Origin of the sequence: Chelativorans sp., from assembly GCF_031180965.1 — a bacterium.
GTDB lineage: Bacteria > Pseudomonadota > Alphaproteobacteria > Rhizobiales > Rhizobiaceae > Chelativorans.
This window is the reverse complement of the sequence record NZ_JAPSLH010000003.1, coordinates 164,791-218,208: the sequence shown is the minus strand read 5'-3', so window position 1 is coordinate 218,208 and position 53,418 is coordinate 164,791. Positions and strand designations below refer to the sequence as shown.

Genomic DNA, 53,418 nt, shown 5'->3' with positions numbered 1-53,418 from the left:
GGTCTCGCGCGCAAGCAGCAGCGTGTAATAGAACTGCACGCTATGGGCATCGATGGGCTCCTCGAGCTGCCTTCCCGCATGAAGCTCGAGGAATTTGGCAGGCACCCGGATCATCGGCCCCTGCGCGACCAGCGTGAACACCGGCGCGGTCTCCAGGTTTTCAAGCCTTACGCGCAACTTGCCGCCCCTCGGGATCGCGGCGTTGGCGATCAGGAGAAGGTTCAAAAGCAGCTTCACCTTGTTCTTGGGCAGGAGCGCGCGGCCGCCGCTCCATTCAAGCTCGGGCTTCTCGTTCCGGATGAAAGCGTTCGCCACCGCTTCCGCGTCACCCGTGTCGATCTGCATGCCGGCAGATCCGGCCGCGCCGAAGGCGATGCGAGCGAATTGCAGCCGTGCCGAGGCGTTGATGGCGCTGGTGCGGATCAGCTGCATGGCGTCTTCATCCGCGCCGCCTTCGTCGAGCAACTCCAGTCCGTTGTTGATCGCGCCGACCGGCGAGATGATATCGTGGCAGACGCGGCTGCACAAAAGGGCGGCGAGGTCCGGCGCGCTGATCGAGAAAACTTCGGTCATTTTCAACGTCCCCTAGGCGAAATCAACACGGCAGGGCCATGCTATCCCTGCGAATCGCGCTGTCCAGAATGGTGACCTTGGTTACACAGGATCGGGCTGGGAGCAATAAACTGCGGCACCACGTATCTTCCGCCGCCCCGGATTCCTGAGGGCGCCGACGCGCTTTAATGGTTGAAAAAGAATTACGTCTTAACCTCCAATTGTTCGCAATCGGGACGACGTTGGCGATTCGCGGAAAGTGGCGCGACCTCGCTCACAAGGAGATGAAACCGATGCTATCCAGCCTGTTCAAGAAAGGAATTCCCGGATCGGGCCGCGCCGCCCGCCTCGCTTTCGTGGCGCTGGCCGTACTGGCGGCTCTGGTTGTTCTGCCTCAACCCTCGGCGCGCGCGCAGAGCGGCGCGTATACGATGGAGGAGATCGTCGAGGCCGGGAGCAACTTCTTCGGAGCGACGACGGGCGGCCTCGCAACGCTCGTCGAGAAAATCTTCTCAACCTACGGACTCCCCAATGGCTATGTGCTCGGCCAGGAGGGCTCGGGTGCCATCGTGGGCGGCCTCACCTATGGCGAGGGCACGCTCTACACCAAGAATGCAGGCGACCACGGCGCTTATTGGCAGGGGCCCTCGCTCGGTTGGGATTTCGGCGCACAAGGCTCACGTGTGATGATCCTGGTCTACAATCTCGACCAGGTGAATGCTCTCTATAAGCGATATATGGGAGTCGCGGGCTCAGCCTATATCGTCGCCGGGCTCGGCTTCAACGTGCTCAAGAACGGGCCGGTGCTCATCGTGCCGATCCGCACCGGGGTCGGGGCGCGGCTCGGCGTCAATGTGGGTTATCTGAAAATGACGGCGCAACCAACCTGGAACCCGTTCTGACGCGGCGTTTAGGGCACTGGATTTCTTGCTGCCCGCCGGGCAGAGTATGAGGGCACCTCTCGTCGGATCCGTCGCCTCGTGTTTCAAAGCGTTCTGTCCTTCATCCTCGGCTTCCTTGCCGCCGCCACGCTTGCCCTTGCGCTGGCGCCAATCCTTTGGCGGCGCGCTGGCAAACTGATGCGTAGGCGCCTCGAAGCCTCCCTGCCCATGTCGCGGGAGGAACTGCAGGCCGAGATCGACGCCGTGAAGGCCGAATACGCCATGGCGATGCGCCGGCTGGAGATGAAGTCTGAGGCGGTCAAGAAGAAGGCGGCTGCGGACCTCATCGAGATCAATCGCCTTCGCGAAGAGGTCAAGAACCTGGAGGAGCTCAACGGCGAGAGGGACGATGCCGTGGCTCAGCTCGAAACCGAGCGCAACGACCTGGTGGCCCGGCTCGCCGAGCGCCAGGCGGAACTCAAGACGCTCACGGCAAGGCTGGCGGAGACGGAACGCCAGCTTCGCGACCGCCAAGGCGAGGTGGAAGAGCTCTCGCGCCTTTATGAAGAGGCGAGCCTCACCCTCAGCACCAGGCAGATCGAGCTTGTCTCCCGGGAGGGGGATATCGAGCGGCTGAACGACTCGATCAGTCTTCTGCGCAATCAGCGGAAGGACGCCGACAGGGCAGCGCGCGATGCCCTGGCGGAGAAGGCCAAGGCCGAAGAGGCGCTGCGCGTGGAGAAAAAGCGTGCCGCCGATCTGGAGCGTAGGCTGGAAGGCATGGTGGCCACGCTCTCTACTCGCGAGGAGAAGCTGGAGCGGCGGGAAAAGGAAGTTGCGCGCCTGAAGCTCAAGCTGAAGGAAACCGCGGTCCCAGGGGGGAACGGTCCCGCTGTCGCCGCGGAAGCCAATCAGGAGACGGCGCCGCTGACGACGCAAGTTGCCGACCTTTCATTCCAGATTTCTTCCCTCGTCGCCGCTGCAAACGGCGAGAAGCCCGTTACGGGACTGCCTGGTGCGCGCAAGTCCGAAGTCGCCCGGCTGCAGTCGCGCATCGCCACGCTTATGCGCGAGAACAAGAAGCTGCGCGCCGAGCTTGCGGCCTCGGCTTCCGAGGAAGGGTCTGGAGACCAGGCTTTGCGCGAGCGTATCTCGTCGCTTGCGGCCGAAGTCGTGAACCTCGCCGCCACATTGGACGGGCCCGAATCCCCCATCGAGAAGGCCCTGTCGCAGCCCGCGCCGCCGGCGGACGACGAAAGGCCGCTCAGTCTCGCTGACCGGGTGAAGGCGCTGCGGGAGACCACACCCGCGGAATAGCTACCGCCAAAGCCGGTGCAGCGCGATCGCAGACGCGGCGGCCACGTTGAGACTGTCGAAATCCGCGCGCATCGGGATCCTCACGGATGGCAGGCGCTCAAGGAGCGTCGGTGGCAGGCCGGGACCTTCGGCTCCCAGCAGAACGGCCGTGCGCGGTGCCCGCTCGATCGTGGCAATGTCGTGTTTCCCGCTCGGGCTCAAGGCAAGGGTCTCAAAACCCTGCGCCGCAAGCGCCTCCACGATGGCGGCCGCGCTTCCTCCTCGCGCAAAAGGCACTTTCAGAGCCGCCCCCACGGAAACACGTATCGCCTTGCGGTAGAGCGGATCGCAGCAATCGCTGTCCAGGATCACGGCGTCCGCCCCGAAAGCCGCGGCGTTGCGGAAGATGGCGCCCATATTGTCGTGATTGGCGATGCCTGAGAGCGCTACCACCACTGCCGTCTCCGGAAGTTGGGCCAGCAATGCTTCTGGAGCCTCTTCATTGCCGCGCAGGCCGATCGCGAGCACGCCCCGATGCATATGGAAGCCGGCAATGGCGTCCATGACTGCACCGCCCGCCACATAGACGGGCACGTCCTCGGGCACGTGTGAAATCAGTTCCTCCAGCCCGGGCACACGGTTCTCGCGCAGGAACACGGATTCGGGGGCAAAGCGCGATGCCCGGAAGAGGACATTCAGCACCACCTTGCCCTCTGCGATGAAGCGGCCTTGCCGGCCAACAAGGTCGCGTTCGCGGACGTCGCGATAGGTGGCGATCCGCGGGTCCTCGGGATCCTGGATGCGAATGAAGTCGCGCATCTCAGATGCCGCGCGCTTTTTTCGCCATGGCGACAAGGGTCGGCCGAATGTCGGCCGTATCCCCCACCCGCTCCTCGAAGAAGACGCGGCGGACTTCGTCTCCCTTGGCGAGGTCGATGCCCTCAGGATCGATGCCGGTCAGTAGCCATTTGCCTCCTTCAGCACCGGTGAAATGAGCGGCGTAGTTGGCGACCGCGTCGGCATGATCCTCGTTCATATGCCTGATGACGCCTTCCTCCACCTCCTCGAACCCTTCGAGCGGTCCCGCCGCCAAAAGGTCGTCGCGCTTGAGCCGATAGGCGCGCGCGAAGCCGCCGATCAAAAGCGCTCCTTCGGGCACGAGGCGGAAGAAGGCGAAATCGGCAAAGCCGGCATAGAGCTTCGCCTTCGGATGACGGTTGAGATAGCGCCGCTCGGCATGAGCCCAGATGGTCGTGCCGCGCTCCAGTTTCTCCGCGCGAGCCTTGATAGTCAGGCGAGGATGGGCGAGGGGATCCCCCTTTCCCGGCTCGCCGAGGAGCAACGAGCAGCGCGGGTCGGCCTCGAGCGCCTGCGTGTGCGCCGAAAGCGCTGAGACAAGAACGAGGGGGGCGCCGTCCATGGCGGTCGCCACCGCCACGCGCGTGGCAAGCGGCGCGCCGTCCGCTGGATCGAGCGTGGCGAGCGCGCCGAAGCGGGCGGCCCGTAGCAAGGTCTTGGCGAGCCGGATCGCCTCCGCGTCGGTTTCGAGGATCGGGATTTTCGCTTCCTTTTCCATGGTGCCTCCTGCGTCCAGTCCGCAATCGCCGATCTTCCCTGCGCTCCGCAAGGTTCATTTTTCCGCGGTTGTCTCTTGACGTAGCCGGAATCATGTATCATGTATTGTTACATGAGGCGGGACAGCAGACTTTCCGGGATCCTCCATGCCTTGCTCCACATGGCAGAGCAGGGGCGGCCGATGACCTCTGCCGAGCTCGCCTCCTGCATGCAAACCAACGCCGTGGTCGTCCGGCGCACCATGGCAGGGCTGCGCGAGAGGGGCATTGTCCGGTCGGCGAAGGGCCATGGCGGCGGATGGGAATTGGCCTGCGATCTCTCTCAAGTCACTCTGAAGGATATTTACGACGCCCTCGGCGCGCCGGGCGTGCTCGCGATCGGCTTTCACCTGGAGAACCCGTCCTGCCTCGTCGAGCAGGCGGTAAACAGGTCGCTTGCCGGTGCATTCCGCGAGGCGGAGGCATTTCTCATTGGCCGGTTAGGGGACATTACCCTAGCTAAGCTGGCAGAAGACTATCGCTCGAGCCTCGCCTACCGGCACAGCCACAAGCAAAGGCACAATCATGACCTATGACGCAATAGTGGTAGGCGGCAGCTATGCCGGCCTCGCAGCGACGCTGCAGCTCGGCCGTGCCCGGCGAAGGGTGCTGGTGATCGACGAAGGCAAGCGCCGTAACCGCTTTGCGGAGACGTCGCACGGCTTCCTCACTCAGGACGGGACTCCCGCCAGCGAGATCGCTGCCCGTGCCCGCGCCGAAGTCGCGGCCTATCCCACGGTCGAATGGAAGGAAGCACGGGCGGATTGGGTGGAAAAGACAAGTTCGGGCTTCGCGGTCCGCACCTCCGGCGGAGAAAGCTACGAGGCACGCCGGCTCGTGCTCGCGATCGGCGTGGTGGACGACCTGCCGCAGGTCCCCGGCCTCGCGGAGCGTTGGGGCAAGAGCGTCTTCCACTGCCCCTATTGCCATGGATACGAGCTGGGCGGCGGCCCGATCGGCGTCATCGCCACTTCCCCTTCCTCCATGCACCACGCGCTCCTCCTGCCGGAATGGGGCAAGACCATCTTCTTTCTGAACGGCGCCTTCGCCCCGACCGAGGAGGAGAGGGCGCAGCTTCAGCGGCGCGAGGTGGCGATCGAAACCGAACTCGTCGAGAACATCGCCGGCAAGGCCGATGTGGTGCTGCGCGACGGACGGGTCTTCTCGCTCGCCGGCGTCTTCACGGCCACGGTCACGCGCCTATCGACCACGCTGGCCGAGCAGCTCGGCTGCGACCTCGATCAGGGCGCGGTCGGCACATACATCAAGACAGATTCCATCAAGCAGACCTCGGTGCCGGGTGTATTTGCCTGCGGTGATGCCGGACGCCCAGCGGGTGCGGTCGCCCTCGCCGTGGGCGACGGCACCTTGGCAGGGCTTGGCGTGCACCGGTCCCTCGTCTTCCCCGATCATTGAGGCTATCGCCGCAGCACAGCTTTCAGAACGTCGCGCACGCCGATCGCTCCCACGAAACGCGAGGCCTCGTCGAACAGGGCGACGGGCGCGGTCTGCGACTGGTGCATCGCCTGCATCACGGTCTTCAGCGGCGTGCCGGCGCGAGCCCAATAGACCTTCGGCTGGTCCTCCGGCAGCGGCTCCATATTGTCGCAGGAGACCCACACCGCCGGCCTTCCGTCCCGCTCGGCGGCGACGACCAGCATGTTCTCGTCCAGCCTGAAGCGCGTGGTGTGCCGCAGATCGAGCCAGAGCCAGCCTTCGCCCGCGCTTTCTAGATCGCGGGCATCGCGCATGACATTCCAGGCCGTCAGCACCGACAGCGGGTTCACATTGGCGATGAAGTCGCGCACATAGTCGTTCTGCGGCCGCAGCACGATGTCCTCCGGCGCGCCGGTCTGCACGATCCGTCCGCCCTCCATGATGGAGATGCGGTTGCCGATCTTCAGTGCCTCCTCCAGATCGTGACTGACGAACAGAATGGTCTTCTTGAGCCGCGCCTGAAGCTCCAGAAGCTCGTCCTGCAGCTTGGTCCGGATGAGCGGGTCGAGCGCGGAAAACGGCTCGTCCATGAGCAGGATCGGCGCTTCCGTCGCAAAGGCGCGCGCCAGGCCCACGCGCTGCTGCATGCCGCCGGACAATTCGTGCGCGTATTTTTGCGCCCAGTCCTCCAGATGTACCAGCGCCAGCTGCGCCCTGACGCGCTCCTGCCGTTCCCGCAAGGGCACGCCCGCAAGCTCCAGCCCGAAGCCGACATTTTCCGCCACGGTGCGCCAGGGCAGAAGCGCGAATTGCTGGAACACCATGGCCACGCATTCGCGCCGGACTTTCCGGAGCTCTTCCTGGGAGCAGTTCACCACATCCGTCGACCACTCGCCGTCATGCACGATCACCTCGCCGCGGGCTACGCGGTTCAGCCGGTTGACGGCGCGCAGCAGCGTCGACTTGCCGGATCCCGACAGCCCCATCAGGACGGAAATTTCGCCGCGCTCGACGGCTAGGTTCGCTCCCGCGCAGCCCAGCACCGCGCCGGTACGCTCCAGGATCTCGGCGCGGCTTGCGCCCCCGTCCACCAGCCGCAGCGCCTCCGCAGTCTCCCTCTCGCCGCCGAAGATGATGTCGACGTCGCGGAACTCCACCGCCGGCTTCATCGGCCATGCTCCCTGCCGATCCGCGCCATGCGGTCGAGGATGATGGCGAGCACGACGATGGCGAGCCCCGCTTCCAGCCCGAGGGGGATGTTGACCGAATTGAGCGCCCGCACCACCGGCTTGCCCAGCCCGTCCGCGCCGATGAGGGCGGCGATCACCACCATCGACAGCGACAGCATGATGCATTGGGTGAGGCCGGCCATGATCGAGGGCAGGGCGGCCGGCAGCTCCACCTTCCACAGAAGCTGGTTCTTGGTGGCGCCGAATGCCTGGCCCGCCTCCAGCATCGGCTTTGGCACCGAGGTGATGCCGAGATAGGTGAGCCGGATCGGCGCCGGGGCGGCAAAGATCACGGTGACGATCAGGCCGGGCGCAGCCCCGAGGCCGAAAAGGATAAGCACCGGAATCAGATAGACGAAGGTCGGCAAGGTCTGCATGAGGTCGAGAATGGGCCGCAATATCTGGTAGACGCGGTCGCTATGCGCCGCCCAGATGCCGATCGGCACGCCGATGGCCATGGAGACCGCGGCGGCGGCGACCACCAGCACCAGCGTCTCGACGGTCTCCGTCCAGAGCCCCTGGTTGACGATGAAGAGAAGGCCGATCGCCACACCGAGCGCCAGCTTCCACGAACGCTGCAGAAGATAGGCAAGGGCGGCGAGGAGCGCGACGAGCAGGATCGGCGGCAGCCACAGGAGCACCGTCACCATGCCGTCGAGCGCCGCCGTCAGCCCCTCGGCTATCGTGTCGAAGAAGGCGGCGAAATTGGTGGTCAGAAAATCAAAGAATGTGCGGCCCCATCTGCCGATGGGTATCTTCCAGGCTTCGATAAGCGCGGTGACGGGGTCCATCAGCTGGGGGTGTCCTCGGGCTTGCGGGAGAGGACGACGCCGTCCGCCACTCCTGCTGCGGCGTTGATGACTGGCAAAAGCAGGGATGGCGGCCGATCTCGCCCCTTTTCGGGGAGATGGGCGGCAGCCCGGAGGGGGGCGTGAAGGAGCGCTGCCCTTTCCATCGGGTGATCCTTACAATCCCAGATGCGCCTTCGCCGCCGCCAGCCCATCCTCGCCGTCGAAAGTCGTGACCCCCTTCAGCCAGGCATCGAGCGCCTGCGGGTTTTCCTTCAGCCAGGCGGTCGCCGCTGCCTCGGGCTCCTCGCCGTCATTCAGGATCGCTCCCATGATCTCGTTTTCCATCTCCAGCGAGAAGACGAGGTTCTTGAGGAGCTGCCCGAGATTGGGGCATTCCTCCGTGAAGCCGGCCCACACATTGGTGTGCACCGTCGCGCCGCCGTAATTGGGACCGAACACCTCATCGCCTCCGTCGAGATAGGCCATGTCGAACTCGGAATTCATGGGGTGCGGCTCCCAGCCGAGGAAGACGATCGGCTCCTCCGCCTGCACCGCCCGGCGCACCTGCGACAGCATTCCGGCCTCCGAGCTCTCCACCAGCTCGAAGTCGCCGACCCCGAACAGGTCCTTCTCGATCATGTCGAGGATCAGCCGGTTTCCGTCATTGCCCGGCTCGATGCCGTAGATCTTGCCGTCGAGCTGGTCCTTGAACTTGTCGATATCCGCAAACGTCTTCAGCCCGGCGTCATAGGCGTATTGCGGAACCGCGAGCGTGTACTTGGCGCCTTCCAGATTGGTGACCACCGTCTCGACCGAACCATCCTCGCGGTAGGGCTTGATGTCGGCTTCCATCGTCGGCATCCAGTTGCCGAGGAACACGTCGATGTCCTTGTTCTTGAGCGAGGCATAGGTCACCGGCACGGAGAGCACCTGCACTTCCGGCTCGTAGCCAAGCCCCTCGAGCAGCACCGAAGCAGTGGCGGTGGTGGCGGTGATGTCCGTCCAGCCCACGTCGGAGAAGGTGACGCTCCGGCAGGATTCCGGATCGGCGGCAAAGGCGGTACCGCCCGCAAGTCCGGCGGCGATGGCGAGCCCGGCGCTCAGGCGTTTCATACAGGACATGGTTTCTCCCCTCGAATTCGTTGGCTCCGAAGCCCAGGGCTTTGACCTGCTTCGGTTTTCCCTCAAAGGCAAGCATCAATTCCGGACGGGTTCAAGGGCTAAACAACCAGCCGCCGTCCGCGCTAAAATGTCCGGCAGCGACTTTTCCCGTCGCGTATGGGATTTATGCCGTCCGCTGCTGCTTCAAGCCTCCTCGACGAAGACCTCCTCGCGCTTCCTGCGGACGGCCGGCAGGAAGACCACCACGAGAACCGCGAGCGCGATCAGGAGCAGGATGGCGCTGATCGGACGGGTGAAGAAGGTGGTGGGATCGCCGCGCGAGAGGATCATCGCCCGGCGCAGGTTCTCCTCGAGCAGCGGCCCCAGGACGAAACCCAGAAGAAGCGGTGCCGGTTCGCAGCGCAGCTTGGCGAACACATAGCCCGCAAGCCCGGCGAAGGCGACGAAGAAGAGGTCGTAGACGTTGGAATTGACGCTATAAACCCCGATGGAACAGAAGGCCATGATGATCGGGAACAGGATATAGTAGGGGATCGTCAGCAGCTTCACCCACAGCCCTATCAAGGGCAGGTTGAGGATCACCAGCATCAGGTTGCCGATCCACATGGAGGCGATAATTCCCCAGAAGAGCGCCGGCTGCTCGGCGGCGACATTGGGGCCCGGCACGATGCCCTGGATGATCATGGCGCCGATCATCAGCGCCATTACCGGATTTGCCGGGATGCCCAGCGTCAGCATGGGGATGAAGGAGGTCTGAGCGCCCGCATTGTTGGCCGATTCCGGTCCGGCCACTCCCTGGATCGCGCCCTGGCCGAACTCCGATGGATTGTCCGCGACGCGCTTTTCGAGCGTGTAGGAGGCGAAGGAAGCAAGGATCGCGCCGCCGCCGGGCAGCACGCCTAGGGCGGAGCCCAGCGCCGTGCCGCGCAGGACCGGCGCCACCATGCGCCTCAGCTCGTCGCGCGTCGGCATCAGGCCCGAGACTTTCGCGACGATCACTTCGCGTGTCCTGTCCGTCTCCAGGTTGCGCAGGATTTCGGCTATGCCGAAGACGCCGACGGCAAGCGCCACAAAGTTCAGCCCGTCGGCGTATTCCCTAATGCCGAAGGTGAAGCGCGGCGTGCCGGAATAGATGTCCGTGCCGACAAGCCCCAGAAGCAGGCCGATGATCACCATGGCGATGGCCTTGACGACGGAGCCATGCGCCAGGGCGACCGACGAGACGAGGCCCACGATCATCAGCGAGAAATATTCCGCCGCGCCGAATTTAAGCGCAATCGCGGTAAGCGGTGGGGCAAAGAGCGCCACCAGTCCCGTCGCGACCGTGCCGGCCACGAAGGAGCCGATGGCGGCGGTGGCGAGCGCCGCCCCGGCGCGTCCCTTGCGCGCCATCTGGTAGCCGTCGAGGGCCGTCACGGCCGACGAGGACTCGCCCGGCATATTGATGAGGATCGCCGTGGTCGAGCCGCCATATTGCGCGCCGTAATAGATCCCCGCCAGCATGATCAGCGCTCCCACCGGATCGCCGATCTGGAAGGTTATCGGGAGCAGCATGGCGATGGTCGCCGTCGCGCCGATGCCCGGCAGCACGCCAATCAGGGTGCCGAGCAGCACGCCGATGAAGCAGAACAGGAGGTTCCACAGCGTGGACGCCGTCTGGAAGCCAAGGGCAAGGTTCTGGAGGAGGTCCATGATGCCTCAGAAGGCCAGCCAGGGCCCGACCAGCCGGAAGGGGAGGCCGAGCGCATAGATGAAGGCAAGATAGGAGAAAACCGTCACCCCGGCGGAAATCAGCACTGCCATGAGCGGGTTCATGCGGGTGCTCGCGAAGGAGGCGATCAAGGCGGTGCAGAAGATGGCTGGGAGGAAGCCGAGGCCGCGGACGGTCAGGCCGAAGAAGATCGGCGCGGGCAGGATCAGGAATATGCCGCGCCAGGCTATCGCCCCCAGGGCCTCGCCTTCAGCCCGGATGGATTGCAGGATCACCACCACCCCCAGAAGCATGAGCACGCCGGAAAGTACGAGCGGGAAGTACCCAGGTCCCATGCGCAGCGCGGTGCCGAGCTCCATGCCGACGGACTGGTAGCCGAACACCGCGCCGACGGCGATGAAAAGAAGCCCGCAGGCAAGATTCACACGGTCGATCGTGTAGCCGCTCACGCTCGCCAAACTCCGGTTCTATTGGGAAAGAATGGGGCGCCGAGGCGCCCCATCGTCCTAGTCGGCATAGACGCCGGCGGCCTCGATAATCGGACGCCAGCGGTTGATCTCCGTCTCCAGCTTGGCCTTGAGCGCCTGGGGTGTTGCGTCTTCCTGCGGGGAAGGGGTCGTGCCGAGTTCGCCAAAGCGGGCCACCACGTTCTCGTCCTGGAGCGCCGTCTGCAGCGATTTGCTCAGCCGCTCGACCACCTCGGGCGGCGTTCCCTTCGGGGCATAAAGGCCGTGCCAGACGCTCACCTCGAGGGCCGGAAGGCCTGCCTCGGTCACGGTCGGCAGATCGGGCAGCACGTCAAGCCGCTCCGGCGTCGTCACCGCATAGGCCTTCACTGTACCGCCCTGGATCTGTTTGGTCGTGTTGGTCGTCTGGTCGCACATGATGTCCACCTGGCCGCCCAGAAGGTCGGTCATGGCCGGGCCCGTGCCTTGGTACGGCACGGTCGTGAGCGGTGTCTCGATGGCGCTCATGAACAGCATGCCGCAAAGATGCGAGGCAGCGCCGATGCCCGCATTGGCAACCGTCACCTGATCCTTGTTTGCCTTGACATGCTCGATGAAGGCCTTGAAATCCTGCGGTTCAAAATCCTTCCGCGCGACGATGGTCATTGGGACCTCCGTCACCAGGCCTACATAGTCAAAGGCGTTGAGCGGGTCGTAGGGCAGCTTGCGATAGAGCGTGGCGCTCGTTGCCATGCCGATATGATGCAGAAGAAGCGTGTAGCCGTCGGCCTCGGCCTCGGCCACGCGCGCAGCGCCCAGCGTGCCGCCGGCGCCGCCGACATTCTCCACCAGGACCTGCTGGCCGAGATCCTTCGCCATCGCCTCGGCGACGAGACGCGTCACCGTGTCGGTGGGACCGCCGGCCGAGAAGGGCACCACGATGGTGACCGCCCGCTCCGGATAGGCCTGCGCGCCAGCCACAGAGGGAACGGCAAAGGCGGCGGCCGCGAGCATCGCAACCCACATTTTTTTCATTGGAAATCCTCCCAAACTCAACCATCAATCGGATTGATGATACCGATCCGGCCCCGTTACACAACCAATACTTATCTCCGAGGTCGCCGCTTGGCCCGAGCTCCCGTGGCAAGTCGCCCGGCTTCACCGGTGCATTGTGAACCCGCCTGAAACCGCCTATCTGATGCAGGTTCGGCGTCGAGGCGCCGCACGATTGCCTCACGGAGAGCGCCCGGTGCCCAATTCCATCGTCGACTTCTTCACCCGCGTGTTTGCGGCAATCGGGCGGGGCATCGGCCGCGTGGTGGCCTGGCTCGCCTGGCCCTTCGCGGCGCTCGGCCGCTGGTTCGCCCGGCGCGGCTGGGTAGCACGAGGCATCGCCGGCGCCGCGCTGCTGATGGTCGTCGGCCTCTACATCTATTTCTTCTGGCAGACGCAGGTCTGGACGGGCTTCAACCCGGACTATGTGCAGGCTTACAATTTGGAGAGCCGCGGCGTATCGCCCGGCGAGCAGGTTGCCGCCGCCGGAAGCGGGGAGGGCACGCGCACCTGCGGGCGGTCCGGCATTGCCGATGTCGCCGCCGACCTTACCGACTTCAATGTTGACGAGAACGCATGGATCTCCTCCATGCTGCTCTACAAGCTTGGCTTTTTCGGCCTCGACTGGGACGATACGCCATTCTTCGACAACAAGGCCTCGTTCCAGCGCGGGGTGAACCAGGCGGTGCGCCGCACGGCAGTGGAACTCGTTGACGCTCTCGGCCGCGTGCGCGGCACCTCGCAGGTCGACAGCGATTTGCAGAAGGCGCGCGAAAGCATCCAGTTTTCCGAGGACGCCTGGTATTTCGGCCTCAACCCCTTCGGCCCGAAGACGCCGACGCCGAGCTTCTACAGGACTGCGGTCAACTCCCTGCGCAGCTTCAACGACCGGCTGGAGCGGTGCGAGGCCGTATTCGACGCCCGCGCCGACAATCTCATCCAGTTCCTCGACCGCATCGCCAACGATATCGGCTCCACGTCCGCCATCCTTCGCGAGCGCTCGGAAAACTTCAACAGCGGCTGGTTCGACACGCGCGCCGACGACCGCTTCTGGTTCGCCTATGGCCAGCTCTACGGCTATTACGGCCTGCTCCACGCCGCGCGCGCCGATTTCGACGATGTGATCGCACAGCGCGCCCTCGTTTCCCTGTGGGAAGCGACGGAAGGCCAATTAAGGGCCGCGCTCAACATCACGCCCTTCATCATCTCCAACGGACGCGAGGATGGCTGGATCATGCCGACCCATCTTGCGACGATGGGTTTTTACATCCTGCGTGTGCGCTCCAATCTGGTGGAGCTCAGGCAAGTGCTCGACCGCTGAGGTGTTTCGCATATGTGAAGTTCTGTGCTTGGCTTTCATCCAGCTGAGCCGCGCCTTGACAGGAACCCTGCTGTGGGGTCTAAGCGGGGTAAGCTCCTGTCGCAATTGGGGCATTTTCCGGCTTTTTCAGAGATTGCGCCATTGTCCCGCGCAGCTTATGGGTCGGAGCCGCTTCACATAGAAGAAGTTGGAGGATCCGGGAGAGCTTCATGGCCGAATTCAAATCCGATATCGAGATCGCCCGCGCGGCGAGGAAGAAGCCGATCCAGGAGGTCGGCGCAAAGCTCGGCATCCCATCCGAGCACCTTCTCCCCTTCGGCCATGACAAGGCGAAGATCTCCGCCGAATTCATCGCCGGTGCCCGCAGCCGCCCGGACGGCAAGCTCATCCTGGTGACGGCCATCAACCCCACCCCCGCCGGGGAGGGGAAGACGACCACCACGGTCGGCCTCGGCGACGGCCTCAACCGCATCGGCAAGAAGGCGGTGGTCTGCATCCGCGAGGCCTCGCTCGGCCCCTGCTTCGGCATGAAGGGCGGTGCCGCGGGCGGCGGATACGCGCAGGTGATCCCGATGGAGGATATCAACCTCCATTTCACCGGCGATTTCCACGCCATCACCTCGGCGCACAACCTGCTCGCGGCGCTAATCGACAACCACATCTACTGGGGCAACGAGCTCAACATCGACACCCGCCGCGTCACCTGGCGCCGGGTGATGGACATGAACGACCGGGCGCTGCGCGAGATCGTCTGCTCGCTTGGCGGGGCGGCCAACGGCTATCCGCGCGAGGCGGGGTTCGACATCACCGTCGCCTCGGAGGTGATGGCGATCCTATGTCTAGCCACCGACCTAGAGGACCTCGAAAAGCGCCTCGGCAGCATCATCATCGGCTATCGCCGCGATAAGACCCCCGTCTATGCGCGGGATTTGAAAGCCGACGGCGCCATGGCCGTGCTGCTCAAGGACGCGCTGCAGCCCAATCTGGTGCAGACGCTGGAGAACAACCCGGCCTTCGTGCATGGCGGCCCCTTCGCCAATATCGCCCATGGCTGCAACTCCGTGATGGCCACCACGACGGCGCTCAAGCTCGCCGACTATGTGGTGACGGAAGCCGGCTTCGGTGCCGATCTGGGCGCGGAAAAATTCTTCAACATCAAGTGCCGCAAGGCCGGCCTGAAGCCAGCCGCGGCCGTCATCGTGGCCACCGTTCGCGCCCTGAAGATGAATGGCGGCGTGAAGAAGGAGGATCTCGGCATTGAGGATGTCGAGGCGCTGAAGAAGGGCTGCGCCAATCTCGGCCGCCACATCGAGAACGTAAAGCAGTTCGGGGTGCCGGCGATCGTCGCCATCAACCATTTCCACAGCGACACCGAGGCCGAGATCGAGGCGGTGAAGGCCTATGTCGCAGCGCAGGGCGAGGAAGCGGTGCTCTGCCGCCACTGGGCGGAGGGCTCCGCCGGGATCGAGGAGCTCGCCCACAAGGTTGTTGCCCTCGCCGAGGGCGGCCGGTCACAGTTCGCGCCGCTTTATCCCGAGGAGATGCCGCTGTTCGAGAAGATCGACACGATCGTCCGACGCATCTATCGCGGCTCGGGCGCGATCGCCGACAAGAGCGTCCGGGCCCAGCTCAAGCAATGGGAGGAGCAAGGTTACGGCAATCTGCCGGTCTGCATGGCCAAGACCCAGTACTCCTTCTCCACCGATCCCAATCTGCGCGGCGCGCCGGTGGATCATGCGGTCCCCGTGCGCGAGGTCAGACTGTCGGCGGGGGCGGGCTTCGTGGTGGCGATCTGCGGCGAGATCATGACCATGCCGGGCCTGCCTAAGGTCCCCTCGGCGGAGAAGATCTTCCTCAACGAGGCCGGTTATATCGAGGGCCTGTTTTAGGATCCAGTTCAGGGGCAGGGCGCGCGTCGAGAACGTTCCCTGCTCCCCATCAGCTCTAAGGCTTACCCGTGGGAGGCTTCATCCCTGCGGATATCCGTCACCGTGAGCCGGTGCACGCGGCCGTCGCGCGCCGTCCAATCGATCGTCTGCCCGACAGACAGGCCGATCAGAGCCGTGCCCACGGGCGTCGCCACCGAGATCTTTCCCTCCGCGATATCAGCCTCGCCGGGATAGACGAGCGTCACCGTGAGTGGCTCACCGTCATCGGCCGTATATGTGAGAGTCGAGCCCATGCGGACGACCGTCTCCGGAAGCGCGGCATCCTTCACGACGCGGGCCCGTTCGAGCTCGCCGATCATGATGTCGGCCAGCGCTGGATCGCGGTCCTCCATGGCCGTCGCGAGACCCAGCAGCCGGTCATGGTCGGTCTGGGAAATGGTGATGCTTGGCTTGCGCTTCTTCTGCATAGGTTCACCCATTGCGCCGGTCAGCCCGGCTGTCGCTCTGATTGTTGCTGGATGCGCCTTGGAGGTGCCGCGTGCTGCCGCGGCTCAGAGTTTTGGTCGCCCCGCGGTCCGGGGGCGCACCACCGAACCCCGGGGTCAGTGTCCGGCGATGGGACACACCCGAAGGAGGAGGAAAGACCAGGGTCGGTTCGCTTTCATGGATCAAAGGTGGGCCAACACCCATGCAAAGTCAAGGACGGCGGGCAAAGGGGGTCCGCCTAAGGCGGCCGAAGCGGAAGCCCTCAGGCATAGCCGCGCGAACCATCATCATCTCGCCGATCGTCTCATGGGTGAGAAGGCCGACAAGCCGGCCGGTGCTATCGACCACCGCCACTGCCGGCGCGCTCTTCTCCTGCATGAGACGGAATCCCTCCGTCAGGTTCTGCCGCCGGTGCACACTGGGAATGTCCGTGCGCATGGCCCTGACGACCGGTGCGTCAGGTCCGGTCTCCTTGAGTGCGGCGATCATGTCGTTGCGCGTGAGCAGGCCCTCCAGACGACCTTCCGCGTCCAGGATCGGAAATTCGCTCTGGGTGGTCGCAAGCAGCCGGTCAATGGCTTCGGCGATGGTGGCAGAGCGGTCGAGCGCGGCGAATTCGGTCACCATGACGTCACCAGTGAGGACGCTATTCGAGATGTGGCGGATCTGCGCGTTCTGCGCCTCGGCGGCGGCGGCGAGATAGACGAAGATGGCGATGAAGATGAGGAGCGGATTGTAGAAAAGGCCGAGAAAGCCGAACAGGAAGGCAAGGCCCTGGCCGATATTGGCGGCGATCTGCGTTGCCCGCGCCCAATCCAACCGGGTGGCAAGGAGCGCCCGCAGCACCCGTCCGCCATCCATCGGAAAGGCAGGGATCATGTTGAAGAGCACGAGGAAGATGTTGACGCCTGCCAGCCGCACGAGGAAATTGGTGCGCGGGTCCTCCACCTGCATCATCTGTTCGACGCCCACCGTGCCGCCAAGGATCACGATGATAACGCCGGCGATCACGACATTGACCAGCGGTCCAGCTATGGCGATGACGAATTCCTGGCCCGGCTCTTCCGGCATCCGCTCGAGCCGCGCAAGGCCGCCGATCGGCAGCAGTGTGATGTCGGGAGTCCTGATGCCGTAACGGCGCGCGGCGAGCGCATGGCCGAACTCGTGCAGCAGCACGCAGCCGAAGACGGCGATGATGAAGGCCACGCCCTCCCAGGCTGCCGGCGCGCCGCCGATCCGGTAGTGCATGAACCAGATCCATACGAGGAGCAGGAGAAAGGTGATGTGCACGCGCACGACGGTGCCGCCGAATTTTCCGATGCTGAACGACCATGTCATGGTGACGCATGCTCCCCGTTCCGGACGAACGCCATATCTTAGAGACGCTTCTATCAACGGAGCTATCTAGATCGGGTTGCAGCGAGGAGGACAGATGCGCGTCAATACGGGTCAGGTGATCGAGACGGCAACGAGCCTCGTGCAAGGCATGCGGCACCGGCCGGAGGCGGTGGTCCCGGCCATTGTGCTCGGCATCGTGGGGCTAGGCTTCTATGCCTTCATCTCCATCGCCGATGAAATGGCCGAAGGCGAGATCCGCGCCGTCGACGAGCGCCTTTTTCTGGCGCTCCGCAATCCGGCCAACCCTTCCGACCCGCTCGGGCCGCCCTGGCTGGAAGAGGCCGCCCTGGAGATCACCTCGCTCGGTGGATATGCCTTGATCGTCCTGGCTGTCGCCGCGGTCACCGGTCTCTTGCTCATAACGCGGCGCTACGGGCCGGCGCTTTATGCCGTGCTTTCCGTGGGTTCCGGCGCGCTGCTCTCGAGCTTCTCGAAGAATTTCTACGGCCGCCCGCGGCCCGATCTTGTCGATCACCTGGACATGGTCCACACGGCGAGCTTTCCGAGCGGCCATGCCATGGTGACCACCGTGGCCTACCTGACACTCGCCGCCCTCGTCATCCGCTTTTTCGATGACCTCCGCGTGCGCCTCTACGTGGCGGGCGTCGCGATCTTCATTTCCGCCATCGTCGGGCTCACCCGCGTCTATCTCGGCGTCCACTGGCCGAGCGATGTGGCCGCCGGCTGGGCGCTAGGAGCCGCTTGGGCAAGCCTGACCTGGCTTTTCGTGGCGCTGCTCCAGTTCCTGCGGCATCACTCAGTCCGCCGCCGGAGCGAATGAGGAAAGCGGTTGCGCGCCCCGGCATTCGCAGCTATGGAATGCGCATGAAAATGGTTCTAGACGCAAAGCTTTGGTGGCGGGCCCGCTGACAGCGGCCGGTGCGAGCGTTTGCGCGTGAACTTCGACGATGGCCGCAGGTGAAGACCGGGCGGCCATTTTCATTTGGACTTCCCGGCCACCGCAAGGGGAGCAGGAAATGAGCGTGGAAGTCTTGGAAAGCGGCAGCGAGCGTTTCGTCACCGAGAGCGGCATCGCCGTTACCCGTTCGCGCAGCGAGGTCGCCTATGGCGGCGCCATCGACGCCTATATCGATGCGCTGGACAGCCGCCGCGGCGCTGTCTTCTCCTCCAACTACGAATATCCCGGCCGCTATACGCGCTGGGACACCGCCATCGTGGACCCGCCCATTGCGATCTCCGCGCGCGGGCGGGCGATGCGGATCGAGGCGCTCAACCGGCGCGGCGAGGCCATGCTGCCCGCCATCGCCGCGGCGGTCGAGGCCCTTCCGGAAGTCACCATGGCCGTGCAGACGTCCCGCCTGCTGGAGGTCGCCGTCGCAGAGCCGGCCGCGATCTTTGCGGAGGAGGAGCGCTCCCGCGTTCCTTCCGTCTTCACGGTGCTGAGGGCGGTTACGAACCTCTTCCACACGCAGGACGACAGCAATCTCGGCCTTTACGGCGCCTTCGGCTATGACCTCGCCTTCCAGTTCGACCCGGTCGCCCTGAAGCTCGAGCGGCCGGAAAGCCAGCGCGATCTCGTCCTCTACCTGCCGGACGAGATCCTGGTCGTCGATCACTATACGGCTAGGGCTTGGCACGACCGCTACGATTATTCGGGCGAGGGATTTTCGACGGAAGGCCTGCCGCGCGATGGCAGAGAGGAGCCGTTCGAGCCGTCCGACCGCGTGCCGCCCTACTGCGACCATGAGCCGGGAGAATATGCGCGGCTGGTCGAGAGGGCGAAGGAGAGCTTCCGGCGCGGCGATCTCTTCGAGGTGGTGCCGGGGCGCATGTTCTTCGAGCGCTGCCAGAGCCTGCCTTCGGCCATTTGCCGCCGCCTCAAGCAGATCAACCCGTCACCCTATTCCTTCTTCATCAATCTCGGCGAACGCGAATATCTGATCGGTGCCTCGCCGGAAATGTTTGTGCGCGTTTCGGGAAGGCGCGTGGAAACCTGCCCGATCTCCGGCACGATCAGGCGCGGCGACGATGCGATCTCCGATTCCGAGCAGATCCTGAAGCTGCTCAACTCCAAGAAGGACGAGTCGGAGCTTACCATGTGCTCGGATGTCGACCGCAACGACAAGTCCCGCGTCTGCGAGCCGGGTTCGGTGCGCGTCATCGGCCGCCGCCAGATCGAGATGTATTCCCGCCTCATCCACACGGTCGACCATATCGAAGGCAGGCTGCGCGAGGGCATGGACGCCTATGACGCCTTCCTTTCCCATGCCTGGGCCGTCACCGTGACCGGCGCGCCCAAGCTCTGGGCCATGCGCTTCATCGAGGAAAATGAAAAGAGCCCGCGCGCCTGGTATGGGGGCGCGGTCGGCATGGTGCACTTCAACGGCGACATGAATACGGGCCTCACACTGCGCACCATCCGTATCAAGGACGGCATCGCCGAGGTGCGCGCCGGGGCGACGCTGCTCTTCGATTCGGACGGCGAGGAGGAAGAGGCAGAAACCGAACTGAAGGCCTCGGCGATGCTTTCGGCCATTCGCGAGGCAGGGAAGACGAATATGGCAAACGAAGCAAGACAGGCCGCGCGCGTGGGGGAGGGGCTAAAAATCCTGCTCGTCGATCACGAGGATTCGTTTGTGCACACACTCGCCAACTACTTCCGGCAGACGGGCGCGGAGGTGACGACCGTGCGCTCGCCCGTGGCGGACAGCGTTTTCGAGCGGGTCAAGCCGGACCTGGTGGTGCTCTCGCCGGGGCCGGGCACGCCGGAGGATTTCGACTGCACGGCAACGATCAGGAAGGCGCGCGGACGTGAGCTGCCGATATTCGGCGTCTGCCTGGGGCTGCAGGCTCTGGTGGTCGCCTATGGCGGCGAGCTCAGGCATCTGCATGAGCCGGTGCACGGCAAGCCGTCGCGCATCCGCACCGGGCACAACAGCCTGGTCTTCTCCGGACTGCCAAAGGAGGTGACCGTCGGGCGCTACCACTCCATCTTCGCCGACCCAGTAAGGCTGCCAAAACCTTTCGTCGTCACGGCCGAGACGGAGGACGGTGTCGTCATGGCCATCGAGCACGCGAGCGAGCCGGTGGCGGCGGTGCAGTTCCACCCCGAATCCATCATGACGCTCGGCCACAATGCCGGTATGCGCATGATCGAGAATGTCGTCGCTCATCTGCCGCGCAAGGCGAAGGTCAGGGCGGCGTAGGAGCCGCTCCACGCCGGAAAAAAGGGCAAGTCTAAATCTTGATCGCAAGTGTCCGGCCCATGGAAAGGAGGTGGGGGGACAGATGCGCCCTCGAAGGGAGTAGACCCTGACACCATGGCCCCAATGAGCTCCCGAATTCGCCGCCTGTCCTTCTGGTCCATCGTCGTGGGCCTCGCCGTCCTGGCGCTCAAATTCTCCGCCTGGTGGCTGACCGGATCGGTCGCCCTGTTCTCGGACGCAATGGAATCCATCGTCAATGTCGTGGCGTCGCTGGCGGCCTGGTACGCCATCCGCGTCTCGCATATGCCGGCCGACGAGAACCACCCGTTCGGGCATCACAAGGCAGAATATCTGTCGGCCGTGCTTGAAGGCGTGCTCGTCGTCGTCGCGGCGCTTCTCATCCTGCGGGAGGCGGCGCTCGCCTTCTTCTCCCTGCATGCGATCGAGGCCCCTGCCGCGGGTCTGATCGTAAACGCCGCCGCGTCCGTCGGCAACGGCGCCTGGGCGCTGGTGCTCATGCGCGCGGGCCGCGCGGCCCGCTCGCCGGCGCTGATCGCCGATGCTCGGCATCTATGGGCGGATGTCGCCACCTCGGCGGGCGTGATCGCCGGCCTTATCCTGGCGCTCGCAACGGGCTGGCTATGGCTCGACCCGCTCATGGCCATCATCGTGGCGGTCAACATCCTGTGGCACGGATGGCATATGGTGCGTTCCTCCGTGCAGGGGCTGATGGATGTGGCCGTGGAGGCCAAGGACGTGGCGGAGATCGAGCGCATCATCGCGGAGAACAGCGGCGGCGCGCTCGAATTCCACGATCTGAAGACGCGGGAAGCGGGCCCGGTACGCTTCATCGAGTTCCATCTCGTCGTGCCATCCGAGATGACTGTCGAGCGGTCGCACGAGATCTGCGACCGCATCGAACACGCGATTGTCGAGGCGATGCCCGGCACGCGCGCCGTCATCCATGTGGAGCCCGCGCACAAGGCCAAGCACGGTTAGACTCAATCGGGTTTCTTGGACTGGATCGCCTCGAAACCCTCAGCCGCCTTCTGCGGGTCTTCGGGAAAATCTTCCATTTCCATGACCTTGCGGATCTCGATGGTCTCGTCGGGTCCCGCCGGACAGCGCTTTGCCCATTCGATTGCCTCCTCGCGTGAGGCGACGTCTATGATCCAATAGCCGCCGAGCACCTCCTTCGATTCCGGGAAAGGTCCGTCCGTCACCTCGGGAACGCCGTTGGCAAAGGTGACGCGGGCGCCCATGGAGGGCGGGTGCAGGCCTTCCGCGGCCACGAGGATGCCGGCATTCTGCAACTCCTCATTGTAGCGCATCATCGGCCCGACGGCGTCGGCCTCGGGCAGGGTGCCGGGCGCGGCGGTCTCGTACCCCTTGGGGATCATCAGCATCATGTAGCGCATGGTTTCTCCTATTTTCCGGTTCTGGTGAAAAGCGCCCCGCCCGCCCACGCGCAGGGCAGCGACGTCAGGGCCACGGCAATCGCGTACCAATGGTCGCCCATGTGCCAGGTGGCTGCGGCTCCCGCGACGCTCAGCACGAAGCCGATCGCGCCGAGGATCATCGCATGGAGCATCGGCCGCGTAGGAGCCAGCCTTGCCGCGATGTAGCTGCCGAGCACCGCGTAGACCACGCGGTAGGCGAGCGCTAGCACGTATTGCGCCGTTTCCATCGGCTCCCCCCAGGGCGGGTAGATGCCGAGCGAATGGCAAAGCTGATCCGTGCCGACCGATAGGGCCACCACGGTGACAAAGCCCAAAACGAGAGCACCCGTGCTGCGCAGCGTGGGCGAGCCGCCGCGCCGGATTTCCACTGTCTCAACGCTCATCTTGCGAACCTCCAGATCGTGCCGCCATGACGGCTGGCTGAATGCAAGACGAAGAGAAAGGGCGCTGTCCGACAGCGCCCTGAAAATATTCGCCAGCCCGCTTTCCGTCAGCTACGGATAGCGGCGTAAGCGTGGGTCCAGAAATCGGTATAGGTTCTGGGCGGCTCCGGCGAATCCATCAGCCGCTGGCTGAAGAAGAGGCCAATCAGGCCCTTCTTGGGATCGGCATAGGCGGAGGTCCCGTAGCCGCCGTCCCAGCCGAAGCGGCCAGGGGTGAGCCACGGCATCGTCTGCTTCACGGCCACCGACATGCCGAGCCCCCACCCGGCGCCGCCTTCCATCATGAAGATCGCGGCATCCGACGCGGTCTTCTGTTCTGGCGTAAGCTGGTCGCGAGTCATTTCGGCGATCGTTTCCGGCCTCAGGATGCGAGTGCCATGGAGCTCCCCGCCATTCAGCATCATGCGGTAGAAGGCAAGGAAATCGTCCACCGTCGAGACCAGTCCGCCGGCGCCGGAATCGAGCGGAGGAGGGGTGGAAAAATCGATGCCGTCGGAAGGTCCGTATTCCTTCAGCCTGCCGTCACCCGCTGTAAAGTCCGTCCCATACTGCGCCGGCAGCCGATCGAGCTTCGCGGGCGGGACGAAGAAGCCGGTATCCTTCATCCCGAGCGGCTCAAACAAGCGCTCGCGCATCACCTCGCCCAGCCGCTTGCCCGTCGCCCGCTCCACAAGGATTCCGGTGACATCAAGCCCGTTGTTGTAGAGGAAGCGCTGGCCAGGCTGATAGGCGAGGGGGAGTGCGCCCAGCCGCTTCATATACTCATCCGAACTCACCTTCGGCAGCGCGAATCCCGGCGCAACCCCCGCTTGGCGCATAGCCGCCTGGATCGGGTACTTCTCCGGGAAGACCATGATGGCGCCCAGCCCAAAGGTTTGGGTGAGGAGATCGCGCAGCGTAATCGGCCGGGCGGCCGGGACGGTGTCGTCCAGATTGCCCTCGACGCTTCTGAGTACGCGCCGGTCCGCAAGCTCCGGCAGGAATTCGTCTACCGGCTCGTCGAGACCAATCACCCCTTCCTCAACCAGTTGCATGGCCACCACCGCGGTCACGGGCTTGGTGATGGAGGCGACACGGAAGATCGTATCGCGCGCCATCGGCTTGCCGCCGACGCCCAACCGATACGTGCCGGCGGCGCCGACATGCGTCTCGCCGCCGCGCGCTAGAGCCCAGACCGCGCCGGCTATGTAGCCGTCCTTCACATGGCCTTCCATGGCGTGTTGCAGTGCATTCAGCGTCTCGGGATCGAGCGTTTTTTCCGTCATAGAAGCTTCTCCTGCCGAAGCAGCCGGCCGGCTGGGGAACCCCGCCATGCCGAGCGCGAAGGACGCGCTCGCCGCCGCCTTCAGCAGCGAGCGCCGGTCAACAGCCTGATTCATGCTCATGGTTGTCTCGCCTCCCTAACAGGCGCTATCCGCCAACCGCATAGGTCAGCACCACGCCGCCGGTCGTGAGCGGGCGGGTGCTTTCAAGACGCATCTTGACCTGCTGATCCTGCGGCTTGAACAGCGGCTTGCCCCCGCCCAGCACCACCGGCGCAACGCAGATCCGGTATTCGTCGACAAGCCCGGCCTTAAGCAAAGAGGCGACGAGGTCGGCGCTGCCGAAGACAAAAACGTCCTTGCCCTCTTCCGCCTTCAGCGCGGTGACCGCCTCCACGGCTTCGCCCTTCAAAAGCCGGGTGTTGTTCCATGTCGCCTGGTCGAGCGTGCGGGTCGCCACCGCCTTCTCGATGGAGTTCATCATCTCGGCGATCTCTCCGGTCGCGTTGGTCCAATAATCGGCCATGCCCTCATAGGTGCGCCGCCCAAAAAGCAGCGTGCCGATCTCCTTGCCCTGCTCGAGCGAGAATGCCTGCAGCTCGTCGCCCCAGACCGTCTCGTGGAACCCGAGGTCCCAAGGATTCTTGCCCTCGAAATAGCCGTCGAGCGTCATTACGTTCCAAACCACCAATCGTCTCATAGCTTTCTCCTTTGCTTCATTCTCTGGTCAGCCGATATTGCTTGTGTGTTCGCTGATCGCCTGGGCGATCTGGTCCCAATGGCCGGGATGCAGTTCGTGGCCACCCCCTTCGAGCTTCAGCAGCCGCGCGCCCGGCACTGCGGCGGCAAGAGCCGCGCCGTGTTCCGGCCGGAATACCGGGTCGGCCGTGCCGTGAATGACGAGGAGCGGCACTTTCATCTCCTGCAGCCGATTTCGCCACGCCTCTCCGACCTCGAAGAGGATGCTGTGATTTGTGGCGCTGGAGTAACCGCCCGAGCGGTCGAAATCCTCTTCGAGAAAGGCTCTCATCTCGGCCTCATCGAACGGATGCGCCGTGCCTGCGATCAGACGCACATCCTCGACCATATATGCGACCGCGGCCGTCCGATCCGACCAGTCCACCTCCACGTTCATGTGTTCCAGCCACGCCTCGCCGCTCCCAGGAAGGTGGGATGTGTCGGTCCCGAGCGGCGAGGTGCTGATAGCCGTCAGCGAGAGTACGCGTTCTGGATTTTTCAGCGCCGCGCCCTGCCCGACCCTGCCGCCAAGGGAGAAGCCAACGATATGGGCGGCTGAAATCCCGTAGCCGTCGAGCACGCGGAAGATGTCCTCGACCGCATCGTCGTAGCCATAGCCCGGTTGCCCGGGCGGATATTTGGTCGAGACCCCGGTGTCGCGCTGGTCGAAGCGGATGACGTAGCGGCCGCGTTCCGCGAGCCGGCGGCAGAACTGCTCCGGCCACCACAGCATGGAGGCCATTCCGCCCATGATGAGCAGGACCGGGGGGCTGGCCGGGTCTCCGAATGCTTCCGAGCCGAGCTCAAGGTCGTTAGTCCTGATGGTGCGCGTATTCATGACAGCTCTCCTGTTGTGGGCAGCTTGATACGTTCTATCAATCAGACGGCGGCGATGATTTGAGCCAAAGCCGGCGGGGCAATCACGCAGGGACGTAGGTCAGCCTGACCGTGTCCTCACCAATGAGATCGGTGGATACAAAGCGCAGCGGCGGCCGCGGGCCGGCGAAGAATGGCCTGCCGCGACCAAGCACGACGGGGTGGAAGTAGAGGCGATACTCGTCGATAAGCCCAAGCTCGGTCAGGCTACCTGCCAGGTCCGGACCGGCAACTGCGAGTTCCCCGGAGAGCCGTGCCTTCAGGTCACGGATCACCGCCGCGATGTCAGCCTCGACAAGTGTCGCGTTGGGTCCCACCGACTTCAGGGAGCGCGACACGACCCATTTCGGCATGTGTCTCCATACCGCCGCGAACTCGTGTTCCTCCGCGCTCCATTCGGGGCGGTCTTCGTCCCAATAGCGCATGATCTCATACATGCGGCGGCCGTAGACGCTGCCGGTCAGGTTGCGTTCGTACTCTATCCAGTGACGAAAAAGCGCGGGCTTTGGCGCAAATTTCTCGTGGTCGACGTAACCGTCGAGAGACAGGTTCATTCCAAAGATAAGCTTGGCCACTCGCTCACTCCTCCGCACAAGTTCCCGGCATTGGCCAATTGGCCCAGCGGGAGTTTTCCAATGCAAAGCACGACAGTCCTTGACCTCGTGCAATTCTAGTTGCATTATGCAACTGGTTGCAGACTAATCGAACCGATTTTGTTTTGCAACCGGTTTTTTTGGAGAAGCGGAATTGGCTGCTGCAATGGAAGAAATCGAAGCCCACCGTTCGGGCTGTCCCATCAACCTGACGCTGGAGGTGCTGGGGGACAAATGGTCCCTGATCGTCGTGCGCGACATGATGTTCGGCAACCGCCGCCATTTCCGCGAGCTTCTCTCGCAGAACGAGGAGGGGATCGCCTCCAACATCCTCGCGGACCGCCTGCGCCGCCTGCTGGCCGAAGGCGTCATCTCCAAGGAAGACGACCCGAGCCATAAGCAAAAGGCGATCTACAGCCTGACGGAAAAGGGCATCGAGCTTCTGCCGATCTTCGCCATGATCGGCGCCTGGGGCCGCAAATGGCTGCCCGTGACGGAGGCGCTGTCGATCCGGGCGCAGATTTTGGAGGAAGGCGGCCCGGACCTGTGGGCGGAGTTCATGGAGGAACTGCGCTGGGAGCATCTGGGCACGCCGGCAAAGCCCAGGACCGGCCCCGGCGTGCGGGAAAGGCTGCGCGCTGCCTATGAGGAGGTGGTGGCGCGGAATGCTGCCGCCGCTTCATAGAGCTGATCAGGCTGGCGATTACCAATTTTTGGTATATATTGAAGCCTGTCGGAGGTGCTGATGGCCCGCAATACATCCATTTCACTCGGCGATCACTTCGCCGACTTCATCGATGCACAAGTGAAGACCGGCCGCTATGGCTCGGCCAGCGACGTTGTGCGCGCCGGCCTTCGGCTCCTTGAAGAGCATGAGGCGAAGGTCAAGGCATTGGAAGCGGCCTTGATCGCCGGCGAGGAATCTGGCGAACCGCAGCCTTTCGATAACGAGGCGTTCCTAGCGAGAATGCGGGCAAAGCATGTCAGATAGGAGCCGCCGATACAGGCTCTCTCCCCTTGCGGAGGCTGACCTGGAGGAAATCTGGCTCTATACTTTCAAACACTGGTCACTGGAACAGGCGGACATATACCACAACCTGCTTGTGGCCGCTTTTGAGGAACTCGCGGCAGGTACCAAGATCAGAAGGCGCGTCGACATTCGTTCAAGTACGCTGTCGGAGCGCATTTTGTGTACTACCGCCGATCGAACGCTGCTTTGGATATCGTTCGTATCCTGCACCAGCGAATGAACACCAAGCAACACCTCTAACGGTGATGCCCCCTCATAAATACCCAGTCACCTCGGGCGGCCGGTCCCAGGCATCATGCCGGCCGTCCTCGTAGATGATCGGCGCGGCCGCCAGTTCCTTGTCCGTGGCGTCGTCAAGGCAAGCTACGTTCACCGCATGGAACGGCCCGCCCATGATCTCGAAATCCGCGCTCGCGAAGGGATGCACGCCGCAATGCCTGCAGAAGACGTGCCTGATCATTCCTTCGCCAAACCTGTATTCCGCAAGCGCCTCCTCCCCGGCCAGGAGCGAAAAATCCTCGGAGGGTACAAAAGCCTTCCAAAAGCGGGTTTTCAGGCAAGACGAGCAGTTGCAGCGGAAGGTGGATGTCCACCAGATCCCCGGCCGCGGCGGCTCCGACCGCTTTCCCTCCGGCGCAAGATCGATCTTGGCAGCAAAGCGCACCGCGCCGCAATGGCAGCTTCCGTGATAGGTTTTCCTCATAATCTCCTCAGCCTTCTATGGGCGACTGTTGGTGAAATGTGAGCTTCCATGCCTCGCCGCGACAGATATAGAGGCTGCTGGCAAGCGCGTGGATCGTGGATGTCTCGTGCGCCCACCGGGCCGCGACGCGATAGGTCAGCAGCGCGACGTCCGGTGTAATCTCCCGCACGCGCGTGTCTGTGAACTCGACCTCGGCCCAATATCGGCCCTCGGCATTCTCCCTGAGGATCGCCTCGACGGCGGTGTCGCGGGAGATCGGTCCGGTCTCGGGGAAAACAAGGACCGCCTCCTCGACCAGGCTGTCCTTGTAGAATGGCGCATCGTTGCTCCAGAGCCTGCGTTCGATCCCCTGCAGATGCTTCTCAAGCTCCATCTTCTGGGTCTCCCTTCGATTTTTCCACATAAGCCTCCAGCCGATCGATGCACTCGCTCCAGCCTTCCGCATGGCCGTCGCGGCTTTCGACGGTCGGGAAGGGCGTCTGGCGGAACGTGAGCTTGGTGCCGGCCTCCACCTCGTCGAAAGTGACGGTGATCACGGTATCCATCGCATCCTGCTCTTCCCAGACGAAGGTCAGGACGAGGCGGCTCGGCCGCACGATCTCGCGATAGGTGCCGTGCGCCCAGTAGTCCTGCCCCTGCGGTGACCGGATGCAGCCGCGCCAGGCACCTCCCTCGCGAAAGTCGGCCCTCATGGAGGGGACGGAGAAATCCTTCGGTCCCCACCAGGAGGCGAGGTGTTCCGGGGTTGACCAGGCATCGAAGACGAGTGAGCGCGGTGCGCTGAAGATCCGCGTCAGGGTGAGGGCGATCTCGCCCTCATGGGCGGCAAGCGTCTGGCTCATTCCTTATCCTCCGGTTGAAGGGGGAGGGAAAGGCGAGTCTTTTCCGCCATTTGGCTCCCCCGGCTTGCATTTCGATTCAGGCGGCTTCTTCCAGCCCTTCTTCCTGGAGCGCTGCCCGAACCGCCGGCCGGTTGCCGATCCGCTCGAAATAGGCGCCAAGGGGAGCGGGAAGCTCCATCTGCGAGCCCTTCGCCCAGCGCAGCATGACGTAAAGATACGCGTCGGCGGTGCTGAAGGCTGTCCCCAGAAGATGATCGTGCTTCATTGCATCGGCGATCGTCTGCAGCCTGCCCATAACCGCGTTACGGGCTTCGGCCTTGTCCTCCTCGCGCGGCGCGAAGAAGGAGCGGATGAAGGGCTTGTGGATCTCTGCGCCGATGAAGGACAGCGCCTCGACGAGACGCACGCGCGCCATGACGTCTTTCGGCTTCAGATGCGGCGCCTGCTCGGCGATCCAGAGGAGGATGGCGGCGTTCTCGGTGAGCACGGTTCCGTCATCGAGCACCAGCGCCGGCACATAGCCCTTCGGATTCACCTTCGTGAAATCCTCCCCCTTTTCGGTTTTGCGCGTCGGGATATCGACGCGCACCATTTCGTAGTGAAGGCCCGCCTCGTTCAGTGCGATATGGTCGGAAAGGCTGCAGGCGCCGGGAGTCATGTAGAGCTTCATTCCTATCTCATCCTTTTTTCTTCAGGCCAGTTTCGGCAGATAGGCCGCGAGATTGTCGAGGGTCTCCTGCCAGCCCGCTTCGTGGCCGTCGCGCGAGCCTTTCGAGGCGAAGAATGCCTGGTGCAGCGTCAGCCGCGTCCGGCCGCCCTCACCCTTCAACGTGACGGTGACCACCGTCTCGTCGCCGGGCTGGCCGGCCCCGTCGTGCCAAGCATGGGTGAAGACGAGGCGCTCGGGCGGCGTCACCTCACGGTAGGTTCCGCTCAACCAGTGGTCCTCGCCTTGCGGCGAGCGCATGCAGGTCTTGAACCAGCCGCCGGGGCGGATGTCGCCCTCCGAATAGGGCAGGGTGAAACCGGTCGGGCAGCACCAGCGGCTCAAATGCTCTGGCTTCGTCCAGGCATCGAAGACGAGCGCCGGTGGCGCGTCGAAAACACGTGTGATGTAGAGCTCGGCGTCGGACTGCCGGGCTGTGGCTGCATCAGCCGCCATGGCCTTTCTCCTTCTGGATGTCCTTGAGGTAGCTGTCCAGGCGATCGAAACTGTCTTCCCAGAACCGGCGGTAGCGCTCGACCCAGCTAGAAATCTCCTTGAGCGGCCCAGCCTCCAGCCGGCAGGGCCGCCATTGCGCGTTGCGGCCGCGCGAGATCAGCCCCGCCCGCTCCAGCACCTTCAGATGCTTGGAGACCGCCGGCAGGCTCATATCGAAAGGGGCCGCAAGTTCGTTCACCGTCGCCTCGCCGGCCGCAAGCCTGGCGATGATGGCGCGCCGAGTCGGATCGGCGAGGGCGGAGAAGGCAGCGCTGAGCGGGTCCGTCTGGGTCTGCATTTCACTTGCTGGTTAATTAACTTACAGGTTTATTACAGGGCAGAACGCGCCTGTCAAGCTCGGCCTCATGTCGCGTGGGAAGCGGCAGGCTCTTGCACCGGCACCCAGCCTCGGCTATCAGAGCCGCATGTCACGCGCAGCGCACATGAACCGTTCTGGCTCTGCCGCCTTTTATGGCGCGGCCGCTTCTGCGCCGTCCTCCAGCCTCCTTCTTCTCGGCCTTATCGGCGATCGCCGGGTCCGTTGAAGGGGCGCCCGGCGATCGATCGCCGGCTAGAGGCCTGCTCCTTCCCGTCAGAAACTGGACCGAAACCTTGACAGGCGGGCGGTTGCGTCGAAGCAGCTCGCGCCGCCGGGAGTGACCGAATGGACGCCAAGAATGAGACCTCGCAGCGCAATGCCGGGCGAAGGGGCATGCCGAACGCGCCGCGCAAATACCAACCCTATCCACAGATCGACCTTGCCGACCGCACCTGGCCTTCAAGGCGCATCGAGAAGGCGCCGATCTGGTGCTCGGTCGACCTGCGCGACGGAAACCAGGCGCTCATCGACCCGATGGGGCAGGAGCGCAAGGCGCGCATGTTCGCCCTTCTCCTCGATATGGGCTTCAAGGAGATCGAGATCGGCTTCCCGTCGGCCTCGCAGACGGATTTCGATTTCACCCGATGGGCGATCGAGAAGGGCGGCGTGCCTGACGATGTCTCGCTCCAGGTCCTGGTGCAGTGCCGGCCGGAGCTGATCACCCGCACCTTCGAATCCCTTGAGGGCGCGCGGCGGCCGATCGTCCATTTCTACAATTCCACCAGCGAGTTGCAGCGCCGCGTCGTCTTCGAGAAGGATGTCGCCGGCATCAAGGCGATCGCGACGGACGCGGCCAAGATGATCACCGACATGGCGGCGAAGGCCGGCGGCGGGTACCGCTTCCAGTATTCGCCGGAGAGCTTTACCGGCACCGAGCTCGAGGTGGCGCTCGAGATCTGCAACGCAGTTATCGAGATCGTCGCCCCGACGCCGCAGGACAAGCTCATCATCAACCTGCCGGCCACGGTGGAGATGTCGACGCCCAACATCTATGCCGACCAGATCGAGTGGATGTGCCGTCAGCTCGACCGGCGCGACAGCCTGATCGTCTCGCTCCACCCGCACAACGACCGCGGCACGGGCATCGCCGCCACCGAGCTCGGCCTGATGGCCGGCGCCGACCGCGTCGAGGGCACGCTTTTCGGCAACGGCGAACGCACCGGCAATGTCGATATCGTCACCCTGGCCTTGAACATGTACACGCAGGGCGTCGACCCTGCGCTCGACTGCTCCGACATCAACCGCATCAAGGACGTCTACGAATATTCGAACCAGCTGCGGATTCCGGAGCGCCACCCCTATGTGGGCGAACTGGTCTACACCGCCTTTTCCGGCTCCCACCAGGACGCCATCAACAAGGGCATGAAGGCGTTCCGCAAGGCCAACAAGGAGCTGTGGGAGGTGCCATACCTGCCCATCGATCCGGCCGATGTGGGCCGCACCTACGAAGCGATCATCCGCATCAACTCGCAATCCGGCAAGGGCGGCATCGCCTATGTGCTGCAGGCCGACTACGGGCTCAACCTGCCGCGCAACCTGCAGGTCGAGTTCCGCGAGGACATCCAGGCCATCACCGACGCGGAAGGCAAGGAGGTGCCCTCCAGGCGCATCTACGAGCGCTTCCTGGAACTTTACGTCGACCAGCCAGGGGCGCGGCTGAAGTTTCTCGACCACCAGTCCTTTCCGGACCCTGACGCCAAGGGCCGCCGCATCGTCGAGGCGACAATCCTGGACGGCGGCAAAGAAATGGTGATCGAGGGCAGGGGGACAGGCCCGGTCGACGGCTTCGTCAACGCCCTCTCCCGTCATATCGGCGTGGAGATGACCGTGCATGACTATTCGGAGCATTCCCTGCAGCACGGGGCCGACGCGGCGGCGATCTGCTACATGGAGATCGAGCATCCCGGCGGAAAACTCTTCGGCGTCGGCATCAACACCAATATCGTGACCGCCTCGCTCGAGGCGGTGGTCTCGGCGGCCAATCGCATCGTGGGGGAGTAGGGGAATAAAGGAGTAGGGAATAAGGGAGTAGGGCAGAGGGATATCGCATCTGGCAAGCGAACCTGCCTGTGCAAACCAATCTGCCTTGTCTAATTGTCTAGACAACCGACGAGACCTGCTGCGAACCCTTTTCCCCGGCTGCGAAATTGTCGAATTGTCTAGACAAGCCACAGCGCTCCAAGTCCGCAGTTCTACTGCCCTACTGCCCTACTGCCCTACTGCCGTACTGCCGTACTGCCCTACTGCCTGAAACGAGGTGATTTTCGCAACCGCTCGTGTTAACCATAGCGACGCTTCAACCCGCGTCCGGAGATTCCAGCATGAGCGAGGCCGGCCAGAACACCGCGCCCAACATACGCCGGCTCGCCGATGCCGTCCGCGAGATGAAGAGCGCGGCCGCCGACCGCGAGGACGTCGTGGTGGAGATGCGCGAGGCTACCCGCACGCGCCTGGAGCTGCTCGCGCAGGAACTGCAGCCCGTCTTTGCCGAGGTCCCGGACGACGACCCCGCCTTCGATTTCGCGATCTCCTCCGGCCAGCAGCCGCGGCTCTGGATCGATGCGGTCGCCCATGTCGTGATGGGGCCTGACCGGCGCACTTATCGTTTCCTCCGCGATACCCGGCTTGGCCGGGTCGTGCTGGCCGAATCGACCGAGATCAGCACGGTCGCCGACCAGGTCACTCGGTACATCGCCGAGCGGCTGGTGGAGCGCCAGCGGTATCTGGAGGGCGAGATGATCTCTTTGCCGCGCCGTCCCGAAGAGGTGCAGGAGGAAGAGGTGCGTCCGATGCGGAAACCAAGCGTTTGGCGGGCGTTCCTCGGCTCTCTCCTGCTCGTCGTGATCGGCGGCGCCGTCGGTGTCGCCGGCGTCCTCTTCTTCCTTTCTGATCGCATCCCGGAGCTGCAGCAGCTGCTGCAGCGGTTTTGACGTCCTCTCTCACAGGTTACGAATAACACTCTCCAGGCGGTGTTCCGCAATTGATCCGATTTTGGCGATACGGCGTCACAACGCTTTCACATCGTCACGAATTTTGACCATTGGCGGCGCAATATAGCCGTCCTGATCTCCAGAATAGCGAGCGATTTGAGCCGCCGGCCGGCATGCCCGGCCGTTTCCGGAGCGCTTTTCATGAACATGAACAGATTGCATTGGGTATTCCTGATTGCCCTCCCGATGGGGATCGGCTGCCTACTCGCCTTCGGGCTGATCGGCGCCAGGATCGGCGAGCAGAATATCCTGCATGAGCCGTTCTTCCTCGCCGCGATGGGGTGGCTGCTGCTCCTCATCAGCCTGATCTGCCTTGTCGCCGGATTTATGAGAAAGGGCTGAGCGTCAGGCGGGCGTGGGACCGGTCGATACCAGCCATTGCGTCGAAAGCTGGACGATCGGGCCTCCAGCCACGGCCGCGCCCCGTCGCGTCAGCTGCACCTGCCATGAACCGGGGCCGCCGATGATCTCGAACAGGTTGTAATGCGCCGCCGGCAGGGCCGCCCCATGCGACTGGCCAGCGGCGGCAACGCCCACCACCGGCACGCTCGCGCCGTGCTTCCCTTCGATGCGGTGCACAGTGGGCAGATGCGTGTGGCCATGCAGAACGAGCTCGGCCCCGTGCCGGCGCACCATGTTCTGGAAGCGCGAAATGCCGAACAGCCGCTTGTGCTGGCCCGTGGCTCCGCGCACCGGCGGATGATGGATCAGGATGATCCGGAAGAGGCCACGCGCTGCGGCATGGTCGAGCATTTCAGTCGCCCGCTGCTCCTGCTTCTCGGTGAAATAGCCGCTCGCCATGAAGGGCGCCGTCGCGCGCGCGGACGACAGGCCGATGATCGCCACCGGGCCGCGCTCACGGAAAAAGGGAAAGTGGTGGTGGTCACTTGCCGCGGGCGCCCCGTCGCTCACCATATAGGCTCCCCAGGCGCGGCACGCCTTGTCCAGTGCATGGGGCACATAGGCATCGTGATTGCCGGGCACCAGGGAGATTTCGTCCGGCGCGCCCAGACTTTGGAGCCATAGCCGCGCCATTTCGATCTCCTTCTCGAGGGCGAGGTTCACGAGATCGCCGGTCAAGGCAATATGATCAGGATCCGCGTTCAGGATGTCGTCGCTGATGGCGTCGATGATGCCGTTGTCCAATGTAAGTCGGCGCCTGCGATGCCAGTTGATGAATCCCGTGATGCGTTTGGAGACGAGTTCGCGATAGGTTAGGTCGGGCAGGGGCCCCAGATGGATATCGGAAAAATGCGCCAGTCGGAACATGATGCGTCTCTAACGGAGCCGGGAAGGCCTTACCAGCCCAAGGACGAGGGGAGATGAGCGGCTCTGCCCGCCGGGGGCCGCGCCCCGCAGAGGAGATGCAGCTGCGCGTGCGCCTCTTTCACCTCTGGCATCTCCTGCGGCGTCCGATGACGCTTGGGGTGCGCGGCGTCGTCTTCGATGCGGAGGAGCGCTCCGTGCTGCTGGTGCGCCACACCTATGTGGCGGGATGGCATTTCCCGGGCGGCGGCGTGGAGCCGGGCGAAACGGTGCTTTCGGCACTCACGCGCGAATTGGCCGAGGAAGGCAACATCGCCCTTCTCGGGCCGCCGGAGTTCAAATCGATCCATTTCAACCGCCATGCGAGCCGCCGCGATCATGTCGCGATCTATTTGGTAACGCGGTTCCGGCAAGAGGGCTCCCCCGCGCCCGGCCGTGAGATCGCCGAGGCGCGGTTTTTCCCGCTCGATGCCCTGCCGGACGAGACGACAGACGGCACCCGCCGCCGGCTCGCCGAGATCTTTGCGGGTGCGGGCGTGTCACCTGATTGGTAGCCCAACGCCCCAAAAGGGTGGAGGTCGGTCAAGCCGCCGTTGCCAGCGTTTCCCGGTTGTGCGGCGCAGTGAGGTCCAGTTCCGGCCCGAGCGGCACGATGCCGGTTGGATTGATGGTTTTGTGGCTGCCGTAATAGTGGGCCTTGATGTGGAGCATGTTGACCGTCTCTGCCACGCCGGGCACCTGATAAAGTTCGCGCAAATAGTTGGACAAGTTCGGATAATCGGCGATGCGGCGCAGATTGCACTTGAAGTGCCCCACATAGACCGGATCGAACCGCACCAGCGTCGTGAACAGCCTCCAGTCGGCTTCGGTGAGGCGGTCACCCGCCAAGTAGCGCTGCCGTGACAGCCGCTCCTCGACCCGGTCCAGCGCAGCGAAGAGCTGCCGGAAGGCTTCCTCATAGGCTTCCTGGCTCGTCGCGAAGCCGGCGCGATAGACGCCGTTGTTGATGTTCCCGTAGACGAGCTCATTCACCGCGTCGATCTCGCCGCGAAGCAGCGCGGGATAAAAGTCGAGCGACGCGTCACCCCACTCGTCGAAGGCCGAGTTCAGCATGCGGATGATCTCCGCCGACTCGTTGGAGACAATGGTCTCCGTGTTCCTGTCCCAGAGCACTGGTACAGTCACCCGGCCGGAATAGCGCGGGTCGGCTTTGGTGTAGATCTGGTGCAGGTACTCGAGGCCGTAGAGATCATCGCCCGTAGCACCGTCCTCCTTTTTGAAGGTCCAGCCCTGCTCGCCCATGAAGTGGTGGACGACCGAGAAGGAGATCACATCGTCCAGCTTCTTCAGCTTGCGGAAGATCAGCGTCCGGTGTGCCCAGGGACAGGCATAGGACACATAGAGATGGTATCGGCCGGGCTCGGCCTTGAAGCCGCGCTCGCGCCCTTCGGCGGGCGTTCCGTCCTTCGTCACCCAGTCGCGGAACTGCGATTTCGACCGTTCGAAGCGGCCGCCGGTCTTGGAAGTGTCATACCATTCGTCATGCCAGACGCCGTCGACAAGCAAGCCCATCAGCATTCTCCTTCTTTGCCTCGGCATGTAGGGTAGGGAGGGCCGAGGCCCAAGCCAAAATTGCTGGACGTATCGTCAATATCCCGTCTGCAATCAGCCAGTGGACGGGTCGCGTTTTTGATGATAGCGGATCGGCGCTTCGGAGATGTTGCATGGTCAAGTTCCAGGTGGAGCGACGACGAAAGGACTGAGCGCCCGACGCGGGCGTTTTCGCCGAGGCGTGCTGCGCCCCGAGAATTCCTTTCAGGTCACCGGAACCATTGCCATGTCCCTTGCCGACATCGTCTTCCTGCCGGAGGATCCGGCGCACGACCCCGCGATCGATGACATCAATGCGGAGGCCTTCGGCCCGGGTCGCTTCGCCAAGGCAGCCTACAAGATCCGCGAGGGCGGACCCCACGAGCGGGCGCTTTCCTTTGTTGCCTTGCGTGCCGGGGAGGTGGTGGCCTCGGTCCGGCTGACCCGCATCGCCGCAGGCGAGGGCACAGGGCTTCTGCTAGGTCCCCTTGCCGTGCGACCTCCCTACAAGAACCAGGGCATCGGCAAGAAGCTGGTGCGCATCGCGCTGGAAGCAGCCCGCGCGGCAGGTGCCGGCGTCGTGCTGCTGGTCGGCGACGAGCCCTATTACGGGCCCCTCGGCTTCCAGCGGGTCCCGCACGGCCAGATCGCCATGCCGCGCCCGGTCGATCCGAACCGTCTGCTTGCGGCGGAACTGAGGGAAGGCGCTTTGGCTGGCCTGAAGGGCATAGTCATGCATGAGGACCTGGCCGGGAACGAAGCCGCGATCCTCTCCGCGCCGCCGCCAATGGAAACTTTGCTTCAACGGGTTGGTTGACGTCAGGGCGCGCTTTCTACAGCTTGCGAGGCGAATTTCGGCGGCGGCAAAGTGCGCTCAGGAGCCCTCCTGAGCGGCCCCTTCTCGCACCGGCAAGCGCGCAATCTCCTCCCCCGCCCTTTCTTACGCCACTCGGATGTCATAGGCGCTCTGGAGATTGAGCCAGAATTGCGGGTTGTTTGCGAACCAGTGGCCGAGTCGCAGCGCCGTGTCTCCAGTGATGCTCCGGCGGCCATGGATAATCTGCGTCACGCGGTTGGGCGGCACGTTGATGAGCCGGGCCAGCCCCGTTGGCGAGATGCCCAACTCGGCCAGCTCGTCGGCAAGAATTTCGCCGGGATGGATTGGGGGGCGAGCCATGATGACCTCCTAATGGTAATCAACGATTTCAACCTTCGTCGGGCCAGGGGCACCCTTCGGCCATTCGAAGCAGATCCGCCACTGCTGATTGATGCGGATGCTGTACTGGCCGCTTCGATCACCCTTAAGGGCTTCTAAGCGGTTGCTGGGCAAGGCTCGCAAGTCGTCGAGACTTGTCGCTGCGTCCAGAATTTCCAGGCGCTTCCAAGCCTGCCTTTCGAACCCCTGGAATTACCGAACGAACTTCCCTGCGGCAAAAGACTCGGTCCGTTTGTCGCGGTAGCTCAGGATCATCTGCCAAATTACGTTTGTGACGATTTACGTTAAGCATAAAGGCTATCCAGCCAGCCGCCGGAGCGTGATGCGCGCCTGAGTTCGGGCCGAGGCACGAAGGTCCCTCGGTCCGTCCTCGCCGTTATTGCCCGGCGCTGTTCAGCAGGACGCGGTTGACGCTGACGCGGTTCTGCTCGTCGCCTTTGCCACGGATGATGCCGTAGAGGATGTCGGGCTGGGAACGATCCCAGGCGATGCCCTGGCCGCGAATATCGAGCGGAACCGTAGCCAGCCATTTCAGCGTCGAGCCGATCTCGGGCGCCTCCATGACATAGGCTTCCGCCGGGTCGTGGCCCGTCAGGTACAGCTTGCCGTCCGGCCCCCAGGAGCCGCCGGAGTTCGACATGTCATCGAATTTTTCTACGATCGCATCGGGAATGACATATTGCTCGGCGATCTCCCACTCCGGCGTGAAGCGCACCACCTGTGTGTTGAACTTGTTGCCGTAGGCGACAGGGCTCTTGTCGAAGACCCGGTTGTAGTTGGCGAAGCCGCCCCACCACGAGCCGTCCGGTGCCCGGTCCACCCAGGTGAAGGAGCCGAGCTGGATGCCGAAACTGTAGCTCTCCACGTGGTCGAGGGTCGCAGCGTCGAACACTTCGAGCGAACTCGTCATCGGCCAGGTAGAATAGTTCGAGTGGGCGACATAGATCCTGCCGTCGACCACCGCCGCGCTGTCGAAATGGACCGCGCCCCTGTCCTCGTAGTTGACGGACTTCACGAGCTGGCGGGTGTCCTTGGCGTATTTGGCGATCACCGTGTTGTCGATGGCATAGAAGTGCCCGGCATCGACGCCGATGCCCTGATTGGCCTCCGGGATATCGAACACTTCGACAACCTCCGACTGCATCGCCGGCGGCTCCTCCTGTGCAAAACCGGGCACAGCGACCAGCGTGGCGGCCAGCGAAACGGCGGCCCAAAAGGCTTTGGCAAGCATGACTTTCTCCTGATTTCCCGCTCCGCAGGGAGCGCTCGACCAGGCCAGCCTAGGAGCGGCGGATGAAGCCGGTATGACGCCGAAGCGCATCTGGGCCTCCGCCTCGACGACTGCGAAACCGGTCAAATTGCGCCGTTGAACCAGGACGCGTGCTCGGAAAGACCTTGCTCGTGGAGGAAGCGCATCTTCGCGGTATCGCGATGCGCGCTGACAAAGACGAACTGGACGAAGCCACGCTCGCGCAGGCGCAGGCGCAACTCCGTCAGAAGCGCGCCACCGACGTCATTCCAGATCGCATCATCGGCCACGTGGAAATCGTCAATCACCGCAGTCGGCCCGGCATCATAGACCGGCGGGACCCGAACGGGGCTGGCCAACAGGAACCCAGCGATTCCGCTGCTGTGTTCGGCAACGAGAAAGACGTGCTCCCCAGATTTCAGGAGCTCGGCCAGATATGGCTTTGTCGTCGCGCGTGAGGTGGGACTTTGCTTCCAGAACCGCGGCTCATAGGCTGCGAGCTGCGCGCGTTTGGCCTCAAGAATGTCCACGACTGCTGGCAAATCATCAGGGGCGCAGTCACGGACAATCATTACCGCCCCTCGCGATACCACATAGCGCCGATGGCAAGCAGCAGGAGCCCCAGGCCGAGGAAGCCGGCGAAGAGGGGCACTCGGCCGACGGATTTCAGCACGCTGTCATTGGTGGTCCTGAGGCCAATCCAGTCGCGGCCCGCCGCCACACTGGCATTCGCCCGCACGGGCACGATATTGGGCAGGTCCGGCCCAGTCAGGCCGGCCTCCAGCCGGCGAACGCTGCCGCCGCTCTCCTCCGCCACGGGCCGAAGCACCTCCTCCGTGGAAACCGTCTCGGCGAATTCCGGCGCGTTTACCGGACCCACATGGGCGAGCGCGGTCAGATCGCCATTGGCCACCTGATATAAGCCGATCTCGCTCGCCTGCAGCGTACCGCGGAAAAGTCCCGGCTCCAGCGGCACTAGCGGCACCTCACGCGTGGCGCCGGAGGGCGCCGTCACCGTTGCTGGCTCCGCTTCGTCAGCCATGGTCTGGCGCGTGATCTCCAGCACCATGCCGCGGCCTTCGGCCGTCAGCCTCTCTTCTTCCAGGCCGGGCTCCTTCATCAGCCAGTGTGCGATGCGGCGGTAGAGCGAGACATAGGGTCCGCCGCCCTGATAGCCGCGCGCCCAGAGCCAGCCCTGGTCAGACAGGAACATGCCGACGCGACCCTCCCCTTCACGGGCGAGCAGGAGCAGCGGCCGCCCGTCCGGCCCCTCCATCACCGACTGGCCGTCCGGCTGGTCGATGCCGATGATGCGGAACCACCGGCTCCAGCCGGGGGGCTCGGAGGCCGAGCCGTCGAGTGCGCGCGTTACCGGGTGGCGCTTTCCCATTTCGCTGAGGCGCGGATAGAAGCCGGCCTCGACCACCTCGCCATTGGGCAGGGCCGGAAGGGCGGAGATTAGCGGCGTGCGGGCGATGGACTCCTCGCCGGCGAATTCCGGCCCGGCGGCGATCAGCAGCGCTCCGCCATTCTGCACATATTCGGAGATGTAGTCGTAGTAGAGGATCGGCAGCACGTCGCGGTGCTGGTAGCGGTCAAAGATGATCAGGTCGAAGTCGTTGATCTTCTCGACGAACAGCTCGCGCGTGGGAAAGGCGATCAGCGACAGCTCGTTGATCGGGGTGCCGTCCTGCTTTTCCGGCGGACGCAAGATGGTGAAGTGGACGAGGTCCACGGAAGCATCCGACTTGAGGAGGTTGCGCCAGGTGCGCTCGCCGGAGTGCGGCTCGCCGGAAACGAGCAGCACGCGCAGGTTCTCGCGGATCCCGTCAACCAGCGCCACGGCGCGGTTGTTGCCAGCCGTAAGCTCCCCCTCCTGAACGGGGATGCGAAGCTCCACGATGTTGCGGCCGGCGATGGGCAGCGTGACCTCCAGCGGAATCTCCTGGCCGATGGGAGCCTGGTCGATCTGCGCCAGTTCGCCGTTGATATAAACCTCGACGTCCGTGGGCTCGGTCTCGCCGGCTGAATCCACCACGCGGTAGGTCATCTCCATCGGCTGCTCGACGATGCCGAAGCGCGGGGCGCGCTCGAAGCGGATGCGCCGGTCGCGCTCATCCTCCTCGCCGGTGATCAATGCGTGCAGCGGACCGCTGAGGCCGGACGCATTGGCCGGCGCGTCGTGCACCTGGCCGTCGGTGATCATGATCGATCCCGCCACGCGCGAGGGCGGCACGTCGCGCAGCGCGCCCGAAAGCGCGTCGAACAGGCGTGTCTCCGTGCGCTCCTCGGCGGCCTCGCCGCGGCCGGCCTCCACCATCCGCACCTCGAACTGGTCAAAGGACTCCAGCCGCTGCGCCAGTGCCTCCGCCGCCTGCCGCGCCGTCTCGGCGCGGTCGCCGATATCCTGGCTCTGGCTCTCGTCCACCACCACGGCGACCACGCTCTTCAGCGGTTCGCGCTCCTCTTCGAGCAGCACCGGGTTGACCAGCGCCAGCGCAAGAGCCGCAAGGGCCAGCAGACGAAGGAGCGCGCCGCGGCGGCCGAGGAACAGGCTCAGCGCCATCAGGAGCGCCAGCGGCACCAGCAGCGCGCCCAGCACGGTCCAGGAAAACAGCGGCTCAAAGCTGATTGACCAGGTCATGGCATGCTCCTCGTGGCGGGGCCAGCGAGCCAAACATGGCTGGAGCTCAAGGACATTTGCATATCCCCACCCATCACTGCCCCAGCCTCTCCAGCAGCGCCGGCACGTGCACCTGGTCGGACTTGTAGTTGCCGGTCAGCATATACATCATGATGTTCACTCCGGCCCGCAGCGCATAGGCGCGCTGCATGGGATCGGCCGGAACGGTCGGCAGAAGCGGCTCGCCGCCCTCGTCGATCGCCCAGGCGCCTGCGAGATCGTTGCCGGTGATCATGATCGGCGTCACGCCGTCCCCCGTGCGCACCGGCCGGTCGGCGCGCCGCTCCGCATCGGCGCTGGCCTCCACCCAAAGGGCGCTGCCGCGATAGCGCCCTGGAAAGTCGCTGAGTATGTAGAAGGTTTTGGTGAGGACGTGATCCTCCGGCACGGGCTCGAGCGGCGGCACGTTGAGGCCCGAGAGGATGTCGCGCAGGCGCTGCGTCTCGGGACTGACCGACCCGTCCGACCCGAAGCCCGCCGCATATTGATCGCGCGTGTCGAACAGGACTGTGCCGCCCTGCTGCATGTAGGCGTCAATGCGCGCTACAGCCTGTTCGGAGGGCATCGGCGCGCTGGCGTCGATCGGCCAATAGATCAGCGGATAAAAGGAGAGCTCGTCGGTGGCGATGTCGACCGCGGCGGGCTCGCCCGGCTCCAGAGCCGTCTTCTCGGCAAGGAAGCGCGACAGGCCCATGATGCCGGCCCGGCTGACCGCGTCCACCGAGGAGACGCCGGTCACCACATAGGCTATGCGCGTCGCCGATATGGCGGCGATGGCATCGGCATCGCCTGGCTGCGGGTCGTCACTCTGCTGCGCAAGCGCGCGGTCCGGCGCCAGCAGGCCAAGAGCGAGCGCGCCGGCAACGAGGGCGGAGGTTTTTGCCGCCGCTTGCGCACGGGCCGGCCGCCGCCGCAGCAATCCGCCGAGCCACAGCACGGCCAGCGTGTCCAACGCGAGCAGCGCCAGAGCCGCCATCATCAGCGGCGCCTTCAGCGGGCGCGAGGTGTCGAACGCATAACTCGCCTCCGAAACCGGCACGGGGGCCGCCGGGCGGGCAATCGGCGCAAGTGTCGCGTCCGGCGCCAGAAGATTATGCGCCACCACGCCTTCCTCCGAGCCATAGAGGCCGGGCGGATGGATCAGGGAGACCGGTGTGGTCTCGCCGGGTCTGAGCGGCTCCGCCTCCGGGGGCGGCGGCACGAGCGTGCCGGTCGCCGAGATCATACGGTAGGGCGCCAGTTGTCCGGATGCTGCCGCCTCGTTGGAAATGCGCCCCTGGTTGCGCGAGAGCTGCACGATGCGCCGCAGCATCTCCACGAAGGTGCCGGAGATCGGCAGGTTGGACCAGGTCGCCTCCGGCGTCACATGGAACAGCACCACCCGCCCGTCGCCGCGCGGCGCCCCCGTGACGAGCGGCGTGCCGTCGGCGAGATTGGCCCAGGTGCGCTCTACGATGTCGACCGAAGGCTCGGCCAGGACCTGCCGGCTCACGGTCACATCCTGCGGCGGCGCCAGGTCGGCGAACAGGCCGCTCGCCGGGAATTCCGTCACGGCCTGCGGCTCGGACCAGGAGAGTGTGCCGCCGAGCGATCTTTCGCCGGTGCGCAACTGTACGGGCAGGAGCTCCTCGTCATATTCGGCCGCCGCAAGCCGCGGTCCGGCGAAGCGGATCAGAGTGCCGCCTCCGCGCATCCATTCGATCAGCGGCTCGCGCACGGAATCGGGCAGCGTGCCGATATCGGCCATGATGATCGCGGCGGGCCGCTGCCTCAGAAGCTCGGGGATGGCCTCGGTCAGGTCGGGGCTGGACGGCTCGATGAGATCGGCATAGGGCCCGAGGGCGCGGCGAATATAGAAGAGGGGCGAAAGCAGCGGCTGCGCCTGGTCGGCCTCGTTCTGCGAGAGCAGGCCGACGCGCCGCCGGCGTGAGTTCTCGTCCAGCAGCCGCAGCGCGCCGGCATGGTTTTCGCCGTCGATGCCGAGGGAGGCAAAATCGTTGCGCAGCTCGAAGGGCACGCGTATCTCGCCGGTCGTCTGGGCTCTTCCGGGGCCAAAGCTGATTACCGTCTCGGCGATACGCCGGCCCTGTTCGTCGGCGGCATAGGCGGTCACCTGCCGCGGGCCGGCCTCGCCCTGCGAGCGAATGGCGGTTACCGCGAAGCGGTCTGGCTCGTTGGCGCTGTCGGTGAGCGCCACGCTCGCAAGCTGGTCCGGCCCAACCCACAACACGTCTGAAAGCTCAGCCGCGAACAGCCTCTGGAACGCCGTTTCGTCGCCGTCAGCCGCCAGCCCGTCAGTCAGAACCGCGAGCGTGGCGCCCGGCATATTTTGCAGGGCTTCCGCCACGCGGGCATATGCTGCCGGCCGGTCGGTCGGCACTGGGCGGGGCCTGGCCGCGTTGAGCCGCTCGGCCGCCGTCTCGGCGTCGAAGGGGCCGATATCCTGCGCCGGGCTTTCGGCCGTCAGAGCCAGGATCACCGGCACGCCGTCGTCCCTCGCATCCGTGATCAGGCGCGCGGCGGTGGCCACGCGCCGGTCCCAATCGGGTGCGGACGCCCAGCCGTTGTCGAGCACCACGGCGAGCGCGCGTCCGCCGACCGCGATGCGTTCACGCGGGTTGAACACCGGATCGGCCAGCGCGAGGATCACCAGCGCCGCGAGCGCCAGCCGCAGAAGCGTCAGCCACCAGGGGCTCTTGTGCGGCGTCTCCTCGCGCTTGACGAGGCGCGCCAGGATAGCGAGCGGCGGGAAAATCTCCTGTTGGGGGCGCGGCGGGGTAAGCCGCAGCAGCCACCAGATCACCGGCAGGGCGATCAGGCCCCACAGGACCATCGGTGCGCCGAAGGAAAGCGGCAGAAAATTCATCGGCCGGCATCCATCTCGGCCGTCATAGCCATGTGCACCCGGATGAGCGCCTCGGAGGCGAGCTTGTCCGTGTGGTTCACCGTATAGCTCCAGCCGAGCTTCTTGCACCAGCGGGAAAGCGTCTCGCGCCGAGCGAGATAGAGCTGGCGATAGTCGTCGCCCAGTGTCTCGGCGCGGCCGAAGGTGAGCTTCTCGCCTGTTTCGGGATCACGGAACTCCGTCCGGCCGGCAAAGGGGAAGCTCTCCTCGGCCGGATCGGCGACCTCGATCAGATGCGCCCTTGCCCCGGCGCGCGCCAGCGGGTCGAGCCAGCGCATCGTCTCTTCAGGCGCATCGAGGAAATCGCTGGCGATGACCACGTCCGAGAAGCGGCGGATTTGCGAGAGGTCGGGACGCCCGGCGCCCGGCTCTGCATGGCTTATATACTGCGCCAGCCTCTCGGCGCCGTTGCGCGCTGCGAAGGGGTCCGTGAGGCCGGGCCATGCGATGCGCTCGCCGCTGCGCGACAGAAGCTCGGCCAGGGCCAGAATCAGCACCAGCGCGCGCGATTCTTTCGACACCTCCGCGAGGGTGGACTGATAGAGCATGGAGGGCGAGCGGTCGGCCCAGAGCCAGACCGTGTGAGCCGCCTCCCACTCACGGTCGCGCAAATAAAGATGGTCGTCGCGGGCGGAGCGCCGCCAGTCGATGCGCGCCACCGCCTCGCCGTCCACATAGGGGCGGAACTGCCAGAAGTTTTCGCCGATGCCGCGCCGGCGGCGGCCGTGCCAGCCGGCGATCACGTTGCCGACGATGCGGCGCGCCTGCACCAGGAGGTCGGGGACCAGCGAGGCACGCGTCCTCGCGCGGACCAGCGCATCCGGCAGTCCAACTGGTGTGGTGACTTCGCCGATTCGCGCCATTCAGACGTGCCTTAGCCGAGTCCCTTCACGAGCCGTGCGATGACGTCACGCACGGTCATGCCCTCGGCACGCGCGGCGAAGGTGAGTGCCATGCGGTGCTGCAGCACGGGCTCGGCCAGCGCGCGCACGTCGTCAACCGAAGGCGCTAGCCGGCCGTCATAGAGGGCGCGGGCGCGGGCGCAAAGGGTCAGCGCCTGGCTGGCGCGAGGGCCCGGACCCCAGCTCACATGGCGGTCGGTCTCCGGGTGCCCGGCGCCCGGCCGGGCAGAACGCACCAGTGCCAGGATCGCCTCCACCACGCTTTCAGGAACGGGCATGCGGCGGATCAGCAGTTGGATCTCCTTCAGCCGCTCGGGCGAAAGCACGTTCGCCGGCCTTGCCTCGCCAGTGCCGGTGGTCTCCAGAAGAATGCGGCGCTCGGCATCGAGCTCGGGATAGAGGATATCGACCTGCATCAGGAAGCGGTCGAGCTGCGCTTCCGGCAGCGGATAGGTACCTTCCTGCTCTAGCGGGTTCTGCGTCGCCAGCACGTGGAAGGGCGAGGGAAGATCGTGCCGCTGGCCGGCGACGGTCACGTGGTATTCCTGCATGGACTGCAGCAGGGCGGACTGGGTGCGCGGGCTTGCACGGTTGATCTCGTCCGCCATCAGAAGCTGGGCGAAGATCGGGCCGGGCAGGAAGCGGAAGGAGCGGCGGCCGTTCTCGTCCTGCTCCATCACCTCCGAGCCGAGGATATCGGACGGCATCAGGTCCGGCGTGAACTGGACGCGCCGGGCGTCGAGCCCGAGCACCACGCCCAGCGTTTCCACCAGCTTCGTCTTGGCCAGGCCGGGCACGCCGACGAGCAGCGCATGGCCGCCCGCCAGGAGTGCCACGAGCACACGCTCGATCACCGCTTCCTGGCCGAAGATCACCATGCCCACGCCCTCGCGAATGCGCGCGATGTCGGCAAGGGCGGCCTCGGCTTCGGCCACCATGTCCTTGTCGCTTGCGACTTTCAGATTGGTCTGCTGGTCCCTGGCAATGATGCTCATGCGGCCTTGTCCTTGGCTTTGCCGAAGCGGCAATGATTGCGATACTGGCACAGGAATCGCAGCGGGCCCACCTCGCTGAAAACTTAAGTGAGTCCGCAAGGCTGACAAGCCGAACAACAGTGACTATTTCGTGGCCATGACAGGAGAAAGCAGGGACAGCGGAACGGATCGGACGGCGCTCCCGGGGGCGGCCGATGCCGCTGCCTTGTCCGCCCTCGTCGCGCGCGCGACAAGGGCGGGAAAAGGCGCCCCGCCCGTCGAGCGCTGGAATCCGCCTTTCTGCGGCGATCTCGACATGGAAATCCGGGCGGACGGCACATGGTTTTACCTCGGCACGCCCATCGGCCGGATGCCGCTGGTGCAGCTCTTCTCCTCGGTCCTGCGCAAGGACGAGGACGGCAAGACCTATCTCGTCACACCCGTGGAGAAAGTCGGCATCCGGGTAGAGGACGCTCCCTTCGTCGCCGTCGAAATGGCGGCGACGGGGCAGGGCGAGGATCAGGTCCTCACTTTCCGCACCAATGTGGGGGACGTGGTGGAGGCCGGGCCGGACCACCCCATCCGCTTCGTCGAGGAGCCGGCATCCGGCGGCACGAAGCCTTACCTCCATGTGCGCGGGCGGCTCGAGGCGCTGGTCGCGCGTGCGGTGACCTACGAGCTCATGGCGCTCGGCGAGGAGGTTGAGATCGGCGGCCGGCGCGTCTTCGCCGTCCGCTCCAAAGGCGCGGTCTTCCCCGTAATGCCGGTGGACGTGCTCGAGGCGCTCGCCGGATGAGCATGGAAGCCACTGCAAAGCCGGTCTTTTCCGCTGCGGAGTTCCGCCGCCGGGCCGCCGCGCAGGATCCGGATCTTGCCTCCGACGCCTATGGCGACCACCGCCTCAACCCCGATCTCAAGGATCTGATCGTGCGCGATCGCCTGCATGACGCGGCCGTGCTCGTGCCTGTCGTGGACCACGGCCAGGAAGCGACCGTCATCCTCACCGAGCGCGCCGCCCATCTGCGCAGCCATTCCGGACAGGTGGCGTTCCCCGGCGGGCGCATCGACCCGACAGACGCCTCGCCCGAACATGCCGCGCTGCGCGAGGCGGAAGAGGAGATTGGGCTCGATCCTTCCTTTGTCGACGTGGTCGGCCGCATGCCCGATTACGTGACCGGCAGCGGCTATCGCATCCGCCCGATTCTCGGCATCGTCCGGCCCGGCTTCATCCTGACGATCAATCCGGAGGAGGTGGAGACGGTCTTCGAGGTGCCGCTCTCATTCCTCATGGATCCCGCCAATCACCGGCGCGACAGCCGGATCTGGAAGGAAAGGGAAAGGTTCTTCTATACAATACCTTACGGCGATCGCTTCATATGGGGAGTCACGGCGGGCATTCTGCACATGCTCTATGAAAGGCTGTACGCCCGATGACCAGCATCGCCGACGCGGCATGGCTCAAGCATCGCGGCCTGCAGGTTCTGCTGGCGGCGCTTACTGAAGGTGGCGAGCAGGCGCGGATCGCCGGCGGTGCCGTCCGCAACACGCTTCTGGGCGAGCCGGTGACGGACATCGATATTGCGACGACGACGCTGCCCGACGACACGATGCGACGCGCCGAGGACGCCGGCTTCAAGGTGGTGCCGACAGGTTATGAGCACGGGACCATCACGGTCATAGCCATGGGGAGGGCCTACGAAGTGACCACGCTGCGCGCCGATGTTGAGACCTTCGGGCGGCACGCGCGCGTGGTCTTCGGGCGCGACTGGAAGGCGGATGCCGAACGGCGCGATTTTACGATCAATGCGCTTTATGCCGAAGCTGACGGGAGCGTGGTCGACCTCGTCGGCGGCCTTGCCGATCTTCGCGCGCGCACCCTCCGCTTCATCGGCGATCCGGAGACCCGCATACGGGAGGATTACCTCCGCATCCTGCGCTTCTTCCGTTTCTTCGCCTGGTACGGTTCGGGCAGACCGGACGCCGAGGGGCTCAAGGCCTGCGCCCGCCTGAAGGAGGGGCTTGCCCATCTTTCCGTCGAGCGCGTGTGGATGGAGCTGAAGAAGCTGCTGGGGGCCCCCGATCCCGCGCGTACGCTGCTCTGGATGCGGCAGACCGGCGTGCTCACCGCCGTCCTGCCGGAAAGTGAGAAATGGGGCATCGATGCCATCCACGCGCTCGTGGAGGCCGAGCGGGTTTTTGGCTGGCCCGTGGAGCCGCTGCTGCGGCTCGCCGCCATTCTTCCCCCCGATCCGGCGCGCGTGAGCGGGCTTGCCGAGCGCCTGCGCTTTTCCAAGGCCGAGACGGCGATGCTCGTCGCCTGGGCCGAGGCCCCGCTGCCCGACGCCTCGCTCAAGGAGGCGGATTTCCTGAAAAGCCTTTACCGGGCCGAGCAGAAGGGCATCGAATGGCGCCTGCGCCTTGCGCTTGCCGCCGCCCGCGCCCGGGCGCCCGACAGCGACAAGGCGCTGATCGAGGCGGCAGGCTTCCGGCGCCTGCTCGACATTGCACTACGCTGGAAAAAACCGGCATTTCCGGTTCGCGGCAAGGACTTGGTCGAGCTTGGCTTCGCGCCCGGTGAGGAGATCGGAAGGATGCTGGGCCAACTGGAGGATAGATGGATCGCCTCCGGCTTCACGCTCTCGCGTGAGCAATTGCTCCGGAATGTCGAAGGGCGCCCGCAGGCGCCCTCGTGATCTTTCATGCGTCAGCCGCTCAGGCGGCGTCCTGCTGCTGAACCACCCGGGAGCGGATGGCCTCGACCATGCTCTCGCGGATGATCGTCTCCCCGTGCACCTCGCGCATATGCTCCACGGCGCGGCGGATGACCTCGGCCTCCTCCTCATGGCGCGTGTGCCATTCGCAGCCGGGGACGAGGGATCCGCAATGAAATTCCTTCATCGGTCACTTCCTCCTTTTGGCTCAGTTCTGTCTGCACCATAGCAGATATCTGGTCCGGAGGTGCCCGGCGGCAAGATCACGATCTGTAATTTTGGGCGGTCGCGGCGATCTCCTCGCGCAGCCACGCCTTGAAAGCCTTGACCTTTCTGGGCTCGGCACGATTGTTCGAGGTGACGAGGAAATAGCTGAACCGGGTTCGCGCCAGCTGCCTGAAGGGACGCACCAGAAGGCCCGCCGACAGGGCATCGTGGGCAAGGGTGGGCCAGGCGAGCATCACGCCCTGGCCGCCGATTGCGGCATCGAGGGCGAGCGACGCGTCGGTAAAACTGTCGCCCTCGCGCAGATCCTTTTCGCTGAGTCCGAGCGGGGAGAGCCAGACGTCCCAGCTGATCGTGGAGTTGGCGTCCCGCACGATGGGCACGCGCATGATGTCCCGCGGCTCCCTCAGCTTGTCGGCGAGGGCCGGCGCGCAGACGGGAAAAATCTCCTGGGCGAGGACCGGCTCCGCCTTGACGTCGGGCCAGCCGCCTTCGCCGACGCGGATTGCAAGGTCCACATCGGAAGCATCAAGATTGACGAGCGCGATGGAAGCATCGAGGCGGATGCGCAGCTCCGGATGCAGGCTGGAGAAGCGGGCCAGCCTCGGCACCAGCCATTTGGACGCAAAGACCGGCGCTACGGAAATCGTGAGCAAGGTGTCGGAATGGCGCCGCGACAAGGCGACCGCCTCTTCCAGCCGGCCAAAGCCCTCGCTCAACAGCCCCGCGACCTGCCGGCCGAAGGCGGTCGGCTGCAAGCCGCGCCCCCTGCGGTCGAACAGCGCGCGCCCAAGCTGCTCCTCGCATCGGATTATGTGCTGGCTCACCGCGCCTATCGTGACGCCGAGTTCATCGGCGGCCGCTGCCAGCGAGCCGAGCCGCAGGACCGCCTCCGCCGCCCTCAGGCCGTTCAAGTGCACCCGGTTCAGGTTCTTCATGCAGTTTTTCTAAAGCAATGCGCAACCATTCTCCATTGAAATCCCACGCGACCGGGCGGATTTCTTGGCGCACGGAAAAGGAGAACGAGCCATGCTGCAGGTTTTCTTGAGGCCTCTGAAATTGCTCCGGCGAGGCGCGCTCGAGCCTTGGCGCGAGGCTGCGGGAGACGCCGAGCAATGGCGCCGCGACCCGCTCTCCCACCCGGCGCTTGCGGTCATGAGCCCGCGTGAGATCGCCGATCTGCCCTTGGCAGGACTGCATGCGCGCGCGGATTGCGCCGAGAACACTGAGCGCACCTGATTGCCGGCTCTACTCTGCCGCGAGCCGGCCTTCGAGAAACCCGCCGGATTGGCGCTTCCAGAGCTTCGCATAAAGGCCGCCCCGCCGGGTCAGCTCGTCATGCGTGCCTTCCTCGACGATGCGCCCATGGTCGAGCACGATCAGCCGGTCGAGCGCGGCGATGGTCGACAGGCGGTGCGCAATGGCCAGCACCGTCTTTCCTTCCATCAAGTTCTCCAGATTGTCCTGGATCGCCGCCTCGATCTCCGAATCGAGCGAGGAGGTCGCCTCGTCAAGGATGAGGATCGGCGCGTTCTTCAACATCATGCGGGCGATCGCGATGCGCTGGCGCTGCCCGCCCGAAAGCTTCACGCCGCGCTCGCCCACATGGGCATCGTAGCCGGTTCGGCCGCTCGGATCCTTCACGCCCAGGATGAAGTCATGCGCCGAGGCGCGCCTGGCGGCGGCGATGATCTCCACCTCGCTTGCGCCGGGCCGGCCATAGGCGATGTTGTCGCGGATCGAGCGGTGCATCAGGATCGGCTCCTGGCTGACCACGCCGAACTGGCTCCGGAGCGATGCCTGCGTCACCTCCCGGATATCCTGGCCGTCGAGCAGGATGCGCCCGTCTTCCACGTCGAAGAGGCGCAGCAGCAGGTTGACGATCGTCGTCTTGCCCGCTCCGGAGGGACCCACCAGAGCGACGCGCTCGCCCGGGCGGATATGCAGGTTCAAAGCTTCGATTATCCCGCCTTCGCGGCCATAGTGGAAGGAGACGTTGTCGAACCGGATGTCTCCTTGGGCGGGCGGCATGATACGCGCGTTCGGCGCGTCGCGGATGGCCGGCGGGCGCGAAATGGTCCCCGTCGCGTCCTGCACCGTGGCATAGGCGCGGATGAGCCCGTTGATGTTGAACATCACATAGCCGGACATCTGGTTGAGCCGGAACATCAGGCCCATCACGGTCGCGATCTCGCCGGTGGTGGCGCTGCCGTTCATCCAGCTCGTCACCGCGAGCGCGCCGACCGCCGTGATCATCACGCCGTTGATGAGGGCGACAGCAGCGCGCACCCTTGTCACCGCACGCGCCAAGCCCCAAAGCGCGCCGAGATAGCGCGTCATGCTTTCGCGCACATAGCCGTGCTCGCGCCGTCCGCTGTCGAACAGTTTTACGGCCATAATGTTGGTGAAAGCGTCCACCATGCGCCCGTTCATCACCGACGCCTCGTCCGCCGTGCGCCGGCCGGCCCTGCGCAAGGGCGGGAGGAGAAAGCGGGCAACCGCCAGGTAGGAGACGAACCAGACGACCAGCACCACGCTCATCAGCGGGTCCAGCGTGGCGAGGATCGTTCCGGCCAGAACGAAGAAGGTGAGGAAGCCCCACATGGTCTGGAGCGTCGTCGTGATGAAGTCGCCGGTCGCCTGGCTGCCCTGCAGGATCTTGGTGGCGATGCGGCCGGCGAAGTCGTTCTGGTAGAACTCGTAGGGCTGCTCCATCACGCGCCGGAATGCCTGCCAGCGTACGCGCTGGTAGAAGGCAGGCGCGATGACCTGCTGCTCCACCAACGTATTGCCAATCATGACCGCCGCGCGAATTACGAGCACGAAGAATGCCAGAGCGGCAAGCTGCGGCCAGTGATCGGAGAGCAGCGTAGCAGGGGACGAACGGTCGAGCAGATCAACCAGCCAGCCGAGGCCCCAGTAAAGCCCGGCATCGACGACGGCGGAGAGGGCGCCGGCCACCAGAAGCATGGTGAAGGCCCATTTCGCCTGCTTGGCGAAAAAGAGGATGAAGTCGCGAGCGTTGTCCGGGAGAACTTCACGTTCCGTGTCGCCGAAGGGGTCGATCGCCCCTTCGGCGCGGCGCCAGAGACCTTCGGCGAAATCGCTCCGTCTTTTCTCTTCTCCGCTCACTCGGCCGCCTCCGCGGGTTCGAGTTCGAGGAAGCCGCCGGACTGCCGCCGCCAGAGCTGGGCATAGAGGCCGCCGCGGGCGATCAGTTCCTCATGATTGCCCTGCTCGACGATTCGCCCATTGTCCATCACCACCAGCCGGTCCATGGCGGCGATGGTGGAAAGGCGGTGGGCTATGGCGATCACGGTCTTGCCCTCCATGAGGCGGTAGAGGTTCTCCTGGATCGCCGCTTCTACTTCCGAGTCAAGCGCGGAAGTCGCTTCGTCCAGGATGAGGATCGGCGCGTCCTTCAGCATGACGCGGGCGATAGCTACGCGCTGGCGCTGCCCGCCCGAGAGTTTCACGCCGCGCTCACCCACATGGGCATCGAACCCGGTCCGTCCCTTAATGTCGTGCAGACCCCCAATGAAATCCAGTGCAGCGGCGGCTTTTGCCGCCTCCCTCACCATATCGTCATCGGCGTCCGGTCGCCCATAGAGGATGTTGTCGCGTACCGAGCGATGCAGCAGAGAGGTGTCCTGCGTCACCACGCCGATCCGGGCGCGCAGCGAATCCTGGGTCACCTCGGAAATGTCCGTGCCGTCGATCAGGATGCGTCCGCTTTCGAGGTCATAGAAGCGCAGCAGCAGGTTGACGAGCGTCGACTTTCCCGCCCCGGACCGACCCACAAGGCCCACTTTCTCGCCCGGGCGGATCACCAGCGATAGCTCGTCGATAACGCCGCCCTTCTTGCCGTAGTGGAAGCGGATCTTGTCGAAAATGATTTCGCCGCTCGGCACCTGCAGTTCCCTGGCGCCGGGCCTGTCCTCCACCACGCGCGGACGCGCGATCGACGCGATGCCATCCTGCACCGTGCCGATGTTCTCGAACAGCATGGTCATTTCCCACATGATCCACTGGGACATGCCCCAGAGCCTCAGCACCAACGGGATCACGGTGGCGACGGCGCCGATCGTGACCACCTGCCCAAGCCAGAGCCAGATGGAAAGCGAGCTGACCACCAGGAGGCAGAGCGCATTGAGCAGGTAGAGGAGACCGTAAAGGCTCGTGATCAGCCGCATCTGGCGGTAGGCGGTGTCGAGAAAGCCGGTCATGCCGTCGCGGGCGAAGGCCGCCTCCCGGCGCGCATGGGAAAACAGCTTCACCGTCTGGATGTTGGTGTAGCTGTCCACCACCCGGCCGGTCATGATCGAGCGCGCGTCCGCCTGCTCTTCCGAGACCTTGCCCAAGCGGGGGATGAAGTAGCGCAGCAGCAGGATATAGGACACGAGCCAGACCGCCAGCGGCGCGGCCAGCCGCAGGTCGGCCGACGCGGCGATGATGACCATGCCGGTGAAGTAGACGGACACGTAATTGAACACGTCGATCAGCTTCACGACGCATTCGCGCACGGCCAGCGCCGTCTGCATCATCTTCGTGGCGATACGTCCGGCGAACTCGTCCTGGTAAAAGGACATGGACTGTTTCAGCAGGTAGCGGTGCACCTGCCAGCGGATGCGCATCGGGTAGTTGCCCATCAGCGTCTGGTGCAGCACCAGCGAATGCAGCCAGACGACTGCCGGCAGGACGACGGCGATGACCAGCGCCATTCCCGCCAGCTTCCATCCCTCCGTCTCGAGGAAGGTGGCCCGGTCTTGGTCCGCCAGCCAGTCGACG

Annotated in this window: 56 protein-coding genes and 2 pseudogenes (2 of these 58 cut by a window edge); 21 read left to right on the top strand and 37 right to left on the bottom strand. The window is 64.7% G+C overall.

What is annotated here, in order from left to right; all coding sequences use genetic code 11:
* Positions 1 to 573, bottom strand: the 5' portion of a protein-coding gene (gene chpT / locus RIN79_RS03885; protein WP_309083302.1) for a histidine phosphotransferase ChpT. It extends 57 nt beyond the left edge of the window; only the first 573 of its 630 coding nucleotides appear in the window; it begins with the start codon at positions 571 to 573; its stop codon lies off the left edge, out of view.
* Between the two features lie 272 nt (positions 574 to 845).
* On the opposite strand from chpT, the gene RIN79_RS03880 reads away from it, so the two are divergent.
* Both RIN79_RS03880 and RIN79_RS03875 read left to right on the top strand, forming a co-directional pair.
* Positions 846 to 1,454 carry an EipA family protein gene (locus tag RIN79_RS03880; RefSeq protein WP_309083301.1) on the top strand — a complete coding sequence of 203 codons (609 nt, stop codon included), beginning with the start codon at positions 846 to 848 and terminating at the stop codon, positions 1,452 to 1,454.
* A 78-nt stretch (positions 1,455 to 1,532) separates the two neighbouring features.
* On the top strand, positions 1,533 to 2,750 hold the full coding sequence (locus RIN79_RS03875; protein WP_309083300.1) for a hypothetical protein: 1,218 nt from the start codon (positions 1,533 to 1,535) through the stop codon (positions 2,748 to 2,750).
* Here RIN79_RS03875 and RIN79_RS03870 read toward each other — a convergent pair whose 3' ends face one another.
* Both RIN79_RS03870 and RIN79_RS03865 read right to left on the bottom strand, forming a co-directional pair.
* Complete coding sequence (locus RIN79_RS03870; protein WP_309083299.1) at positions 2,751 to 3,548, bottom strand: RNA methyltransferase; 798 nt, start codon at positions 3,546 to 3,548, stop codon at positions 2,751 to 2,753.
* Between the two features lies 1 nt (position 3,549).
* Positions 3,550 to 4,305 (bottom strand): DUF2470 domain-containing protein, encoded by a 756-nt coding sequence (locus RIN79_RS03865; protein WP_309083298.1) that lies wholly within the window; start codon positions 4,303 to 4,305, stop codon positions 3,550 to 3,552.
* Between the two features lie 111 nt (positions 4,306 to 4,416).
* Between RIN79_RS03865 and RIN79_RS03860 the strand changes: the two genes are divergently transcribed.
* Together RIN79_RS03860 and RIN79_RS03855 are read left to right on the top strand one after the other, a co-directional pair.
* Entirely contained in the window at positions 4,417 to 4,878 is a 462-nt protein-coding gene (locus tag RIN79_RS03860) for an Rrf2 family transcriptional regulator (protein WP_309083332.1), read from the top strand.
* Entirely contained in the window at positions 4,868 to 5,758 is an 891-nt protein-coding gene (locus RIN79_RS03855) for an NAD(P)/FAD-dependent oxidoreductase (protein WP_309083297.1), read from the top strand. The genes RIN79_RS03860 and RIN79_RS03855 overlap by 11 nt, the downstream gene beginning before the upstream one ends.
* Before the next feature lie 2 nt (positions 5,759 to 5,760).
* Here RIN79_RS03855 and choV read toward each other — a convergent pair whose 3' ends face one another.
* The 6 genes from choV to RIN79_RS03825 all read right to left on the bottom strand — a co-directional run bounded on the left by choV (position 5,761) and on the right by RIN79_RS03825 (position 12,113).
* Positions 5,761 to 6,948, bottom strand: a complete 1,188-nt coding sequence (gene choV, locus RIN79_RS03850) for a choline ABC transporter ATP-binding protein (protein ID WP_309083296.1) — start codon at positions 6,946 to 6,948, stop codon at positions 5,761 to 5,763.
* A complete protein-coding gene (gene choW / locus RIN79_RS03845; protein ID WP_309083295.1) occupies positions 6,945 to 7,799 on the bottom strand; it encodes a choline ABC transporter permease subunit in 855 nt (284 codons plus the stop codon). Before choW ends, choV begins: the two co-directional genes overlap by 4 nt.
* A gap of 174 nt (positions 7,800 to 7,973) precedes the next feature.
* Entirely contained in the window at positions 7,974 to 8,921 is a 948-nt protein-coding gene (locus tag RIN79_RS03840; protein WP_309083294.1) for a choline ABC transporter substrate-binding protein, read from the bottom strand.
* A gap of 183 nt (positions 8,922 to 9,104) precedes the next feature.
* On the bottom strand, positions 9,105 to 10,613 hold the full coding sequence (locus RIN79_RS03835; RefSeq protein WP_309083293.1) for a tripartite tricarboxylate transporter permease: 1,509 nt from the start codon (positions 10,611 to 10,613) through the stop codon (positions 9,105 to 9,107).
* A gap of 6 nt (positions 10,614 to 10,619) precedes the next feature.
* Entirely contained in the window at positions 10,620 to 11,081 is a 462-nt protein-coding gene (locus tag RIN79_RS03830; RefSeq protein WP_309083292.1) for a tripartite tricarboxylate transporter TctB family protein, read from the bottom strand.
* Between the two features lie 57 nt (positions 11,082 to 11,138).
* Complete coding sequence (locus tag RIN79_RS03825; RefSeq protein ID WP_375165870.1) at positions 11,139 to 12,113, bottom strand: tripartite tricarboxylate transporter substrate-binding protein; 975 nt, start codon at positions 12,111 to 12,113, stop codon at positions 11,139 to 11,141.
* A 214-nt stretch (positions 12,114 to 12,327) separates the two neighbouring features.
* Between RIN79_RS03825 and RIN79_RS03820 the strand changes: the two genes are divergently transcribed.
* Positions 12,328 to 13,452, top strand: coding sequence for a DUF2333 family protein (locus RIN79_RS03820; RefSeq protein ID WP_309083291.1), 1,125 nt, complete (start codon positions 12,328 to 12,330; stop codon positions 13,450 to 13,452).
* A 209-nt stretch (positions 13,453 to 13,661) separates the two neighbouring features.
* Positions 13,662 to 15,341, top strand: coding sequence for a formate--tetrahydrofolate ligase (locus RIN79_RS03815; protein WP_309083290.1), 1,680 nt, complete (start codon positions 13,662 to 13,664; stop codon positions 15,339 to 15,341).
* Positions 15,342 to 15,403: 62 nt separating this feature from the next.
* On the opposite strand, the gene rnk is transcribed toward RIN79_RS03815, so the two are convergent.
* Together rnk and RIN79_RS03805 are read right to left on the bottom strand one after the other, a co-directional pair.
* Positions 15,404 to 15,808, bottom strand: a complete 405-nt coding sequence (gene rnk / locus RIN79_RS03810) for a nucleoside diphosphate kinase regulator (protein WP_309083289.1) — start codon at positions 15,806 to 15,808, stop codon at positions 15,404 to 15,406.
* Between the two features lie 229 nt (positions 15,809 to 16,037).
* Positions 16,038 to 17,165, bottom strand: coding sequence for a site-2 protease family protein (locus RIN79_RS03805; protein ID WP_309083288.1), 1,128 nt, complete (start codon positions 17,163 to 17,165; stop codon positions 16,038 to 16,040).
* Between the two features lie 94 nt (positions 17,166 to 17,259).
* On the opposite strand from RIN79_RS03805, the gene RIN79_RS03800 reads away from it, so the two are divergent.
* From RIN79_RS03800 to RIN79_RS03790, 3 genes are all read left to right on the top strand, one after another.
* Entirely contained in the window at positions 17,260 to 18,006 is a 747-nt protein-coding gene (locus RIN79_RS03800; RefSeq protein WP_309083287.1) for a phosphatase PAP2 family protein, read from the top strand.
* A 196-nt stretch (positions 18,007 to 18,202) separates the two neighbouring features.
* Complete coding sequence (locus RIN79_RS03795) at positions 18,203 to 20,392, top strand: anthranilate synthase (RefSeq protein ID WP_309083286.1); 2,190 nt, start codon at positions 18,203 to 18,205, stop codon at positions 20,390 to 20,392.
* A 123-nt stretch (positions 20,393 to 20,515) separates the two neighbouring features.
* Complete coding sequence (locus tag RIN79_RS03790) at positions 20,516 to 21,391, top strand: cation diffusion facilitator family transporter (protein WP_309083285.1); 876 nt, start codon at positions 20,516 to 20,518, stop codon at positions 21,389 to 21,391.
* A gap of 2 nt (positions 21,392 to 21,393) precedes the next feature.
* Here RIN79_RS03790 and RIN79_RS03785 read toward each other — a convergent pair whose 3' ends face one another.
* From RIN79_RS03785 to RIN79_RS03760, 6 genes are all read right to left on the bottom strand, one after another.
* The gene (locus tag RIN79_RS03785) at positions 21,394 to 21,810 is read right to left on the bottom strand and encodes a YciI family protein (protein ID WP_309083284.1); all 417 of its coding nucleotides are present in this window, start codon (positions 21,808 to 21,810) and stop codon (positions 21,394 to 21,396) included.
* An 8-nt stretch (positions 21,811 to 21,818) separates the two neighbouring features.
* Positions 21,819 to 22,235 carry a hypothetical protein gene (locus RIN79_RS03780; RefSeq protein ID WP_309083283.1) on the bottom strand — a complete coding sequence of 139 codons (417 nt, stop codon included), beginning with the start codon at positions 22,233 to 22,235 and terminating at the stop codon, positions 21,819 to 21,821.
* Between the two features lie 107 nt (positions 22,236 to 22,342).
* Positions 22,343 to 23,680 carry a serine hydrolase domain-containing protein gene (locus tag RIN79_RS03775; RefSeq protein WP_309083282.1) on the bottom strand — a complete coding sequence of 446 codons (1,338 nt, stop codon included), beginning with the start codon at positions 23,678 to 23,680 and terminating at the stop codon, positions 22,343 to 22,345.
* A gap of 25 nt (positions 23,681 to 23,705) precedes the next feature.
* Positions 23,706 to 24,257, bottom strand: a complete 552-nt coding sequence (locus tag RIN79_RS03770) for a dihydrofolate reductase family protein (protein WP_309083281.1) — start codon at positions 24,255 to 24,257, stop codon at positions 23,706 to 23,708.
* A 27-nt stretch (positions 24,258 to 24,284) separates the two neighbouring features.
* Positions 24,285 to 25,133: an alpha/beta hydrolase gene (locus RIN79_RS03765; RefSeq protein WP_309083280.1), complete on the bottom strand. Its 849-nt coding sequence runs from the start codon at positions 25,131 to 25,133 to the stop codon at positions 24,285 to 24,287.
* 82 nt (positions 25,134 to 25,215) lie between these two features.
* Entirely contained in the window at positions 25,216 to 25,746 is a 531-nt protein-coding gene (locus tag RIN79_RS03760) for a dihydrofolate reductase family protein (protein WP_309083279.1), read from the bottom strand.
* 184 nt (positions 25,747 to 25,930) lie between these two features.
* On the opposite strand from RIN79_RS03760, the gene RIN79_RS03755 reads away from it, so the two are divergent.
* From RIN79_RS03755 to RIN79_RS03745, 3 genes are read left to right on the top strand one after another with little or no spacing between them, the layout of a single operon-like run.
* Complete coding sequence (locus RIN79_RS03755) at positions 25,931 to 26,449, top strand: helix-turn-helix domain-containing protein (RefSeq protein ID WP_309083278.1); 519 nt, start codon at positions 25,931 to 25,933, stop codon at positions 26,447 to 26,449.
* Between the two features lie 60 nt (positions 26,450 to 26,509).
* On the top strand, positions 26,510 to 26,755 hold the full coding sequence (locus RIN79_RS03750) for a type II toxin-antitoxin system ParD family antitoxin (protein ID WP_309083277.1): 246 nt from the start codon (positions 26,510 to 26,512) through the stop codon (positions 26,753 to 26,755).
* A complete protein-coding gene (locus RIN79_RS03745) occupies positions 26,745 to 27,014 on the top strand; it encodes a type II toxin-antitoxin system RelE/ParE family toxin (protein WP_309083276.1) in 270 nt (89 codons plus the stop codon). The genes RIN79_RS03750 and RIN79_RS03745 overlap by 11 nt, the downstream gene beginning before the upstream one ends.
* A gap of 33 nt (positions 27,015 to 27,047) precedes the next feature.
* Here the strand turns inward: RIN79_RS03745 and RIN79_RS03740 are convergent, their stop codons facing one another.
* The 6 genes from RIN79_RS03740 to RIN79_RS03715 form a co-directional block, all read right to left on the bottom strand.
* Positions 27,048 to 27,497, bottom strand: coding sequence for a GFA family protein (locus RIN79_RS03740; protein WP_309083275.1), 450 nt, complete (start codon positions 27,495 to 27,497; stop codon positions 27,048 to 27,050).
* Between the two features lie 7 nt (positions 27,498 to 27,504).
* Positions 27,505 to 27,870, bottom strand: a complete 366-nt coding sequence (locus RIN79_RS03735; protein WP_309083274.1) for a nuclear transport factor 2 family protein — start codon at positions 27,868 to 27,870, stop codon at positions 27,505 to 27,507.
* Positions 27,860 to 28,339: an SRPBCC domain-containing protein gene (locus RIN79_RS03730; protein ID WP_309083273.1), complete on the bottom strand. Its 480-nt coding sequence runs from the start codon at positions 28,337 to 28,339 to the stop codon at positions 27,860 to 27,862. Before RIN79_RS03730 ends, RIN79_RS03735 begins: the two co-directional genes overlap by 11 nt.
* A 76-nt stretch (positions 28,340 to 28,415) precedes the next feature.
* The gene (locus RIN79_RS03725) at positions 28,416 to 29,009 is read right to left on the bottom strand and encodes a glutathione S-transferase N-terminal domain-containing protein (RefSeq protein ID WP_309083272.1); all 594 of its coding nucleotides are present in this window, start codon (positions 29,007 to 29,009) and stop codon (positions 28,416 to 28,418) included.
* 21 nt (positions 29,010 to 29,030) lie between these two features.
* A complete protein-coding gene (locus tag RIN79_RS03720; protein WP_309083271.1) occupies positions 29,031 to 29,501 on the bottom strand; it encodes an SRPBCC domain-containing protein in 471 nt (156 codons plus the stop codon).
* A complete protein-coding gene (locus RIN79_RS03715; protein WP_309083270.1) occupies positions 29,491 to 29,838 on the bottom strand; it encodes a metalloregulator ArsR/SmtB family transcription factor in 348 nt (115 codons plus the stop codon). Before RIN79_RS03715 ends, RIN79_RS03720 begins: the two co-directional genes overlap by 11 nt.
* A 366-nt stretch (positions 29,839 to 30,204) precedes the next feature.
* Between RIN79_RS03715 and leuA the strand changes: the two genes are divergently transcribed.
* From leuA to RIN79_RS03700, 3 genes are all read left to right on the top strand, one after another.
* The gene (leuA, locus tag RIN79_RS03710; RefSeq protein WP_309083269.1) at positions 30,205 to 31,920 is read left to right on the top strand and encodes a 2-isopropylmalate synthase; all 1,716 of its coding nucleotides are present in this window, start codon (positions 30,205 to 30,207) and stop codon (positions 31,918 to 31,920) included.
* Between the two features lie 320 nt (positions 31,921 to 32,240).
* A complete protein-coding gene (locus RIN79_RS03705; RefSeq protein ID WP_309083268.1) occupies positions 32,241 to 32,849 on the top strand; it encodes a hypothetical protein in 609 nt (202 codons plus the stop codon).
* Between the two features lie 201 nt (positions 32,850 to 33,050).
* A complete protein-coding gene (locus RIN79_RS03700) occupies positions 33,051 to 33,251 on the top strand; it encodes a DUF3955 domain-containing protein (RefSeq protein WP_309083267.1) in 201 nt (66 codons plus the stop codon).
* Between the two features lie 3 nt (positions 33,252 to 33,254).
* On the opposite strand, the gene RIN79_RS03695 is transcribed toward RIN79_RS03700, so the two are convergent.
* Positions 33,255 to 34,178 (bottom strand): metallophosphoesterase, encoded by a 924-nt coding sequence (locus RIN79_RS03695; RefSeq protein WP_309083266.1) that lies wholly within the window; start codon positions 34,176 to 34,178, stop codon positions 33,255 to 33,257.
* A gap of 53 nt (positions 34,179 to 34,231) precedes the next feature.
* Between RIN79_RS03695 and RIN79_RS03690 the strand changes: the two genes are divergently transcribed.
* Complete coding sequence (locus tag RIN79_RS03690) at positions 34,232 to 34,729, top strand: NUDIX domain-containing protein (protein WP_309083265.1); 498 nt, start codon at positions 34,232 to 34,234, stop codon at positions 34,727 to 34,729.
* A gap of 28 nt (positions 34,730 to 34,757) precedes the next feature.
* On the opposite strand, the gene RIN79_RS03685 is transcribed toward RIN79_RS03690, so the two are convergent.
* Complete coding sequence (locus RIN79_RS03685) at positions 34,758 to 35,747, bottom strand: glutathione S-transferase family protein (protein ID WP_309083264.1); 990 nt, start codon at positions 35,745 to 35,747, stop codon at positions 34,758 to 34,760.
* A gap of 265 nt (positions 35,748 to 36,012) precedes the next feature.
* Here RIN79_RS03685 and RIN79_RS03680 point away from each other — a divergent pair, with 265 nt between their 5' ends.
* Positions 36,013 to 36,582, top strand: coding sequence for an N-acetyltransferase (locus tag RIN79_RS03680; RefSeq protein WP_309083263.1), 570 nt, complete (start codon positions 36,013 to 36,015; stop codon positions 36,580 to 36,582).
* A 126-nt stretch (positions 36,583 to 36,708) separates the two neighbouring features.
* Here the strand turns inward: RIN79_RS03680 and RIN79_RS03675 are convergent.
* The 8 genes and pseudogenes from RIN79_RS03675 to RIN79_RS03640 all read right to left on the bottom strand — a co-directional run.
* Positions 36,709 to 36,942 (bottom strand): annotated as a pseudogene (locus RIN79_RS03675) (HigA family addiction module antitoxin); the annotation flags it as partial.
* Positions 36,943 to 36,951: 9 nt separating this feature from the next.
* Positions 36,952 to 37,236: pseudogene (locus tag RIN79_RS03670) on the bottom strand (type II toxin-antitoxin system RelE/ParE family toxin).
* Between the two features lie 121 nt (positions 37,237 to 37,357).
* Positions 37,358 to 38,212, bottom strand: coding sequence for a cycloisomerase (locus RIN79_RS03665; protein WP_309083262.1), 855 nt, complete (start codon positions 38,210 to 38,212; stop codon positions 37,358 to 37,360).
* Positions 38,213 to 38,334: 122 nt separating this feature from the next.
* Complete coding sequence (locus RIN79_RS03660; RefSeq protein ID WP_309083261.1) at positions 38,335 to 38,802, bottom strand: GNAT family N-acetyltransferase; 468 nt, start codon at positions 38,800 to 38,802, stop codon at positions 38,335 to 38,337.
* Positions 38,802 to 40,874, bottom strand: coding sequence for a hypothetical protein (locus RIN79_RS03655; RefSeq protein WP_309083260.1), 2,073 nt, complete (start codon positions 40,872 to 40,874; stop codon positions 38,802 to 38,804). The genes RIN79_RS03660 and RIN79_RS03655 overlap by 1 nt, the downstream gene beginning before the upstream one ends.
* 73 nt (positions 40,875 to 40,947) lie before the next feature.
* Positions 40,948 to 43,779, bottom strand: a complete 2,832-nt coding sequence (locus RIN79_RS03650; protein ID WP_309083259.1) for a DUF4159 domain-containing protein — start codon at positions 43,777 to 43,779, stop codon at positions 40,948 to 40,950.
* Positions 43,776 to 44,681, bottom strand: a complete 906-nt coding sequence (locus RIN79_RS03645) for a DUF58 domain-containing protein (protein WP_309083258.1) — start codon at positions 44,679 to 44,681, stop codon at positions 43,776 to 43,778. The genes RIN79_RS03650 and RIN79_RS03645 overlap by 4 nt, the downstream gene beginning before the upstream one ends.
* A gap of 11 nt (positions 44,682 to 44,692) precedes the next feature.
* The gene (locus tag RIN79_RS03640) at positions 44,693 to 45,715 is read right to left on the bottom strand and encodes a MoxR family ATPase (RefSeq protein WP_309083257.1); all 1,023 of its coding nucleotides are present in this window, start codon (positions 45,713 to 45,715) and stop codon (positions 44,693 to 44,695) included.
* Positions 45,716 to 45,851: 136 nt separating this feature from the next.
* On the opposite strand from RIN79_RS03640, the gene RIN79_RS03635 reads away from it, so the two are divergent.
* The 3 genes from RIN79_RS03635 to RIN79_RS03625 are packed head-to-tail and all read left to right on the top strand — an operon-like array spanning position 45,852 to position 48,387.
* Positions 45,852 to 46,490, top strand: a complete 639-nt coding sequence (locus RIN79_RS03635) for a DUF1285 domain-containing protein (RefSeq protein ID WP_309083330.1) — start codon at positions 45,852 to 45,854, stop codon at positions 46,488 to 46,490.
* 2 nt (positions 46,491 to 46,492) lie between these two features.
* Positions 46,493 to 47,128 (top strand): CoA pyrophosphatase, encoded by a 636-nt coding sequence (locus RIN79_RS03630; protein WP_309083329.1) that lies wholly within the window; start codon positions 46,493 to 46,495, stop codon positions 47,126 to 47,128.
* The gene (locus RIN79_RS03625) at positions 47,125 to 48,387 is read left to right on the top strand and encodes a CCA tRNA nucleotidyltransferase (RefSeq protein ID WP_309083256.1); all 1,263 of its coding nucleotides are present in this window, start codon (positions 47,125 to 47,127) and stop codon (positions 48,385 to 48,387) included. The genes RIN79_RS03630 and RIN79_RS03625 overlap by 4 nt, the downstream gene beginning before the upstream one ends.
* Positions 48,388 to 48,406: 19 nt before the next feature.
* On the opposite strand, the gene RIN79_RS03620 is transcribed toward RIN79_RS03625, so the two are convergent.
* Both RIN79_RS03620 and RIN79_RS03615 read right to left on the bottom strand, forming a co-directional pair.
* Entirely contained in the window at positions 48,407 to 48,592 is a 186-nt protein-coding gene (locus RIN79_RS03620) for a DUF1059 domain-containing protein (RefSeq protein ID WP_309083255.1), read from the bottom strand.
* Between the two features lie 76 nt (positions 48,593 to 48,668).
* Positions 48,669 to 49,568, bottom strand: a complete 900-nt coding sequence (locus RIN79_RS03615) for a LysR substrate-binding domain-containing protein (protein ID WP_309083254.1) — start codon at positions 49,566 to 49,568, stop codon at positions 48,669 to 48,671.
* A 91-nt stretch (positions 49,569 to 49,659) separates the two neighbouring features.
* Here RIN79_RS03615 and RIN79_RS03610 point away from each other — a divergent pair, with 91 nt between their 5' ends.
* Entirely contained in the window at positions 49,660 to 49,869 is a 210-nt protein-coding gene (locus tag RIN79_RS03610) for a hypothetical protein (protein ID WP_309083253.1), read from the top strand.
* 9 nt (positions 49,870 to 49,878) lie between these two features.
* Here the strand turns inward: RIN79_RS03610 and RIN79_RS03605 are convergent, their stop codons facing one another.
* Both RIN79_RS03605 and RIN79_RS03600 read right to left on the bottom strand, forming a co-directional pair.
* Positions 49,879 to 51,762 carry an ABC transporter ATP-binding protein gene (locus RIN79_RS03605; protein WP_309083252.1) on the bottom strand — a complete coding sequence of 628 codons (1,884 nt, stop codon included), beginning with the start codon at positions 51,760 to 51,762 and terminating at the stop codon, positions 49,879 to 49,881.
* On the bottom strand, positions 51,759 to 53,418 hold the 3' portion of the coding sequence (locus RIN79_RS03600; RefSeq protein WP_309083251.1) for an ABC transporter ATP-binding protein. The gene runs 188 nt beyond the window's last position; 1,660 of the gene's 1,848 nt are visible here — the last part of the coding sequence; its start codon lies beyond the right edge, outside the window — the gene reads right to left on this strand; its stop codon occupies positions 51,759 to 51,761. Before RIN79_RS03600 ends, RIN79_RS03605 begins: the two co-directional genes overlap by 4 nt.

Excerpts from the sequence above, each read along its gene's own strand:
- RIN79_RS03880 (WP_309083301.1), top strand. The coding sequence starts at position 846 with ATGCTATCCAGCCTGTTCAAGAAAGGAATTCCCGGATCGGGCCGCGCC.
- RIN79_RS03870 (WP_309083299.1), bottom strand. The coding sequence starts at position 3,548 with ATGCGCGACTTCATTCGCATCCAGGATCCCGAGGACCCGCGGATCGCC.
- RIN79_RS03865 (WP_309083298.1), bottom strand. The coding sequence starts at position 4,305 with ATGGAAAAGGAAGCGAAAATCCCGATCCTCGAAACCGACGCGGAGGCG.
- RIN79_RS03860 (WP_309083332.1), top strand. The coding sequence starts at position 4,417 with ATGAGGCGGGACAGCAGACTTTCCGGGATCCTCCATGCCTTGCTCCAC.
- RIN79_RS03855 (WP_309083297.1), top strand. The coding sequence starts at position 4,868 with ATGACCTATGACGCAATAGTGGTAGGCGGCAGCTATGCCGGCCTCGCA.
- choV (WP_309083296.1), bottom strand. The coding sequence starts at position 6,948 with ATGAAGCCGGCGGTGGAGTTCCGCGACGTCGACATCATCTTCGGCGGC.
- choW (WP_309083295.1), bottom strand. The coding sequence starts at position 7,799 with ATGGACCCCGTCACCGCGCTTATCGAAGCCTGGAAGATACCCATCGGC.
- RIN79_RS03840 (WP_309083294.1), bottom strand. The coding sequence starts at position 8,921 with ATGTCCTGTATGAAACGCCTGAGCGCCGGGCTCGCCATCGCCGCCGGA.
- RIN79_RS03835 (WP_309083293.1), bottom strand. The coding sequence starts at position 10,613 with ATGGACCTCCTCCAGAACCTTGCCCTTGGCTTCCAGACGGCGTCCACG.
- RIN79_RS03825 (WP_375165870.1), bottom strand. The coding sequence starts at position 12,113 with ATGAAAAAAATGTGGGTTGCGATGCTCGCGGCCGCCGCCTTTGCCGTT.
- RIN79_RS03815 (WP_309083290.1), top strand. The coding sequence starts at position 13,662 with ATGGCCGAATTCAAATCCGATATCGAGATCGCCCGCGCGGCGAGGAAG.
- rnk (WP_309083289.1), bottom strand. The coding sequence starts at position 15,808 with ATGCAGAAGAAGCGCAAGCCAAGCATCACCATTTCCCAGACCGACCAT.
- RIN79_RS03805 (WP_309083288.1), bottom strand. The coding sequence starts at position 17,165 with ATGACATGGTCGTTCAGCATCGGAAAATTCGGCGGCACCGTCGTGCGC.
- RIN79_RS03800 (WP_309083287.1), top strand. The coding sequence starts at position 17,260 with ATGCGCGTCAATACGGGTCAGGTGATCGAGACGGCAACGAGCCTCGTG.
- RIN79_RS03795 (WP_309083286.1), top strand. The coding sequence starts at position 18,203 with ATGAGCGTGGAAGTCTTGGAAAGCGGCAGCGAGCGTTTCGTCACCGAG.
- RIN79_RS03790 (WP_309083285.1), top strand. The coding sequence starts at position 20,516 with ATGAGCTCCCGAATTCGCCGCCTGTCCTTCTGGTCCATCGTCGTGGGC.
- RIN79_RS03785 (WP_309083284.1), bottom strand. The coding sequence starts at position 21,810 with ATGCGCTACATGATGCTGATGATCCCCAAGGGGTACGAGACCGCCGCG.
- RIN79_RS03780 (WP_309083283.1), bottom strand. The coding sequence starts at position 22,235 with ATGAGCGTTGAGACAGTGGAAATCCGGCGCGGCGGCTCGCCCACGCTG.
- RIN79_RS03775 (WP_309083282.1), bottom strand. The coding sequence starts at position 23,680 with ATGAGCATGAATCAGGCTGTTGACCGGCGCTCGCTGCTGAAGGCGGCG.
- RIN79_RS03770 (WP_309083281.1), bottom strand. The coding sequence starts at position 24,257 with ATGAGACGATTGGTGGTTTGGAACGTAATGACGCTCGACGGCTATTTC.
- RIN79_RS03765 (WP_309083280.1), bottom strand. The coding sequence starts at position 25,133 with ATGAATACGCGCACCATCAGGACTAACGACCTTGAGCTCGGCTCGGAA.
- RIN79_RS03755 (WP_309083278.1), top strand. The coding sequence starts at position 25,931 with ATGGAAGAAATCGAAGCCCACCGTTCGGGCTGTCCCATCAACCTGACG.
- RIN79_RS03750 (WP_309083277.1), top strand. The coding sequence starts at position 26,510 with ATGGCCCGCAATACATCCATTTCACTCGGCGATCACTTCGCCGACTTC.
- RIN79_RS03745 (WP_309083276.1), top strand. The coding sequence starts at position 26,745 with ATGTCAGATAGGAGCCGCCGATACAGGCTCTCTCCCCTTGCGGAGGCT.
- RIN79_RS03740 (WP_309083275.1), bottom strand. The coding sequence starts at position 27,497 with ATGAGGAAAACCTATCACGGAAGCTGCCATTGCGGCGCGGTGCGCTTT.
- RIN79_RS03735 (WP_309083274.1), bottom strand. The coding sequence starts at position 27,870 with ATGGAGCTTGAGAAGCATCTGCAGGGGATCGAACGCAGGCTCTGGAGC.
- RIN79_RS03730 (WP_309083273.1), bottom strand. The coding sequence starts at position 28,339 with ATGAGCCAGACGCTTGCCGCCCATGAGGGCGAGATCGCCCTCACCCTG.
- RIN79_RS03725 (WP_309083272.1), bottom strand. The coding sequence starts at position 29,009 with ATGAAGCTCTACATGACTCCCGGCGCCTGCAGCCTTTCCGACCATATC.
- RIN79_RS03720 (WP_309083271.1), bottom strand. The coding sequence starts at position 29,501 with ATGGCGGCTGATGCAGCCACAGCCCGGCAGTCCGACGCCGAGCTCTAC.
- RIN79_RS03715 (WP_309083270.1), bottom strand. The coding sequence starts at position 29,838 with ATGCAGACCCAGACGGACCCGCTCAGCGCTGCCTTCTCCGCCCTCGCC.
- leuA (WP_309083269.1), top strand. The coding sequence starts at position 30,205 with ATGGACGCCAAGAATGAGACCTCGCAGCGCAATGCCGGGCGAAGGGGC.
- RIN79_RS03705 (WP_309083268.1), top strand. The coding sequence starts at position 32,241 with ATGAGCGAGGCCGGCCAGAACACCGCGCCCAACATACGCCGGCTCGCC.
- RIN79_RS03700 (WP_309083267.1), top strand. The coding sequence starts at position 33,051 with ATGAACATGAACAGATTGCATTGGGTATTCCTGATTGCCCTCCCGATG.
- RIN79_RS03695 (WP_309083266.1), bottom strand. The coding sequence starts at position 34,178 with ATGTTCCGACTGGCGCATTTTTCCGATATCCATCTGGGGCCCCTGCCC.
- RIN79_RS03690 (WP_309083265.1), top strand. The coding sequence starts at position 34,232 with ATGAGCGGCTCTGCCCGCCGGGGGCCGCGCCCCGCAGAGGAGATGCAG.
- RIN79_RS03685 (WP_309083264.1), bottom strand. The coding sequence starts at position 35,747 with ATGGGCTTGCTTGTCGACGGCGTCTGGCATGACGAATGGTATGACACT.
- RIN79_RS03680 (WP_309083263.1), top strand. The coding sequence starts at position 36,013 with ATGTCCCTTGCCGACATCGTCTTCCTGCCGGAGGATCCGGCGCACGAC.
- RIN79_RS03665 (WP_309083262.1), bottom strand. The coding sequence starts at position 38,212 with ATGCTTGCCAAAGCCTTTTGGGCCGCCGTTTCGCTGGCCGCCACGCTG.
- RIN79_RS03660 (WP_309083261.1), bottom strand. The coding sequence starts at position 38,802 with ATGATTGTCCGTGACTGCGCCCCTGATGATTTGCCAGCAGTCGTGGAC.
- RIN79_RS03655 (WP_309083260.1), bottom strand. The coding sequence starts at position 40,874 with ATGACCTGGTCAATCAGCTTTGAGCCGCTGTTTTCCTGGACCGTGCTG.
- RIN79_RS03650 (WP_309083259.1), bottom strand. The coding sequence starts at position 43,779 with ATGAATTTTCTGCCGCTTTCCTTCGGCGCACCGATGGTCCTGTGGGGC.
- RIN79_RS03645 (WP_309083258.1), bottom strand. The coding sequence starts at position 44,681 with ATGGCGCGAATCGGCGAAGTCACCACACCAGTTGGACTGCCGGATGCG.
- RIN79_RS03640 (WP_309083257.1), bottom strand. The coding sequence starts at position 45,715 with ATGAGCATCATTGCCAGGGACCAGCAGACCAATCTGAAAGTCGCAAGC.
- RIN79_RS03635 (WP_309083330.1), top strand. The coding sequence starts at position 45,852 with ATGACAGGAGAAAGCAGGGACAGCGGAACGGATCGGACGGCGCTCCCG.
- RIN79_RS03630 (WP_309083329.1), top strand. The coding sequence starts at position 46,493 with ATGGAAGCCACTGCAAAGCCGGTCTTTTCCGCTGCGGAGTTCCGCCGC.
- RIN79_RS03625 (WP_309083256.1), top strand. The coding sequence starts at position 47,125 with ATGACCAGCATCGCCGACGCGGCATGGCTCAAGCATCGCGGCCTGCAG.
- RIN79_RS03620 (WP_309083255.1), bottom strand. The coding sequence starts at position 48,592 with ATGAAGGAATTTCATTGCGGATCCCTCGTCCCCGGCTGCGAATGGCAC.
- RIN79_RS03615 (WP_309083254.1), bottom strand. The coding sequence starts at position 49,568 with ATGAAGAACCTGAACCGGGTGCACTTGAACGGCCTGAGGGCGGCGGAG.
- RIN79_RS03610 (WP_309083253.1), top strand. The coding sequence starts at position 49,660 with ATGCTGCAGGTTTTCTTGAGGCCTCTGAAATTGCTCCGGCGAGGCGCG.